This is a genomic window from Micromonospora sp. NPDC047074 (assembly GCF_040643815.1).
In the GTDB taxonomy this organism is placed as follows: Bacteria; Actinomycetota; Actinomycetes; order Mycobacteriales; family Micromonosporaceae; genus Micromonospora.
Genome location: NZ_JBEYVB010000048.1, coordinates 1 through 46,614 on the forward strand (window position 1 = coordinate 1; position 46,614 = coordinate 46,614).

Annotated in this window: 47 protein-coding genes, 1 pseudogene and 1 riboswitch; of the genes and pseudogenes, 20 read left to right on the forward strand and 28 right to left on the reverse strand. The window is 74.6% G+C overall.

Translation table 11 applies throughout. From position 1 onward, the window contains the following. On the reverse strand, positions 1-1,225 hold a 1,225-nt coding region (gene thrC, locus ABZ809_RS31110), incomplete at its 3' end, for a threonine synthase (protein ID WP_357566203.1). 10 nt (positions 1,226-1,235) lie between these two features. Continuing rightward, positions 1,236-1,371: riboswitch (SAM riboswitch) on the reverse strand. 140 nt (positions 1,372-1,511) lie between these two features. Beyond that, positions 1,512-1,940, reverse strand: coding sequence for a DoxX family protein (locus tag ABZ809_RS31115; protein WP_357566204.1), 429 nt, complete (start codon positions 1,938-1,940; stop codon positions 1,512-1,514). Positions 1,941-2,114: 174 nt separating this feature from the next. On the opposite strand from ABZ809_RS31115, the gene ABZ809_RS31120 reads away from it, so the two are divergent. Next, positions 2,115-2,771, forward strand: a complete 657-nt coding sequence (locus ABZ809_RS31120; protein ID WP_357566205.1) for a hypothetical protein — start codon at positions 2,115-2,117, stop codon at positions 2,769-2,771. 16 nt (positions 2,772-2,787) lie between these two features. Continuing rightward, complete coding sequence (locus tag ABZ809_RS31125) at positions 2,788-3,240, forward strand: hypothetical protein (RefSeq protein ID WP_357566206.1); 453 nt, start codon at positions 2,788-2,790, stop codon at positions 3,238-3,240. Here the strand turns inward: ABZ809_RS31125 and ABZ809_RS31130 are convergent, their stop codons facing one another. Continuing rightward, positions 3,241-4,293: a saccharopine dehydrogenase NADP-binding domain-containing protein gene (locus ABZ809_RS31130; protein ID WP_357566207.1), complete on the reverse strand. Its 1,053-nt coding sequence runs from the start codon at positions 4,291-4,293 to the stop codon at positions 3,241-3,243. It abuts the gene before it with no gap. A 97-nt stretch (positions 4,294-4,390) separates the two neighbouring features. On the opposite strand from ABZ809_RS31130, the gene ABZ809_RS31135 reads away from it, so the two are divergent. Both ABZ809_RS31135 and ABZ809_RS31140 read left to right on the forward strand, forming a co-directional pair. Then, positions 4,391-5,425 carry a helix-turn-helix domain-containing protein gene (locus ABZ809_RS31135; RefSeq protein WP_357566208.1) on the forward strand — a complete coding sequence of 345 codons (1,035 nt, stop codon included), beginning with the start codon at positions 4,391-4,393 and terminating at the stop codon, positions 5,423-5,425. A 161-nt stretch (positions 5,426-5,586) separates the two neighbouring features. After that, complete coding sequence (locus ABZ809_RS31140) at positions 5,587-6,114, forward strand: DUF4232 domain-containing protein (protein WP_357566209.1); 528 nt, start codon at positions 5,587-5,589, stop codon at positions 6,112-6,114. On the opposite strand, the gene ABZ809_RS31145 is transcribed toward ABZ809_RS31140, so the two are convergent. Both ABZ809_RS31145 and ABZ809_RS31150 read right to left on the reverse strand, forming a co-directional pair. Continuing rightward, on the reverse strand, positions 6,109-6,981 hold the full coding sequence (locus ABZ809_RS31145) for an ABC transporter permease subunit (RefSeq protein WP_357566210.1): 873 nt from the start codon (positions 6,979-6,981) through the stop codon (positions 6,109-6,111). The genes ABZ809_RS31140 and ABZ809_RS31145 overlap by 6 nt on opposite strands. Then, positions 6,978-9,842, reverse strand: coding sequence for an alpha/beta fold hydrolase (locus ABZ809_RS31150; protein WP_357566211.1), 2,865 nt, complete (start codon positions 9,840-9,842; stop codon positions 6,978-6,980). Before ABZ809_RS31150 ends, ABZ809_RS31145 begins: the two co-directional genes overlap by 4 nt. Positions 9,843-10,215: 373 nt before the next feature. Here ABZ809_RS31150 and ABZ809_RS31155 point away from each other — a divergent pair, with 373 nt between their 5' ends. From ABZ809_RS31155 to ABZ809_RS31185, 7 genes are read left to right on the forward strand one after another with little or no spacing between them, the layout of a single operon-like run. Further along, positions 10,216-11,400: a hypothetical protein gene (locus tag ABZ809_RS31155; protein WP_357566212.1), complete on the forward strand. Its 1,185-nt coding sequence runs from the start codon at positions 10,216-10,218 to the stop codon at positions 11,398-11,400. Beyond that, positions 11,387-13,972, forward strand: coding sequence for a nitrate- and nitrite sensing domain-containing protein (locus tag ABZ809_RS31160; protein ID WP_357566213.1), 2,586 nt, complete (start codon positions 11,387-11,389; stop codon positions 13,970-13,972). The genes ABZ809_RS31155 and ABZ809_RS31160 overlap by 14 nt, the downstream gene beginning before the upstream one ends. Then, positions 13,969-14,439 carry a roadblock/LC7 domain-containing protein gene (locus ABZ809_RS31165; RefSeq protein WP_357566214.1) on the forward strand — a complete coding sequence of 157 codons (471 nt, stop codon included), beginning with the start codon at positions 13,969-13,971 and terminating at the stop codon, positions 14,437-14,439. Before ABZ809_RS31160 ends, ABZ809_RS31165 begins: the two co-directional genes overlap by 4 nt. Then, positions 14,436-14,903 carry a DUF742 domain-containing protein gene (locus tag ABZ809_RS31170; RefSeq protein ID WP_357566215.1) on the forward strand — a complete coding sequence of 156 codons (468 nt, stop codon included), beginning with the start codon at positions 14,436-14,438 and terminating at the stop codon, positions 14,901-14,903. Before ABZ809_RS31165 ends, ABZ809_RS31170 begins: the two co-directional genes overlap by 4 nt. Continuing rightward, on the forward strand, positions 14,881-15,618 hold the full coding sequence (locus ABZ809_RS31175; RefSeq protein WP_357566216.1) for an ATP/GTP-binding protein: 738 nt from the start codon (positions 14,881-14,883) through the stop codon (positions 15,616-15,618). Before ABZ809_RS31170 ends, ABZ809_RS31175 begins: the two co-directional genes overlap by 23 nt. A gap of 45 nt (positions 15,619-15,663) precedes the next feature. After that, on the forward strand, positions 15,664-16,233 hold the full coding sequence (locus ABZ809_RS31180) for a hypothetical protein (RefSeq protein WP_357566217.1): 570 nt from the start codon (positions 15,664-15,666) through the stop codon (positions 16,231-16,233). Between the two features lie 44 nt (positions 16,234-16,277). Continuing rightward, a complete protein-coding gene (locus ABZ809_RS31185) occupies positions 16,278-18,581 on the forward strand; it encodes an AAA family ATPase (RefSeq protein WP_357566218.1) in 2,304 nt (767 codons plus the stop codon). Positions 18,582-18,617: 36 nt separating this feature from the next. Here the strand turns inward: ABZ809_RS31185 and ABZ809_RS31190 are convergent, their stop codons facing one another. From ABZ809_RS31190 to ABZ809_RS31280, 19 genes and pseudogenes are all read right to left on the reverse strand, one after another. Next, positions 18,618-19,040: a gas vesicle protein K gene (locus ABZ809_RS31190; protein ID WP_357566219.1), complete on the reverse strand. Its 423-nt coding sequence runs from the start codon at positions 19,038-19,040 to the stop codon at positions 18,618-18,620. Further along, on the reverse strand, positions 19,037-19,291 hold the full coding sequence (locus tag ABZ809_RS31195; RefSeq protein WP_357566220.1) for a gas vesicle protein: 255 nt from the start codon (positions 19,289-19,291) through the stop codon (positions 19,037-19,039). Before ABZ809_RS31195 ends, ABZ809_RS31190 begins: the two co-directional genes overlap by 4 nt. Positions 19,292-19,307: 16 nt before the next feature. After that, on the reverse strand, positions 19,308-20,147 hold the full coding sequence (locus ABZ809_RS31200) for a GvpL/GvpF family gas vesicle protein (RefSeq protein ID WP_357566221.1): 840 nt from the start codon (positions 20,145-20,147) through the stop codon (positions 19,308-19,310). Next, entirely contained in the window at positions 20,131-20,499 is a 369-nt protein-coding gene (gvpJ, locus tag ABZ809_RS31205; RefSeq protein WP_088998131.1) for a gas vesicle protein GvpJ, read from the reverse strand. Before gvpJ (ABZ809_RS31205) ends, ABZ809_RS31200 begins: the two co-directional genes overlap by 17 nt. Position 20,500: 1 nt before the next feature. Continuing rightward, complete coding sequence (locus tag ABZ809_RS31210; RefSeq protein ID WP_357566222.1) at positions 20,501-20,845, reverse strand: gas vesicle protein; 345 nt, start codon at positions 20,843-20,845, stop codon at positions 20,501-20,503. Continuing rightward, complete coding sequence (locus tag ABZ809_RS31215) at positions 20,799-21,107, reverse strand: gas vesicle protein GvpG (protein ID WP_357566223.1); 309 nt, start codon at positions 21,105-21,107, stop codon at positions 20,799-20,801. Before ABZ809_RS31215 ends, ABZ809_RS31210 begins: the two co-directional genes overlap by 47 nt. Before the next feature lie 3 nt (positions 21,108-21,110). Continuing rightward, positions 21,111-21,866 carry a GvpL/GvpF family gas vesicle protein gene (locus ABZ809_RS31220; RefSeq protein WP_357566224.1) on the reverse strand — a complete coding sequence of 252 codons (756 nt, stop codon included), beginning with the start codon at positions 21,864-21,866 and terminating at the stop codon, positions 21,111-21,113. A gap of 224 nt (positions 21,867-22,090) precedes the next feature. After that, positions 22,091-22,300: pseudogene (gene gvpJ, locus ABZ809_RS31225) on the reverse strand (gas vesicle protein GvpJ); the annotation flags it as partial. Between the two features lie 2 nt (positions 22,301-22,302). Beyond that, a complete protein-coding gene (locus ABZ809_RS31230; RefSeq protein ID WP_357566225.1) occupies positions 22,303-23,526 on the reverse strand; it encodes an SRPBCC family protein in 1,224 nt (407 codons plus the stop codon). A gap of 2 nt (positions 23,527-23,528) precedes the next feature. Next, on the reverse strand, positions 23,529-23,936 hold the full coding sequence (locus ABZ809_RS31235) for a hypothetical protein (RefSeq protein WP_357566226.1): 408 nt from the start codon (positions 23,934-23,936) through the stop codon (positions 23,529-23,531). Positions 23,937-24,212: 276 nt separating this feature from the next. Next, positions 24,213-24,722: a GNAT family N-acetyltransferase gene (locus tag ABZ809_RS31240; RefSeq protein ID WP_357566227.1), complete on the reverse strand. Its 510-nt coding sequence runs from the start codon at positions 24,720-24,722 to the stop codon at positions 24,213-24,215. A gap of 346 nt (positions 24,723-25,068) precedes the next feature. Further along, complete coding sequence (locus ABZ809_RS31245; protein WP_357566228.1) at positions 25,069-25,968, reverse strand: hypothetical protein; 900 nt, start codon at positions 25,966-25,968, stop codon at positions 25,069-25,071. Further along, positions 25,937-26,608 carry a DUF3618 domain-containing protein gene (locus tag ABZ809_RS31250; RefSeq protein WP_357566229.1) on the reverse strand — a complete coding sequence of 224 codons (672 nt, stop codon included), beginning with the start codon at positions 26,606-26,608 and terminating at the stop codon, positions 25,937-25,939. The genes ABZ809_RS31245 and ABZ809_RS31250 overlap by 32 nt, the downstream gene beginning before the upstream one ends. Before the next feature lie 22 nt (positions 26,609-26,630). Then, positions 26,631-27,023, reverse strand: coding sequence for a phage holin family protein (locus ABZ809_RS31255; RefSeq protein WP_357566230.1), 393 nt, complete (start codon positions 27,021-27,023; stop codon positions 26,631-26,633). Next, positions 27,020-27,715, reverse strand: coding sequence for a hypothetical protein (locus ABZ809_RS31260; RefSeq protein ID WP_357566231.1), 696 nt, complete (start codon positions 27,713-27,715; stop codon positions 27,020-27,022). The genes ABZ809_RS31255 and ABZ809_RS31260 overlap by 4 nt, the downstream gene beginning before the upstream one ends. A 182-nt stretch (positions 27,716-27,897) precedes the next feature. Next, positions 27,898-28,347, reverse strand: a complete 450-nt coding sequence (locus ABZ809_RS31265; protein ID WP_357566246.1) for a DUF3263 domain-containing protein — start codon at positions 28,345-28,347, stop codon at positions 27,898-27,900. A 455-nt stretch (positions 28,348-28,802) separates the two neighbouring features. Then, positions 28,803-29,819 (reverse strand): ABC transporter permease subunit, encoded by a 1,017-nt coding sequence (locus tag ABZ809_RS31270; RefSeq protein WP_357566232.1) that lies wholly within the window; start codon positions 29,817-29,819, stop codon positions 28,803-28,805. Continuing rightward, the gene (locus ABZ809_RS31275) at positions 29,816-30,826 is read right to left on the reverse strand and encodes an ATP-binding cassette domain-containing protein (protein WP_357566233.1); all 1,011 of its coding nucleotides are present in this window, start codon (positions 30,824-30,826) and stop codon (positions 29,816-29,818) included. Before ABZ809_RS31275 ends, ABZ809_RS31270 begins: the two co-directional genes overlap by 4 nt. A 153-nt stretch (positions 30,827-30,979) precedes the next feature. Then, complete coding sequence (locus tag ABZ809_RS31280) at positions 30,980-31,765, reverse strand: DeoR/GlpR family DNA-binding transcription regulator (protein ID WP_357566234.1); 786 nt, start codon at positions 31,763-31,765, stop codon at positions 30,980-30,982. Between the two features lie 195 nt (positions 31,766-31,960). Here ABZ809_RS31280 and ABZ809_RS31285 point away from each other — a divergent pair, with 195 nt between their 5' ends. Genes ABZ809_RS31285 through nagA form a run of 3 tightly spaced genes read left to right on the forward strand, consistent with a single transcriptional unit; the run spans position 31,961 to position 34,916 of the window. Beyond that, positions 31,961-32,890: an SIS domain-containing protein gene (locus tag ABZ809_RS31285; RefSeq protein WP_357566235.1), complete on the forward strand. Its 930-nt coding sequence runs from the start codon at positions 31,961-31,963 to the stop codon at positions 32,888-32,890. Continuing rightward, positions 32,887-33,807: an ROK family protein gene (locus ABZ809_RS31290; protein ID WP_357566236.1), complete on the forward strand. Its 921-nt coding sequence runs from the start codon at positions 32,887-32,889 to the stop codon at positions 33,805-33,807. The genes ABZ809_RS31285 and ABZ809_RS31290 overlap by 4 nt, the downstream gene beginning before the upstream one ends. Further along, positions 33,807-34,916, forward strand: coding sequence for an N-acetylglucosamine-6-phosphate deacetylase (gene nagA, locus ABZ809_RS31295; RefSeq protein WP_357566237.1), 1,110 nt, complete (start codon positions 33,807-33,809; stop codon positions 34,914-34,916). Before ABZ809_RS31290 ends, nagA begins: the two co-directional genes overlap by 1 nt. A 337-nt stretch (positions 34,917-35,253) precedes the next feature. Here nagA and ABZ809_RS31300 read toward each other — a convergent pair whose 3' ends face one another. Then, complete coding sequence (locus ABZ809_RS31300) at positions 35,254-36,465, reverse strand: DUF4032 domain-containing protein (protein WP_357566247.1); 1,212 nt, start codon at positions 36,463-36,465, stop codon at positions 35,254-35,256. A gap of 42 nt (positions 36,466-36,507) precedes the next feature. On the opposite strand from ABZ809_RS31300, the gene ABZ809_RS31305 reads away from it, so the two are divergent. Then, positions 36,508-37,344 carry a phosphatase PAP2 family protein gene (locus tag ABZ809_RS31305; protein ID WP_357566238.1) on the forward strand — a complete coding sequence of 279 codons (837 nt, stop codon included), beginning with the start codon at positions 36,508-36,510 and terminating at the stop codon, positions 37,342-37,344. A gap of 9 nt (positions 37,345-37,353) precedes the next feature. Beyond that, positions 37,354-38,592, forward strand: a complete 1,239-nt coding sequence (locus tag ABZ809_RS31310) for an APC family permease (RefSeq protein WP_357566239.1) — start codon at positions 37,354-37,356, stop codon at positions 38,590-38,592. A 4-nt stretch (positions 38,593-38,596) separates the two neighbouring features. Here the strand turns inward: ABZ809_RS31310 and ABZ809_RS31315 are convergent, their stop codons facing one another. Continuing rightward, positions 38,597-40,375: an NAD-binding protein gene (locus tag ABZ809_RS31315; RefSeq protein WP_357566240.1), complete on the reverse strand. Its 1,779-nt coding sequence runs from the start codon at positions 40,373-40,375 to the stop codon at positions 38,597-38,599. Positions 40,376-40,491: 116 nt separating this feature from the next. On the opposite strand from ABZ809_RS31315, the gene ABZ809_RS31320 reads away from it, so the two are divergent. From ABZ809_RS31320 to ABZ809_RS31335, 4 genes are all read left to right on the forward strand, one after another. Continuing rightward, positions 40,492-40,980 (forward strand): MSMEG_6728 family protein, encoded by a 489-nt coding sequence (locus tag ABZ809_RS31320; RefSeq protein WP_357566241.1) that lies wholly within the window; start codon positions 40,492-40,494, stop codon positions 40,978-40,980. A 96-nt stretch (positions 40,981-41,076) separates the two neighbouring features. Beyond that, the gene (locus ABZ809_RS31325) at positions 41,077-42,609 is read left to right on the forward strand and encodes an FAD-dependent oxidoreductase (RefSeq protein WP_357566242.1); all 1,533 of its coding nucleotides are present in this window, start codon (positions 41,077-41,079) and stop codon (positions 42,607-42,609) included. Between the two features lie 132 nt (positions 42,610-42,741). Beyond that, a complete protein-coding gene (locus ABZ809_RS31330; protein WP_357566243.1) occupies positions 42,742-43,923 on the forward strand; it encodes a hypothetical protein in 1,182 nt (393 codons plus the stop codon). Positions 43,924-44,174: 251 nt separating this feature from the next. Next, positions 44,175-44,618, forward strand: a complete 444-nt coding sequence (locus ABZ809_RS31335; protein WP_357566244.1) for an HNH endonuclease — start codon at positions 44,175-44,177, stop codon at positions 44,616-44,618. A gap of 93 nt (positions 44,619-44,711) precedes the next feature. Here the strand turns inward: ABZ809_RS31335 and ABZ809_RS31340 are convergent, their stop codons facing one another. Next, positions 44,712-45,485 carry an enoyl-CoA hydratase/isomerase family protein gene (locus tag ABZ809_RS31340; protein WP_357566248.1) on the reverse strand — a complete coding sequence of 258 codons (774 nt, stop codon included), beginning with the start codon at positions 45,483-45,485 and terminating at the stop codon, positions 44,712-44,714. Between the two features lie 127 nt (positions 45,486-45,612). Continuing rightward, positions 45,613-46,614: M4 family metallopeptidase (locus ABZ809_RS31345; protein ID WP_357566245.1), on the reverse strand; the 1,002-nt coding region annotated here is incomplete at its 5' end.

Consider the following 46,614-nt stretch of genomic DNA (forward strand, 5'->3'; position numbering starts at 1 on the left):
CGACCTGGGCGGCCACCGCGTCGATGGTCTTGAGGCCCTCGCCGGTGTTGAAGACGACGGTCTCCGCGGCCGGGTCGAGGCGGCCGGACTCGACCAGCTTGCGCAGCACCGCCACCGTCACCCCGCCAGCGGTCTCGGCGAAGACGCCGGTGGTCCGGGCCAGCAGCCGGATGCCGTCGCGGATCTCGTCGTCGTCGACGTACTCCATCCAGCCGCCGGTACGGCGCACCGCCTCCAGCGCGTAGAGGCCGGCGGCGGGGTCACCGATGTTCAGCGACTTGGCGATGCCGGTCGGCTTGACCGGGACGATCGTGTCGCTGTCGGCGTGCAGGGCCGTGGCGATCGGGTTGCAGCCGGCCGACTGGGCGCCGAACACCTTCCAGCCATCGGCAGGCGCCTCGACCAGGCCGATCTCGACCAGCTCGGCGAACGCCTTGTCGATCTTGGTGAGCAGCTCGCCGGAGGCCATCGGGATCACCACCTGCGCCGGGATCCGCCAGCCGAGCTGCTCGGCCACCTCGTAGCCGAGCGTCTTCGACCCCTCCGCGTAGTAGGGACGCACGTTGACGTTGACGAACGCGGTGTCCTCGAACTCGTCCGTCTCCACCAGCTCGCCGCAGAGCCGGTTCACGTCGTCGTACGAGCCGTCGATGGCGACCAGCTCGCCGCCGTAGACGGCGGTGGTGACGACCTTGCCCTGCTCCAGGTCGCCGGGAATGAAGACCACGGACGGCGCGCCGGCCCGGGCGGCGTGCGCGGCCACCGAGTTGGCCAGGTTGCCGGTCGAGGCGCAGGCGTAGCGGCTGAAGCCGAGCGCGCGGGCGGCGGTGAGCGCCACGGAGACCACCCGGTCCTTGAACGAGTGGGTCGGGTTGGCGCTGTCGTCCTTGACCCAGAGTGGGGCGGTGATGCCCAGCTCGGCGGCGAGGTGCGGGGCGGCCACGAGCGGGGTGAAGCCGGGGTCGAGAGTGACCCGGGTGGCCGGGTCCTGACCGGCGGGCAGCAGCGCCGCGTACCGCCAGATGTTCTGCGGGCCCGCCTCGATCTGCTCCCGGGTGACCGTCGCGAGCGCGTCGGCGTCGTAGTCGACCTCCAGCGGGCCGAAACACTCGTAACAGGCGTGCTGGGCGGCGAGCGGGTAGCGGGCCGAGCAGGCGCGACAGACCAGGGCGCGGGCGGGGCTGGCGGTCGTGTCGATGCCGGAGGGGGCGAACGTCGACGTCATGTCGAGGGTCCTCTCATCTTTCCCCGCATCGCACCCTGCGGCGGGGACGGAATTGGCACCTGCCTCGCCGGCCGCTCTGCGATGAGCGCGCGAGGTGGTTGCCGGGGCGTCGTCGGGCCGTATCCCTCAGCCCCTCTGGATGAGGTATGAAGTTGTGCCGCCGAGTCTAGGCAACATCGCCGCCCGCTCCCAGGGGAGATCCCACGGTGTGAGCGATTCCGCAGGCTCCGCGCCGGCCCCCTGACCAGGCGGAGCGGCGGATCCCGGCCGCCGCCACGGACCGGGTTCACACGGTCACCGGGCGGGTCTCGACGGGCCGGCGGTTGCGGAGCAGGGTGTCGACCGCCCACGCGCCGGGCCCGAACACGGCGATCAGCAGGAACGACCAGCAGAACAGGACGGCCAGCTCACCCCCGTTACGCAGCGGGAACAACGCGTCGGGCTGGTGCACCACGAAGTACGCGTAGGCCATCGAGCCGGACGCCAGCAGGGCCGCCGCCCGGGTCAGCAGGCCGACGAGCACCAACCCGCCGCAGGCCGCCTGGATCAGTGCCGCCCACCACCCCGGCCACTCGCCGAGGGGGACCGCCTCGCCGGTACCCCGGTTTCCGCCCAGGACCCCGAACAGCGAGGCCAGGCCATGGCAGAGGAAGAGCAGTCCGACGACGGCACGGAACAGGGACAGGGCCGGGCCGCCGATCCGGTCAGCGAGCATTCGGACACCTCCGATCAGCAGGACAGGACGACCCCAGGATGGCGATGCCAATTCGAAGATGTCGATCCTTTCCCTATCCGTGGGAACGCTCCCACGCGCCGGCCCTCCACCAGGCGCAGCGGGCTGGCGCGCACCGGTTACGGTTCGGGCTCATCGACAGAGAGGAATCGCGTGATGCGGCGCAAGCTCGTCCCGGTGGTGGCACTCGCCATGGCCTGCGTGTTGGTCGTGACCACCGGTTGCAGCTCGGGCAACCGGAAGAAGCGGAACAAGTCCGCCAACCGACCGGGCACCTCCGCGAAGAAGGTCGACGTCGACGAGACCACCGCCGCGACCCCCACCCCCCGCCGGACGTCCCGGGCGGCCGACCGGCTCACCTGCGCGGAACTGCGCAGCGCCCAGGTCGGCAGCCGGACCGTCCGCTACAACGGCAACGCCAACCCGATCACCCTCGCCGCCGGCCGGTGGTCGGGCGACGGAGCGACCGTGGAGTTGCAGAAGCCCTGCGCCATCGGCGACCTCGACGGCGACGGGGCGGGAGACGCCGTCGGCGCGGTCATGCGCAACGGCGGCGGCAGTGGTCGCTTCTTCACCCTGGCGGTCTGGCGCAACGTCGACGGCGACCCGGCCTACCAGGCCCAGGACGACCTCGGCGACCGCACCCCGGTCAGCAGCATCAGCGTGCGCGACGGCCAGGCGACGGTGGTCTTCCTGACCCGCTCGCCGGGCAGCACGACGGCCGAGCTGAACATCCGGCGCACCGCCGTCTACCAGCTCCAGGGAGCCTCGCTGACCGAGCTGCGCCACACCGACGCCCCGTACCGCCCCTGACCGGAAGGACCTACAGATGGGGCAGGTCGACAGCGCCGAGCCGCGACCGGGCCGGTGCGACGAGCAGGCGGTGACCGACCAGCCGGACTGGACGACAGCCGTCCGGGCGGTGCACGTGCGGCACGGCACCCAGACGTCCTGCGGCGGGATCGCCGTCGTGCTCGCCGACGTCGAGCCGCATCCGGCGTACGCCTTCGTCGCACGGTTCGGCGGGGAGCCGCCGGGCCCGGCCGACCTGCGCGGAGAGTGCGTCGAGGGATTCGCCGACGGGATACGGACCGAGCTGGCGCGGCTCTGCGGCGGACAGCCGCCCCCGGTCCGGGTCGTGCTGCGCCGCATCCTGGTCCACGAGGTGGACTCCTCGGCGGCGGTCAACCGGGCGGCCGGGCGCCGGGCCGCCGCCGAGGCGGTCCGCCGCGCCGCCGAGGGCCGGCGGACCCAGAGCAGCCGCCACCTGCCACCGGACTGATCAGGCGAGCTGTGGCGAGTGGGGCTCTTCGAGGGAGATGTGCGCGGACAGCGCGCGGAGAAAGTCGCGCGCGTCGAAGATCTCGCCGGCTGAGGCGACGCCGCTCGTCCTCGTCCGTCCGTCGAGAATCCGCTGCACGGCTTCGACCGCCAGCGGCGCGCTGATCGCGTAGATGTCCTGGCCGCGGGCGACGACGCGGCGCCGCGCGGCGCCGGAGCGCACGACCACGTCGACGGTGAACGTCTGCGCGGACCGGCCGCGCTCGTCGACCGCGGTCGGTGCGGGTGTATCCGGACCGGCCAGGTCCCTCGCCGCGTCGGCGGTCATGTACGTACGCACCTCGGGGATGGACAGGTGGCTGGGAATGGTGACGACGTCGGCCATCGTGAACTCGCCGAGAACCGTCCGGCGGCCCAGCGGAGCGGGAAAGTCCCACTCCAGGCTCGGCAGGCCGCCCTCGGCGGCGAGGTACTCCAGCCGGCCCCCGGTGTAGCGGACCCGCCTGCCGTCGCGCCGCTCCCGGGAGACGGCGCCGGCGGCGACGGTCCCGGCCGTGGGGTGCCAACTGCTGAGTCCGTACGCGACGTGCGCCTCGTCGGCCGCCGTCCAGTCGCCCATCGCCATCGTGACCAGCAGATCGCCGAGCCCGCCGAAGAAGGCCATCGCCGGAACGACCGCGACACCGGCGGCCCGGGCGCGGTCGGTGAAGTGCGTGAACGTGTCGAGGTTGGCCTCGATCTCGGCGGCCACGTCCACGTACGGGATCCCGGCGCGCAGGGCGGCCTCGATCACGGGGGCCGCGGTCGAGGCGAACGGCCCGGCGCAGTTGACGACCGCGGACGCGCCCTTCAGCGCCCCGTCGAGCGAGGCCGGAGCGTCGACCGACGCCACCCGGTGTTCGCGCCCCGGATGCGACGCCGCCAGCGCCTGGAGCCTGCCCGCGTCGCGGCCGAGGAGAAGCGGGACGAACCCGCGGTCGCGCAACTCCGTCACCACGAACCGCCCGGTGTGTCCGTACGCGCCGAACACCGCCACGGTCTGACCCGAACCCATCTGCGTCTCCTCTTCGAAAGATCGACCAAGGAGATCCTTTCAGCGGGGCCGGCCCCGCAGCAGTGTCTGGAACGCCATGCCCCATACAGTTTCGGACATGGCCACTGTCGCGCTCGCCGCCACCGACGGGATGCTGCACTTCGAGTTCGCCATGGCCTGCGAGGTCTTCGTCCGCGACCCCTCCGGCCTGGCAGACCCGTGGTACGACCTCGTGGTCTGCGGCCAGGCCCCGGTGCGGATCGGCAGGTTCGGGGTGGAGCCCGACGACGGGTGGGACCGACTCGCCCGCGCCGACACCGTGATCGTCCCCGCCGTGGCGGACACCGACGCGGACGTGCCGCCCGACCTGCTCGACGCCGTCCGCGCGGCCCACGAGGCGGGCGCCCGGATGGTCTCGCTGTGCACAGGCGCGTTCGTGCTGGCCGCCGCCGGGGTGCTGGACGGGCTGCGGGCGACCACGCACTGGGCCCACACCGAGGCGCTGGCCGCCCGCTACCCTCGGGTGCGGGTCGACCCGGACGTGCTGTACGTCGACAACGGCAACGTGCTCGCCTCCGCCGGCAAGGCCGCCGCGATCGACCTGTGCCTGCACCTGATCCGCCGCGACCACGGTTCGACGGTCGCCAACGCGGTAGCCCGCCGCCTCGTCGTGCCGCCGCACCGCGCCGGCGGCCAGGCCCAGTTCGTCACCACCCCGGTGCCCGCCCGCGACGATCATCCCCTCGCCGACCTGTTCCCCTGGGCGCTGGAACGGCTGGACCGTCCGCTGACCGTGGAGGACCTGGCCCGCCGGGCGAACATGAGCTCGCGCAACCTGGCCCGCCACTTCAGGTCGGCGACCGGCACCACACCGTTGCGGTGGCTGGCGACGCAGCGCATCCGCCGGGCCCAGGAGTTGCTGGAGAACACCGACAGAGGCATCGACGTCATCGCCCAGGCGGCCGGCATGGGCACCGCCACGACGCTGCGCCGGCACTTCCACCGCACCGTCGGTGTGCCGCCGGACGTCTACCGTCGCACCTTCCGCCCGGCCGCCCCGGTCGCACAGCCGGGGCAGCTCGACAGCGCCCAGCTAGTAGCCGGGCAACGTGCCGGGATCGGCTCCGCACCCGCCGGTGCGATGATCAGGTGATGACACGCCCGGCGCACCGATCCGCACCGCACCTTGGCGGTGGAGGTCGGGGTCGGGGTCGCGCTCGCGCGGTCGGGCTCGCGATCACCGGCCTCGTCCTGCTGGCCGCCTGCTCGCCGGCGATCGAGCGGACGGCACCGGCACCCGGCCGGACCGCGCGGGTGACAACTGCCGGGCCCGACACGGCCGCCGGCTGCCCGGAGTCGGGCGTCCGGATCACCTCGCGCGGCACCGAGGCCGCCATGGGCCTGCGCGCGCTCGGCCTGGAACTGGTCAACTGCGGTACGCGGCCCTACCCGCTCAGCGGCTATCCGGTGCTGCGGCTGTTCGACGCCGACGGCAATCCGATACCGGTCCGGGTGATCGAAGGGGCCGAAGGGATCACCTCGGGCTTCGACCAGCCGCCCCGGGCGCTGACCCTGCGACCGGGCGAACGGGCCGGTGCCGCCGTGCTGTGGCGCAACCTGGTCACCGACGCGACCGTGACCGCCACCAACGGCGAACGCCTGGAGGTCGCACCGGCCGTGGATCGGGCCGCGCAGGACGTCGACCTGGACGGCTCGATCGACCTCGGCAACACGGGCCGGATCGGGGTGAGCGCGTGGAAACCGCTCGCGGGTCCGGCGCCCACCCCGACGCCGGACACCCCGGACAGGCCGGTGCCGACCAGGTCGGTGCCGCTGCTATGAGACAACGTCCTTGCGGGTGAACCGCCAGAACGCCAGCCCCCAGAACAGCGTCGCGTAGCTGATCGCGGAGATCGTGCCGCGTACCACGTCGTCGGTCTGCACCGGCGTCGACAGCAGCCCCAGCCAGGCGGTGCTGTAGTGGGTGGGCAAAAACGCGCGCAGCGCGCCGAGCGCGGTGATCTGGTCGAGGATGCTGGAGAGGATCCAGAGCAGCACCGCGCCGCCGACCGCGCCGAGCGCGGCGTCCGTGACCACCGACAGCAGGAACGCCAGGCCGGCCACCACCAGGAGTACGACCGCCAGGTAGCCGAGCACGCCCAGCAGCCGCAGCAGGCCCTCCCCCGGTTCGAGCTGGGCGGCGACCGTGCTGCGCAGCGGCTCCCAGCCGTAGCGGGCGGTGCCGATCAGCAGGGCGGTGCCGGCGAGCAGCAGCAACGCGAGGGCCGAGTAGGCGAGCGCGACGAGCAGCTTCACCGTGAGCAGGCGGGCCCGGGGCACCGGCACCGCGAGCAGATAGCGCAGGCTCCCCCAGCTCGCCTCGCTGGCCACCGTGTCGCCGCAGAACAGCGCCACCACCACGACCAGCAGGAACGACGCCGAGACGAAGATGGTGAAGAGGGTGAAGTTCAGCCCACCCGAGGTGGCGAACTCCACCAGGCTGCCGAACTCCCCGCGCCCGTTGTCGTCGTCGCCCGTGTCGAACTGGAACGCGATCAGGATGATCAGCGGCAGCAGCACCATGAACCCGAGCGCGAGCTGCGTACGCCGCCGGGAGGCCTGCCGCCGGAACTCGGCGCCGAACGGCAGGGTCGCCGACGGCCGGTAGCCGGCCGCCGCTCCCACCGTGGGTGACGTGCCCGCCATCATCGGTCCCCGCTTCCCCGAGAGTTCTCGCCCACCAGGGCGAGGAACGCGTCCTCCAAGCGGCGCCGCGGCACCACCCGGTCCACCCCGATGCCGGCCCGGACCAACTCGGCGACCACCTCGCTGCGGGCGGTGCCGTTGGTGTCCACCACGAGCTGGCCCTCGCCGTCGGGGAGCACGCGCACCCCGTGCAGGCCGTCCAGCACCGCGCGGGCGGCCTCCGGGTCGGTCACGTCGAAGAGCACGCTGGGCGACTCGCCGACGATCTCCTCGACCGGGCCGCTGGCGACGATCCGGCCCTTGTTCACCACCACCGCGTGCGTGCAGGTCTGCTCCACCTCGGCCAGCAGGTGGCTGGAGACCAGCACCGCCCGGCCGTCGGTGGCGTAGCGCTGGAGCACCCGGCGCATCTCCGCGATCTGCGGCGGGTCGAGCCCGTCGGTCGGCTCGTCGAGCACCAGCAGCTCGGGCAGGCCCAGCATGGCCTGCGCGATGGCGAGCCGCTGCTTCATGCCGTGGCTGTAGTTCTTGATCCGCCGGTGCACGGAGTCGCCCAGGCCGGCGATCTCCAGGGCCTCCTCGAAGTGTGCGTCCTCGGCCGGCCGACCGGTGGCCCGCCAGTACGCCTTCAGGTTGTCCAGCCCGGACAGGTGCGGCAGGAAGCCTGGCCCCTCGACCAGCGCCCCGATCCGGGACAGCACCGGCGACCCGGGCACCAGCCGGTGCCCGAAGACGTAGATCTCGCCGGCGGTGGGTTGGGTCAGCCCCATCAGCACCCGCAGCGTGGTGGTCTTGCCCGCGCCGTTCGGGCCCAGCAGACCGACGACCTGACCGGGGTGCACCTCGAAGTCCACGTTCGAGACGGCGACGAAGCCGTCCGCGTACTCCTTGCGGAGCTGCCGCACGGCCAGCGGGACGCCCGCGTAGTCCGGGTGGACGGAGCTGTCCTGGCGGCGGTGCCGGCGGCGGACCACGGCGACGACCACGACGAGCCCGACCGCGATCGCGGCGACCAGCCCGGCCAGCACCCAGCGCCACACGGTGGCGGCGGTGGGGATCGGGTCCCCGGCGACGGTCGGCAGGCTGACCGCGCCGGTGGCCTCGACGGTGTGCACGGCCGGCTCGACCGGGGTGGCGTACGCCTGGTCGGAGGTCGCCACCACCACGCGCAGCCGGTGCCCGGCCTCGACCCGGCGGACGATCGCCGGCAGGGTCACGGTGACCGGCCGCGCCGCGTCGATCGTCGGCGGCAGGCCGGTGAGCCGGACCGGGGCGACCAGGCCGTTGGGCAGGGTGGCGGCGCCGTTGGGGTCGACGTCGTAGAGCTTGACGAAGAGCACCGCCTCGCCGGTCGGCGACGCCGCCCGGATGTCGACGGTCGGCGCGCCCACCACGTCCACCGTCTCGGCCAACGGCTCCGACTCGAACCGGGCGTGCTGGCCGGGAATGTCCCCGGCCACGCCGCCGAGCAGCGACGACAGCTCACCGGCGAAGGGCACCGTGGAGATGGCGGCCGGGTTACGCGACGGCGGGTTGGCGACCGGCTGGGCGGGGCCGGTGACCGGCACGTCCCGGCGGGCCGTCCCGGCGACCCCGGGGTAGTCGGTGGTGCGGTAACCGGTGGCCACCAGGCCCCGGTCGAGGGCGTCGAAGCCGGCGATCCGGGACCAGGTGAAGTCGTCGCCCGGCGCCTCGCCCTCGCCCTTGACGTAGTGGTCGAGCCACTGCACGGTCAGGAACTTCACCCGGTCCGAGTCGGTCTTCGGGCCCTCGCCGCCGTCGTGCCCGCCGGTGAACCAGGCCACCCGGACGGGCGTGCCGGTGGCGGCGATGCCGCGCGCGTTGGCGTCGGCCTCACCGAGCGGGAAGAGGGTGTCCGCCGCACCCTGCACCAGCAGGGTCGGCGCCTTGATCCGGTCGAGCACCCCGGCGGGGCTGGAGCGGCGCAGCAGGTCCACGGCGGCCTGGTCGGCCCGCCCGGTGGTGGCGATCCGCAGGTAGGCGGCGCAGATGTCGGCGGCGAACCGGCCGCACGCCGGGTCGCCGGCCCCGGCCGGGGCGCGCCCCGGACCGGTGCCCGGACCCGCACCCGGCCCCGGGCTGGGCGGACCGGCGGAGGCGGGCGCCCCCTCGGGCTGGGCCGCGCTGGCCCCGGAGAGCCCGGCCGGCCCGGAGCCGACGTTGCCCCCGCCGCCGAAGAAGAGGCCGGCCCAGCCGGACTTGAACACGCCCTCGGTGGGCTGCTTCCCGGTGCTCTCGGGGAGGAAGGAGCGGGACAGGTCGTTCCAGGTGATCATCGGTACGATCGCGTCGACGCGCTGGTCCTGCGCCGCGAGCAGCAGCGCCAGGCCGCCGCCGTACGAGCCGCCGACGACGCCGACCTTCGGGTCCCCGGCCGCGTCGGTGCGGATCTCGGGACGGTCGGCGAGCCAGTCCAGCAGGCGGGCGGCGTCCCGGACCTCGTAGTCCGGGTTGTTCAGGTGGATCTGCCCGCCGCTGCGGCCGAAGCCCCGCGCGGTCCAGGTGAGCACCGCGTAGCCGCGCCCGGCGAACTCCTCGGCGTCGGCCCGGACGGACTCCTTGGTGCCGCCGAAGCCGTGCGCCAACAGCACCGCCGGCACCTTGCTCCCCGCAGAGGCGTCCTCGGGCAGATAGAAGGTGGTGTCCAGGTCGACGGGCTCGTCCCCGCCCGGCCCGGAGGGGACGTTCACGAACGCCGCCTCGCTGCGGACGTCCGGCCCCTGCGGCAGCACCGCCCAGGTCACGGCGGCGGCGAGCAGCACGACGACCGCCGTCGCGGCGACGGCGCGCCGACGGGTGGGCAGGGCGCGCCGGATCCACGCGGCCGACAACGGCGATCTCATTCGGCACACGGTACGGCCCGGATCCTGAGCGTTGGCTGAGATCCTCCGTACGTTCGTCCGGTTGATCCGATCGGTGTCCGAGGCGGTGCGACCGCCGCGCGTCCGGAGCGCCACGGCGAGATGAATTCGGATCACGTGAATTCCGATGTTCGTCGGAAATCCACTCCGATCCATCCAGGTCACCCGCGGACGAGGCACGCAGGGTACGAGTTTTACCTACCGAGCGTCACATCGGCGTTCATGACGCAAAGCCGACTCTTCACCAGCCCGACTGCTCCATCGTGGTCGGTTACCTTTCCGGTCCGGTGCACGGGACTCACCGTCGACCCCCGACACCCCACCGATCCCGCGCTCCCGCCGGAGGAGACAGACCATGACAGCCCCCGCGCCACCGGCCCGTCGGCGGGCCCGGACGGTCGGCCGCGTACTGCCGCTGCTGCTCCTCGTCGCCCTGCTCGCGCCGATGGCCCTGCTGTTCGTCCAGACCTGGCGGCTCACGGCCGACGACCGCGACCTGGCCGGCCGGGAACGACTCGGCGTGGAGTACCTGCGTGCCCTCGCCCCGGTCACCGACGCCCTGGTGGACGCCCAGTCCGCCGCCGTCGCCGCCCGACCCGCCTCCGGCGAGGCACTGACCCGCGCCGTCGAGACCGCCGCCTCGGTCGACGCGCGGATCGGCGACGAGCTGCGCAGCCGGGAACGCTGGGCCGGCCTGCGGGCCGGGATCGAGGCGCTGGGCGCCCGGGGGCCCGCCGACCCGGAGGCGGCCTTCGCCGCGTACGCCGAGGTCACCGACCTGCTGCTGGCGCTGCACCGCAAGGTCCGGGAGACCTCCGGGCTGGTCCGCGACCCCCGGTCGGACTCCTTCTTCCTGCAGGACGGCGCCGGCCGGGACCTGCCCGAGGCGGTGGTGGCGACCGGCCGGCTGGCCGACCTGGCCCTGCTCGCCGCCCGCCGGCCCGACACCGACCGGAACCGCACCGCGGCGGAACTCGCCGCCCTCCGCGTGGCCGCCCTCACCCCGGCCGGCGACCTGGTCACCGACCTGCGGGCCGCGGTCGACAGCTCGGAGAGCGCCGACCTCGGCCCGAGCGTGCTGACCCCGCTCGACACCTACCAGCGTGCCGTCGAGGCGCTCGCGGCCCACTCCACTCCGGCCGGCCGCGCCACGCTGCCGGACCAGGCACGGATCGCCAGCGCCCGGCTCGACGCGCAGTCCGCCGCCCGGCGGCTCCAGCCCGTCATCCTGGGCGAACTCGACGCCCTGCTCGCCGAGCGCCGCGACGGCCTGGACCGGGACCGCTGGCGCACGGTCGGGGCGGGCGTGCTGGGCGTCCTGCTGTGGGCGGCGCTCGGCGCGGTGTGGCTCGCCGCCGCCCGGCGCGCCCGACGCGGCGCGGCGGAGGACCGGCCCGACGGGGACGACGCCGCCGGGTCGGGCGACACCCGGTGGCAGCCGACCGGCGCCCTGGACGCGGAGCCGCGTCAGCTCCAGCCGACGGGAGCAGCCCACCAGCCCGCCCCCGCGGGGTGGGGGGCCTTCGATGCTGCTCGCTAGGCTCCGGATCCGCGGCAAGCTCGCGCTGCTCGTCGTCATCCCGTTGCTCAGCATGGTGGTGCTGGCCGTGCCGGTGGTGCTCGACCGGGTGGCCGCCGCGCAGCGGGCCGGCGACATCGCCGACCGGGTCCGGATCGCCAGCCGGATCGGCAGCCTCGTACAGGACCTGCAACAGGAGCGCGTCCTCTCCGTCGGCCTGCTGCTCGGCCGGGTCGCCCGTACCGAGTTGGTGCAGAAGACGGCCACCGTGGACGACCGGGTGGCCGACCTGCGGGCCGCCCCGGGCGGCCGGCTGCCGACGCGCGTCGTCGAGGCCCTGCACGGCATACGCCGGCTGAGCGACCTGCGGGCCGCGGTGCTCGCCGGGACCGCCGGCCCGGACCAGATCATGGCCGGCTACGGGCCGGTCAACACGTCGTTGATCGATTCGCTGCGGCTGCCGTTCGGGATCGACACCGACACGGCGGCCGGGCGGCAGGTGCTGGCCCTGGACGGGCTGCTCCGGGTCGACGAGGGGCTGGGCGCCTGCGCCACGCTGATCGTGCTGGTCAAGGCGACCGGCTCCGCCCGGGTGAGCGCGTCGTACGTCGCCTGCATGGCCGCGCTCCGGGTGGACAACCAGCGGTTCCGCAGCCTGATCACGCCTGAGCAGCTCAAGCTGGCGACGCTCAACGACGCGGCGGTGGCCGCCCGCACCAGCGCCGACTTCCTCACCACGAGCACGCTGGACCCGGCCGGGGCGACCAGGAACATCCCGCTGGACGCGCTCTTCCCGTCGGTCCGCTCGATGATCACCTTCGGGCAGTTCATCGAGAAGAAGCTCGTCGCCGACGTCATCGCCGAGGTGACGACGCAGCAGCGCCGGGCACTCACCGAGGCGTACCTGGTCGGCGGGGTGGTCGCCCTGATCCTCGCCGGGGTGGTGCTGCTCGGCGCGGCCGTCGCCCGGACGGTGGCCCGGCCGCTGACCCGGCTGACCCGCTCGGCCGACCGGGTCGCCCGGGTCGCCGAGGAGGAGCTGACCCGGGTCGCCGACGACGAGGCCGAGAGCGCCGCGCCGGTCCGCCTCGACCCGGTCGACGTACGGGCCCGCGACGAGATCGGCGACCTGGCCCGGGCGTTCGACCGGGTGCAGAGCACCGCCGCCCGGCTCGTCGAACGGCAGGTCGCCGGCCGCCGCAACGTGGCGCAGATGTTCGGCCACGTCGGCCGCCGTACGCAGAACCTCGTCGGCCGGCAGATCGCGCTGATCGACCGGTTGGAACGGCAGGAGACCGACCCGGGCCGGTTGGAGCACCTCTACCGGCTCGACCACATCTCCAGCCGGTTGCGCCGCAACGCCGGCAGCCTGGTCGTCCTCTCCGGCTCAGCCGGCACGGATCCCCACGTGGCACCGGTGCCGCTCGGCGACGTGGTCCGGCTGGCGCTCGGCGAGATCGAGGACTACACCCGGGTCGACGTACGGGTCCCGCCGGGCGTCTCGGTCGCACCCGGCGCGGTCGGCGACCTCGTCCTGGCGCTGGCCGAGCTGATGGAGAACGCCACCGTCTCCTCCCCGCCGCACACCCGGGTCACCGTCGGCGGCGAGCCGACCGGCACCGGGGCGCGGCTGACCGTGGTGGACCGGGGCATCGGCATGACCCAGGAGCGGATCGCGGAGGAGAACGCCCGGCTCACCCGGCGGGAACGGCTCGACCTCGCGCCGACCGAGGTGCTGGGGTTGTTCGTGGTGGGTCGGCTGGCCCGCCGGCACGGCTGGACGGTGGAGCTGGCACCGACCGCCGGCGGCGGGGTGACCGCGCACCTGGACGTACCGAGGGCGTCGCTGGTCCTGCACCGCGCCGAGCGGGCCGGAGTGGCCGTGGCCCGGGCCGCCGTGCCCGTCCGCGACCGGCGCGCTCCGGTCGGCGCGCCCGACGCCGCCCGGGCCGAACCGCCCCGCGCGGCGGTCGGGAGCACGCCGGACGCGCCGCCCTCCGGGTTCGACGCGGCGCTGCTCAGTCGTGCCAGCCGCACCATGGAGTCCGGCCAGTCCTGGAACGCCTTCGATGCCGGCGCCGAGCCCGCCGACGCCGCCCCGGAGGTAGCTGCCGCGCCGGTCGCCGGCCGCCCGCCGAGGGGCCCCGGCCCGGCCGCCGCGTTCCCGGGCACCGCCGGCCCGGCCGGTTCCGCCCCGACGGACATCCGGCGGCGGGTTCCGGGCGCCGCCCTGCGCCCGGCCGGGCCGCCGGCCCCGACGCCGGCCGGCCCGCCGACGGTCGGGCCGGTGCGGGGACCGGTGGAGGGCGTCGTCGCGGACCCCGCCGCCGCCCGTGCCCTCGTCGAGGCGGTCGAGTCCGGCGTACGCCGGGCCGAACTGGGCCGGCCGCCCGCCGGCCCGGCACCGTCGCGGCTGACCCGCAGGGTGCCCGGGGCGAACCTCACCGTCGCCCCGGCACGTCAGGCCGGCAGCCCGCCGCCGGAAGACCCGGAGGAGGTCCGCGACCTCCTCACCGAGTTCGAGGCGGGCGTCGCCCGCGCTCAGCGTGAAGTCAGTCAAGTCCGCCGCTACGAAGAGGGAACATCACGGTGACCAGTCTCTTCCCGCACGACGACGTCGACCACCAGGGCCCTGGCACCGGGGACCTCAGCCCGGAGGCGCGCACCTTCAACTGGTTGCTGGACTCCTTCACCTCCAGCACCGCCGGGGTGCTGGAGGCGATCGCGGTCTCCTCGGACGGGCTGCTGATGGCCATGTCGGCGATCAAGGACCGGTCCAACGCGGAACGGCTCGCCGCGGTGGTCTCCGGCATGACCAGCCTCGCCGGTGGCGCGGCGAGCTGGTACGCCCTCGGCGGGCTGAACCGCGTGGTCGTGGACATGACCGAGGGATACCTGTTGATCAGCGCGATCAGCAGCGGCTCGGTGCTCGGGGTGGTCGCCGACCGTTCGGCGAACCTCGGCACCGTCGCCTACGAGATGACGCTCTTCGCCGGGCGGGCCGGGGGCGCCCTCACGCCGAAGCTGATCGCCGAACTGAAGAACGCCGTGCAGCAATGACCCCCGAGGCCGCCGGCAGGGAACCGGACCCGGAGCCCACGGTCCGGATCCGGCCCTACCTGCGCGCGTCGCCCCCGGACGGCGCGCCGCCCGGCATGCCGGCGGCCGTACCCGAGCCCGAGGACGGGCCGGCCGGCCTGCGCCCGTTCGTGCTCACCGCCGGGCGGGTAGTCGCCGCCGACCCGGACATCGGGCTGGAGACCCAGGTCACCGCCCGGCCGGCGACCAACCGCGCGACGCCGCTCACCTGGCTGGCGCCCGAGTCGCAGGCGATCGTCGCGCTCTGCGTCGAGCCGCTCTCGGTCGCCGAGATCTCGGCCCGGACCCGGTTGCACTTCGGCGTGACCCGGGTGCTGGTCGGCGACCTCCGCGCCGCCGGCCACCTGGACGTGCACGACGGTGCCGACGTCCTGGACACCGACATCATCCTGCGAGTGATTGATGGACTCCGTGCGATCTCCTGACTGGTCGGACACCCCGCTGGGCGGGCTCGCCGCCAACAGCGCCGCCGCCCGCTACGGCTCCCCGACCGGCCCGCAACCCGCCGCGTCGGCTCCGCCGCCGTACCGGCCGCCGGCTCCTGGTACGTCCGCCGCGCGCCGGCCCCCGCCGCCCGCCGCGCCACCGGTCCCGGTCAAGATCCTCATCGCCGGCGGCTTCGGGGTCGGCAAGACCACCACGGTCGGCGCGATCTCCGAGATCGCCCCGCTGACCACCGAGGCGGAGATGACCAGCGCCGGGATCGGCGTCGACGACCCGGGCGTACGCTCCGCGAAGACCACCACCACGGTGGCGATGGACTTCGGCTGCGTCACCATCGACCGCAGCCTCAAGCTGTACCTGTTCGGCACGCCGGGACAGGCCCGCTTCGGCTTCATGTGGGACGACCTGGCCCGCGGGGCGCTCGGCGCGCTCGTCGTGGTGGACAGCGCCCGGCTGGACGACTGCTACCCGGCGATCGACTTCTTCGAGCGGGCCGGCCTGCCCTTCGTCGTCGGGGTGAACGCCTTCGACGGGCGGCTGGCGCACGATCTCGACGCGATCCGGTGGGCGCTGGCCGTCGGCGACCAGGTGCCCCTGGTGCAGTTCGACGCCCGGGACCGGCTCTCGGTGCGGGACGCCCTGCTGGTCGTCCTGAACCGCGCACTGGAGCGGGCCACCCGGGAGGGCAGGCCCTGAACCGGCCCGACGGTTCGACCCGTTTCCCGAGAAGGGGTGGTCGTGGTGAGAGGTGGACTGGACGAGACCCTGGCCCGGATGGCCCGCCGCGAGGAGGCGCTGCGGCGGCGGGCCGCCGACGCGGGGGCGCCGGGCGGCCGGGCCGACGCGCCGCCGGGGAAGCCGGCGGAACCGGTTCCCACCGGTGCCCGGGGTGAGGGGCGCAACGCCGGGCCCGGCTGGGTCGACAACCGGCGGGACAGGCAGCCGCACGACCTGGTGACGGAGGTCACCGAGGCCGTCCGCCGGGTGGTGGCCGGGCACCCCGGCACGGCGGTCAGCATCCGGGTCGAGCACGACGGGCAGGCGTACCCGCTGCGGGTCGCCTGGACCGCCACGGGCGTGACGGTCGGGGCCGCAGCCGCCACGGGCGGGACGGTCGGGGCGGAGGGCGCCGCCGGCGTCCCGGCCGACGCGGAGGGAGCCACGCCGCCGCCGACGTGGCCGATGTCGGACCGGACGGTACCGGCCTGGACAGCGGCCCGGGACGGGCTGGCCCCCGACCCGGCGGCGCGGCTGGCCGAACTGATCCGCCGCGACCCCGCCCTGCTCAGCGAGGGTGACCCGCCCCACTGACGACGTCGACGCCGGAGGGTGACAGCGGCGGCTAGGGTCGGGCGGTGGCGCAACCTGACCTGACCCTGACCGCGAGCCTGCGGCCGGCCGCGCTGGACGCCCGACGGGGCATCGTCCGGCTGCACCCGGAGGCGCTCACCGCGCTGGCGCTGCGCCCTGGCGACCCGGTGCGGCTGGCGGGCCGGCGGGTGACCGCCGGCATCGTCGCGCCGGCCGAGCCGGCGACCAGCACCGCGCTGCTCTACGCCGACGACCTGATGCTGGGCAACCTCGGGATCCGGGACGGCGGCCAGGTGACGGTGAGCCCGCTGCCGGTCACGGCGGCCCGCCGGGTGCTCCTCGCCGGGCCCGCGCAGATCGCCGCGGTGGTCTCCCCCGAGATGCTCCGGCTGGCCCTGCTGGGCAAGGTGGTGACGACCGGGGACGACGTGTCGCTGCTGCCGCAGGACGTGCTGCCGGACGCCTCCGTGCGCAGCCTGGTGGAGGCCGCGCGGCGCAGCCTCTCCAACAGCGTCGGCTACGCCTGGACCAGCACTCTGCTCACGGTGGTCGCCGCCGAGCCCGGCACCGGCTCGCTCGTCACCATGGACACCGTCGTCGGCTGGGAGCACGGCCAGGAGACCCACGGCTGGGCCGGGGACGGGTCCGGTCCGGGCGCGGGGCACGGCCGCGGGGACGGCCCGGCGGGGCGCGGGACCGCCCCGGCCCCCGCAGCCGGCGTACGCCCCGGCGGGCCGCGCGTCGCGGACACCACGGGCCGGGCCGGCGGCAACGACGACGAGTCGGCCCCGACGGTCGACGAGCTGCCCGGGTTGCGGGCACAGGCCGAGGAGCTGACCGAACTGCTCGACCTCGGCTTCCACCACCGGGAGGTGCTCGGCCGGCTGGGCACCAGCGTCTCGCTGGGCGTACTGGTCGCCGGGCCGGCCGGCTCCGGCAAGGCGGCGCTGGTGCGCGCCGTGGCCGCCCGGGTCGGGGCCCGGGTCTGCCCGCTCTGGGCGCCCGAGCTGGCCGCGCTGACCAACCAGGCCGCCGCCGACCGGCTGCGCGCCGCCGCAGCCGAGGTGCGGGGCGACGCCGCGGGGGTGCTGCTGGTCACGGACGTGGAGGCGCTCGCACCGGCGGACAGTCCCGGGCCGGTGGCCACCGTGTTCCGGCAGGTGGTCGCCGAGACCGTCCGGGCGGGGGCGGCGGTCGTCTGCACCACCGGCCGGCCCGAGGCGGTCGACCCCGCGCTGCGCGCGCCGGACCTGCTGTCCCTGCGGATCAGCGTCCCCCTGCCGGACGCGGCCCTGCGCCGGGAGCAGTTGGCGGTGCTGACCCGGCAGGTCCCGCTCGCCGACGACGTGCGGCTCGACGAGGTCGCCGGGCGTACCCCCGGCTTCGTCGCCGCCGACCTGGCCGCGCTGGTCCGCGAGGCCGGGGTGCGCGCGGCGCTGCGACAGAAGTCGGCCGAGACGCCGACGGTGGGGATGCCCGACTTCACCGCCGCGCTGGAGGTGGTGCGGCCGACCACCATGGCGGCGTCCACCCTCGAACTGGCCTCGGTGACGTTGGACGACGTGGGCGGGCTGACGGAGGTCAAGGAGACGCTGACCGAGTCGGTGCTCTGGCCGCTGACCTACCCGGACACCTTCGCCCGGCTCGGCGTGCAGCCGCCCCGCGGCGTGCTCCTCTACGGCCCGCCGGGCTGCGGCAAGACCTATCTGGTCACCGCGCTGGCCGGCTCCGGCCGGGCGAACGTGCTCTCGGTGAAGGGGGCGGAACTGCTGTCGAAGTGGGTCGGCGAGAGCGAGCGGGCCGTCCGCGAGCTGTTCCGCCGGGCCCGGGAGGCCGCACCCACCCTGATCTTCCTGGACGAGGTGGACGCCCTCGCCCCTGCGCGCGGCCAGGCCAGCGACGGCGGCACCACGGACCGGGTGGTGGCCGCGCTGCTGACCGAGCTGGACGGCGTGGAGGCGCTGCGCAACGTGGTGGTGGTCGGCGCGACGAACCGGCCGGACCTGGTGGACCCGGCGCTGCTGCGCCCGGGGCGGCTGGAACGGCTGGTCTACGTGCCGCCGCCGGACGGGCCGGCGCGGGCCGAGATCCTGCTGGCCTCGGCGCGGAACGTGCCGCTGGCGCCCGAGGTGGACCTCGCCGCGCTGGGTGCGGAGCTGGACGGCTTCTCGGCGGCGGACTGCGCCGCGCTGGTGCGGGAGGCGGCGCTGGCCGCCATGCGGGAGTCGCTGACCGCCTCCACGGTCACCGCCGCCCACGTGGCGGCCGCCCGTGCCCGGGTCCGCCCGTCCCTGGACCCGGCGCAGGTCGCCGCGCTCGCCGCGTACGCCGAGAAGCGGGCCGGCTGACCCGGCGGCGGGTCCGGTGCCGCCCGGCCGGCGGGGTCAGTCGGTGGGCAGGAGGGGGCCGAGGGGCCCGAGGTCGAGGTTCAGGTCCTCGGGGGCGAGGCCGAAGTACTCGCGTAGTCCCGTCATCTGTTCCTCCAGCGCCATCAGCGTGGTACCGATCCGCTCGACCTGCTCCTCGGTGAGGTCGCCGAGGTCGACCCGGCGCAGCGCCTGTCGCTCCATGAGCTGCCGCAGCAGCTCGATCACGGTGAGCACGAGGCTGGCCAGTCCCCGCTCGACGGAGTCCCGGTCGACGGCGAGCCGGCGGTCCAGCGGGGTCACCCGGGGCGGCTGCCACCGGGTGTCGCCGAGCGCGGCGGCGAGTTCGGCCGCCTCGTCGCGCCGCGCGTCACCCCGGCCCGGGCCGCCCACGCCCGCTCTGCCACCCCCGCCGCCACGGCCGCTGTCCGGGGCGGTCATGCCGGCGCGCCCGGCGTCGGGAGGACGTCGCCCGGGGCGCCGTCCCGCAACTCCGGCGGGGCCAGCGCGCCGACGGAGGCCACCAGCGCGCGCAGGGAGATCCGGACCAGGTCGACGTCGGCGATGGCGATGGTGATGTCACCGCTGATCACCACGCCGGTGGCGAGGACCCGGTCGAGCAGGTCGACCAGGGCCACCGGCCGGTACGCCAGCGGGTCGTCGGCGCTGCTCGGTGCGAGCGACGTGGTCACCACGACCACCGGGCCGTCAGCACGCCGGTTCCCGTACGGTCAGCGCCGGCCCCGTGGGCCGTTCGTCGGCGAAGGAGTACGGCGGCCATGGGCCGGTCAGCTCCAGCCGGATCTCGGGGTGCCGCCCGGCGAGCGCGCCGACCAGTTCCCGGAATCCGGCGATCGCCCCGCGCCCGACCAGGTACGCCCCGTTGAGCACCATCGCGGTGGGCGCGCCGGAGAGCCGGCGGTCCTGCGGGGGGTGCCGCCGGGCGGCCACCGCGTGCCCGGCCACTGCCTCGTGTACGGCGGAGGCGGCGTCGGCGGCGATCCGCTGGCCCTCCTCGCGGGCGGTGAGCTGGGCCCGGCGCCGCCGCAGGTACGCCGCCCCGGCGCCGCCCGACCCGGCGGGCTCCGCCGCGCGGGGTGTCGCACCCGGCACGACGTATCCCTTGACGCCCCACTCGTCGTGGCCGGTGAGCCGGTCCAGGACGGCGGTCAGCTCGGCCCGGCGGGCGGTGAGCTGCCCCGCCACCCGGGCGTCGTCGTGGTGGACGGTGGCCAGCCGGGCGGGCACCACCGCGCCCTCGCGGGACAGGGCCGCGACCACCGCGTGGTGTGTCCGGGCCGCCCGCTCCAGCCAGGCCAGGTCCTCCAGGTTCCGGCGCAGCGCCTCCTCCCCGTACTCGGACAGCGGCGCGGCGCTGACGACGGCGACCAGGCCGGCGGCCCGCACCGCGCGCACCGGAGCGCCGTCCATTCCGGAGGTCGTGGCGAGCAGGGCCGGATCGACGTCCCGGGTCACGCCGTGCAGCCACACCCCGAGGCCGGGGCCGGCCGGCCCGGCGGCGGGCAGGAGGTCAGCCGTCGAACTCATCCCACTCCTCCCCGCGGGCGGCCCGCCGCGCGACCCGGGGGCGGCGTTCCGCCTCCACCTGCTCCGGGTCGCGGGGGCCGGGCTCCACCGGCGGCCTCGCCCGGGAGCTGAGCCACGGGTCGTGCTCCCACCAGTCGATGCCGATCTGCCGTGCCGTGTCGACCGAGGCGATGACCAGCCGCAGCTTGAGCGTCAGCAGCTCGATGTCGAGCAGGCTGACGCGGATGTCGCCGGCGATCACGATGCCCCGGTCGAGCACGCGTTCCAGGATGTCGCCGAGATTGGCCGGCTCGTGCCCGGCGGGCAGGACCTGGCCGGAGTTCTGCACCACCGGCGGCGGCTGCGTGGTCACCTCAACCCACCTCGCCCTTGCCGCGCTGGTAGCGCCGCACCCGCCGGTAGCCGAGCAGGCCGCCCTCCAGGTCCAGCTCCACCTCGTAGAGGCCGAGCAGGTCGGTGGACGCGGGGATCCGGCGGTCCTCGACCACCTCCACCCCGACCAGCCAGCCGTCCCGCGTCGACGTGAGCGAGGTGGTCCCCACGGGGTCCCGGCCGGTCAGCTCGACGATCTGCCGCGTCCCCTCGCGCGCCGCCTCGGCGGCCGGGATCGGTTCGAGATAATCCTCGTCGTCGTACCGGTCGTCGTCCGGCTCACTCCTGCGCGCCCGACCGCCGTCGCCGCGGATCAGATCCACCATCGCGCCCACCTCCCTCGCCACCGCCGCGCGGCACCGGGGCACCGCCCGTCAGCCGTTCCAGCACCTGCTGCTGCCCCCGGTCCCGTTCCGCGGCGCTGATCTCGCCAGCGGCCTCCGCCGCGTCCAGCGCCTCCAGCTCGCGCCGGACGTTGACGGGATTGTGCTGCCGCGACTCCGCCTCCCGGGCGACCACCTTCACCACCGCGGTCAACCCCCGCACCGGCGCGTACGGCAGGGTCAGCAGCGTCCACAGGATGTCCATCGGTCACCCCGTCAACTGGTGGGCGCTGACGAAGTCGTACGGGGCCAGCGGGCCGAGCAGCCGCGCCCGGATCAGCTCCCGGCGCTGCTCGGCGTACTCCTCGACCGCCGCGACGAACTCGTCCTCCCGGTCCTGGTCGACCAGGAAGGCGGCGTGCGCCGCGTCCAGCTCGTTGCTCGGCGCCCGGGGTGCGCTCGCCACGACGAGTGGACCGAGCGCGTCGACCAGCTGCCGGTTCTCCGCCTCCCGGTGCAACTCCACCGCCTGGCTGATGATCTCGCCGAGGCGGATCCGCTGCGGCCGGGTGGCCGCCTCCGGCTGCCCGCGCACCTGTTCCGCCAGCTCGGCGGCAGACGGGTTCTCCGCCAGCACCCCCGCGATCAGGTTCGCCTCGTCGTAACGCCCGTGCACGGTGTACTGGATCCGGCCCTCGAACTCGTCGAGGGCGGCGGCGAACCGGTCGTGGTGCGCGTCCAGCAGGTCGGCGACCGCGTCGGGCCCGGTGAAGACCGTGCCGAAGCGCACCGGCAGCACCGGTGCCACCGCCGCCGAGCCGTCCACCAGTTCCTGGTACGCGGTCAGGTCCGCCGGCCGGCCGATCGGCGCGGTCAGGCTCACCTCGCTGACCAGCGCGGCCAGTTCGGCATGCCGGACCACCGTCACCTCTCCGGGCGGGTCGCCGACCCCGGCGGCGTCCGGGGTCGGCTCGACGTCCGAGGGCACGATGCCGTAGATGAACAGTCCGGTCTCCTCGGCCATGCTCAACGCTCCTCGTCCCGGCGCCGCCGGGGCCGGTCGCGATCCCGGTCCCGGTCCCGTCCGTCCGGTCCCAGCTCGTCGACGGCGTCCTTGACCGCGCCACCGATCGCCCCGACCGTCTTGCCGATACCGGACGCCGCCTTGCCGGCGCTGACCGCTCCCGAGGCTCCCTCGACCAGGTCGGGCAGCCCTTTCTGGTTCCTCGGGGTGATGTCGAACCGGTCGACCGCCTCCGCGAAGCGCAGGTAGGTCTCCACGCTGGCGATGACGATCCGGGCGTTGATCTCCAGCAGCTGGATGCCGACCACGGCTACCGAACCCTGGGCGTCGATCACGACGCCCTTGTCCAGCACGGTCTCCACGACATCGGCCAGGCCGGACCCCGCGCCGCCGCGTTCCAGGGCGCCGCCGACCTGACCCTCGCTCGTCGCGATCGTCACTCCCGCTCCTCCCGTCGGCGACGGACCACGGGCCGGCGGGGCGCCTCCGGGGAACGGCGGGCCCGGGGCTCCTCCCGCGACCGGGGCTCCTCCCTCGGCTGCGGGCGGCGGGCCCGCTCCGGGGCGCGGCGGCGCGGCGGGGGCTGCTCCTCCTCCGGCTCCTCCTCGTACTCGTCGTACTCGCCCTCGTCGTACTCGTCCTCGTACTCCTCATCGGCTGGGCGGCGGCGCTGCGGCGGCCGGCCACGGCCACGCTCGGCGGGCCGGCGCTCCTCGCTCGGCTCCTCCTCGGCCTCGGGCCCACGCCGGCCACGCGGCTCGCGCTCCTCCTGGCCCTCGCGCTCCTCCTGCCGCTCGCGCTCCTCCTGCTCCTCGCGCAGGGCGGTCTCGTGGTCCCGGACCACCTGGGAGTCCTCGATCTCGCCGCGCCAGCCCTGCACCGAGTCCGGGTCGAGCACGGTCTGGGTCATCACGTGCCGGACGAAGTGCTTCAGCTCCAGCCGGACCCGGCGGCCCTGGGCCCGCCACAGGTTGCCGGTGTGCTCGAAGAGACCCTGCGGGTGGTATTCCAGCACCACCAGGATCCGCGTCAGGTCGGGCGTCAGCTCGTGGAAGCTGACGGTGCCGTCGACCGAGCCCTTCTCACCCTTCGAGCGCCAGTGGATCAACTTGTCCGGGATCTGCCGCACGACCGTGGACTCCCAGGTGCGGTGCGACCAGAGGACCTGGGCCTTCCAGGTCAGCTTCTCGTCCGCCTCGGTGTCGACGCTCTCGACCTTCTTCATGAAACTCGGGAAGTCGCCGAACTGGGTCCACTGGTCGTACGCGACCCGGACCGGCACGCCGACCTCGATCGTCTCCACGATGTTGGTGACCTTGAGCTTCTTGCCGCCGCCCTTGCCACCGTTGCCGCCCTTGCCCTTGCCCTTGCCGAGAGCCGACATCACCTTCTCCTTACCGCCGGCCAATCCGGCTCGGGCCATCGCCTTGACCGGTGAGCCGCCCTCGGCGAGCTGCTGCGCACCGGTGGCGGCGGCGATCAGGCCGGGCCCGCCGCCCTGCTTCGCGTAGTCGCTGAGCCGGCCGGTCGCGCCCGTGATCCGCTCGGTCACCGCCTGGACGGCGCGTTCGCCGATGGCGCTGGCCAGGTTCCGCGCCTCACCGGCGAGTTGGCCCCGGACCTTGTCCCCGAGGCCGCCGGGGTTCGTCGAGTTCGCCATGGTCACCGCCCCCGCTGCCCGGCGTCGGCGTCGGACCGCCCGCCCCCGGCGTCCCCGCCCGGCTGGTTGCCTTCGGCGGACGGACCCTCGGGCGCCCCGCCGCCCTTGCGGCGCAGCGCGTCCGCCGAGCCACGCAGCTTGCCGCTGAGGGCGTCGATGCCGCTACCGGCGGCGGCGGTCGCGGCCGCCTTGGAGGCGGCGGCGAGGGGGCCGCCGAGGCGACCGATGTTGCTCAACTGGGGGGACGACTTGAGCAGGTTCCCGCCCGCCTTCAGCAGCCCGCCGTGCTCCCGACTGGCCCGGCCGGCCGCGACCGCGGCGGCCAGGGTGAGGGCGGTACGCAGCTTGCGCCGTCTGCCCAGCAGGTAGCCGAAACCGACCGCGAGCCCGATTCGTGCTCCGCTGTTCATCAGTTCTCCTTCGCTCCCCGGAGCGTCGGACACCTGACGGTAAATGGTCGAAAGAATGGCCGCCGGGGATCAGCACGAGCCGTACCGCACATCAGGTGTCCCGTTCGATCGGACCCGGCCGGCAGTACCCGTTGACCTGTCGGTAAAACATCCCGCACATTTCCGACCTCAATGAGTCGGAGCCTTTGGCCACACCTTCCGGCAGGCCCGAAAAGGGACGTCAAAGCACAGGGGAGCAGGAGAAACGCCAGGAGACGAAGAGCTGCGTAATACCTCTCAGCCGGCCGGCAACGCCGAATCGAGGCATATTTCGGCGTGCACCTTGCCGCCGTCCTCGCGCAATTTGGCGCCGCACTTCTCGAGTACGGACATGGCGCCGTGGTTGTCGGTCGTCGTCTCCGCGACGACGAGGCGCATTCCGGCCGCCGCCGCCTCGTTCAGCAACGCACGCAGGGCGGCCGCGCCGAGACCCTGGCCCCGGGCCGAGCGGCCCAACCACATTCCCGTCTCGACCGTGCCCGGCTCGTCGCAACGGGCCATCCGGATCATGCCGACCACCTCGCCGCCGGCCAGGATCGCGTACATGCGGTTGCCGGTCGGGCCGTCCAGGCCGCCGAAGCTCGCCCGGTGGAACTCCCGGAAGGCCTCCCGCCGGGCGTGCGACCACCCCGCAGGGGCCTCCACCGGCGGCATCACGTCGCCAGGCTCCGCCTCAGCAGCCGCTACGGAGAGCAACGGCTCCAGGTTCCCCTCGTCCACCGGCTCCAACCGGACCGATCTCGCCACGTGCCGCAGTCTGCCGCGCCCACCGGCCCGAGTCCACCCCGATGGGCGTCGACTGGCGGTCCGGCGGCAGGGATCAGCCGGTCGGCCCGCATCGTGTTCCGCCTCACGCTGCGTCGCCGGGCACGTTGTGAGTCGGGGCGAGGTGCGAGTCGGGGCGGCCGGCGGGAGGGCCGTCCGCGGCACCAACTCACCCTGCCCGCCCTCGACCTTCTCCCGCCCGGCCTGGGCGCAGCGGTCCGATGCCCGGGACGGCAGTAGATCTTGGTAGGAAACGGCCCTCCAAGGGGCCACTTTCGTACCAAGATCTACGTCGCTCCTACCCCGCGGGCACGCAGGCGGTCGCCGGTCAAGGCGCCGCGGCGTCGAACTCGCAGAGCACCACCGAGGCGTCGTCGGCCGCCTTGTGCCGGCGCAGCCGGTCCGGGTGGTCACGCTCCGCGGCGCGTACCCGGTCGATCAGCGCGCCGGGGCCCTCGGCGGTCGCCACCTCCAGCAGTTCCGCCCAGTCGAGGAGCCCGAACTGCTCCGCCAGGACCGACACGCCGTCGCTGAGCAGCGCCGCCCGGCGCACCGCGCCCGGCCCCCGCAGCGGCAGCGTCCCGGTCACCGCGTGGAACGCCGCGTCCGGGTTGGCCGCCGCCACCCAGTAGCCGTGGGTGCGGTTCATCCGCGCCCGCTGCGCGTCGGCCGCCTGCCGCACGCGGGCGGACCGGTCGGCGGAGGTCGCCGGCACGGCCGCCACCATGGCCCGCAGCTCGGCCGTCGCGGCGTCCAGCCGGTCGTCGGTGACCACGCTGACCCGGCCGCCGGCGTCGAGCACCAGCGGGCTGTCGCAGAGCACCAGGTAGTCCACGTGGTCGCCGCCGTCGCGCAGCAGGCAGACGGTGCTGGACGGGGTGCCCGGATGCTCCAGGTCGCACTCGTCGCCGTGGTCGGACCGGACCGCGAGGATCGCCGCCGCCAGATTGCTCATCAGGGTCGCCGTCGGGCGGATCGCCTCCGCCAGCCCGAGCCGGGCCGCGAGGTGCCGGACGTACCAGGCGGTGTCGTGCACGCAGCCCGTGTCGAAGCCCTCCGGCACGCTGGCGCCGTCCAGCACGCCGGCCAGCGGCCCGAACCGGAATACCAGGTCCTCGTTGGCCGGCCGGCCGGGAGCCGGCGCGGACGCGGAGCGTACCCGCATCGTCCGCGCCGCCCCGACCACCCGGGTCGCCTCAGCGGCGACGGAGCTCGTCGGCGCTCGCATGCGCCTGCTCCTGCATCTGGTGCGCGGCCGAACGGCCCTGTTCCCCGACGGCGGAAGCGCCCCCGGCCGCGGTGGCGCGCACCGCCTGGGCCGCGTGCTGGGCCGGCTCCCGCAGGTTGTCGCGCATCTCGTGGCCGACCTGGCCGGCCTGCTCCCGCAGCCGCCCGGCCTGCGCGCGGAGCTGGTCGGAGTGCTCGCTGACCATGCCCCGGGCCTGCCCGGCCCACTGCCGTTCGGGCCGGCTCGGCGGAATGAGCGACGAGACCAGCAGCCCGGCGCCGAAGGCGATCAGCCCGGCCGCGAGGGGGTTGCCCTGCGTCTGCTGGCGGGACTGCTGCCCGAGCGACCGGGCCTCGTCCCGCATCGAGACCGCGGCGTGCGACATCTGCTCGCGGGACTGCTCCCCGAACGCCCGCGCCGACCCGGTCGCGTGCGACATCCGCTGACCGGCACCGTGCCCGTCCGACTGCACGCCCATCACCTTCTCCCTGGCCCGGGTGAACGCGCCACGGGCCTGCCCGACGCGCTCACCGGCGATCCGTCGCGGGTTGACCCTGTCGGCCAGCGCGTCGACGTCGCTGCTCAGTTCGTTCCGGGTGTTCTCGATCTCCCACCGGATCCGGTCCGGATCGTTTGACATGATCTGCTCCCTTCCGGCTGGTTCACCGGCCTCGCATCGCGTTCGGCAGCTCCCGTGCGGTCTGTTTCGTCCGCGGCAGCACCGAGCGCAACTGCGCCATCTTCGCCCGCGCGTTGGTGAGCAGGACACCCGTGACGACAGCCCAGATGACGGCCACGATCAGCGCGGCCCAGCCCTGGTCCATCACGTTGGACAGCCCCCACCACAGTGCGTACGACACGAACAGCACCGTCAGGAAGCCGGCCAGCGCGGCCCCGCCGAACATCCCGCCGGCCTTGCCGGCCTGGGTCGCCTCCTCACGCAGCTCCGCCTTGGCCAGCTCGATCTCCTTGCGGACCAGCGTGGAGACGTCCCGGGTCACGTCGCCCAGCAGTTCGCCGACCGACTGGGTCCGTTCCTTCTCCGGGGCGCTCACGGCGCCACCCCACCCGGGATGTCCGGCCCCTGCCGGCCGGGAGGCGAGGCGTTGCGCACCCGGGCCATCCCCGTGTACGCCTCCTCGGGCAGGTACGGCGCCTCGACCGTCCGCTCGTACGGCTGCGGCCCGATGGTGGCGGGCGCGGCGGACGGCGGCGGGGTCGACGGCTGACCGGCACCCCGCGCCCCGTCGCCCGAGGCGGTCAGGTTCCGGGTGAGCCGCCCGACCAGCATGCCGGCGACGGCCGCGCCGGCCAGGAAGGTGCCCGGGTGCCGGCGCGCGTACGCCCGCACCTCGTCGACCACCGCCCCGGGCTCGCGCTCGTCGAGCCAGCCGGCCGCCTGCTGGGCGGCGGCCGCCGCCCGACGGACCGCCTGACCGGCCAGCCCGGAATCCTCGCTCCGCTGGGCCATCGAGTCGAGTTCGCGCCCGATGCCGCGCAGCCCGTCGGCGGCCCGCCGCTGCTGTGCGCGGGCCTGGTCGCGCAACTGCGTGCCGGCCTCGCCGGTCAGCTCGTGCGCCTGCCGTCGGGCCTCCGACGCCACCTGGCCGCCCTGTTCGGCGGCCGCGTACGCGACCCGCCCGCCGGCCTGGGCGGCCTGGTGTCCGACCCGGGACGCCTCCTGCCGGGCCTGCTGGGTGTTGCCGGTCGCACCGTCCGGTGGTCGGCTCGGGTTGAGCTGTGTCATCGCCCGCTCCCTCCATCGGCCCCGGCCGCGGATCACGGCCTGGAACGTGAACCGGCCGCGAGTCGCGGCCCGGAACGACACCCGCCTACCCGCGGGGGTCGCTCACATTCCGCCCGGCCCGGACCTGGGAGGAGCGCCGGCCGACCGGAAAGGGCCGGACGGGTCGCCGGGTGCGACAGCGCTCAGCGACGCCGGTTGCGGGCCCGGGAGGAGCGCAACCGGCGCAGCCGCCCGATCAACACCGGCTCGGCGGCCAGGGCGGCCGGGTTGTCGAGCAGCCCGTTGAGCAGTTGGTAGTAGCGCGTCGCCGAAAGGCCGAAGGTGTCCCGGATGGCCTGTTCCTTGGCACCGGCGTGTCGCCACCACTGCTGTTCGAAGGCGAGGATCCCCCGCTCCCGCTCGGTCAGCTCGCTCTCCGGCCGGGCGCCCGCGAGTTCGCGGGGCTGCGCTCCGGCGGTATCCGGTTCCGCCGCCGGACGTGGCGGCGCTCCGGCCGCGTCCGGTTCCGCCGTCGAACGTGGCGGCGCTCCGGCGGCGTCCGGTTCCGCCGTCGAACGTGGCGGCGCTCCGGCGGCGTCCGGTTCCGCCGTCGAACGTGGCGGCGCTCCGGCGGCGTCCGGTTGCCCCGGCAGCCGGGGCTGCGGGACGGCTGGCGCCCCGGCTCCCGGACCGCTGCGGGGTTGGGGGACGACGCTTCCTGCGTCCCGTACGTCGCCCGTTCCGCCCGCCGCCGGCGGCTCGGTGGCGGCCGGGACGGCATCGGCGGGCTGCATGGCGCTCCTCGTGGGGCTGGCGGGCGGCACACCACGAAGCCGACCGGGGGGAGACACCAGCCTAACCAGGGCGGACCTGGATCGCATCGGACGAAGAGCGCCGGAATGACCGACCCGGTTGGCGCCGTGCCGCCACGCCACACGGCGCCCGTCACGCCAGCGGGGCGCCCCGCCCACGGGCGGGCTTCGCCGACGGGGCGCGCCTCGCCGACGGGACGCGCCTCGCCGACGGGACGCGCCTCGCCGACGGGACGCGCTTGGCGAGGGCGGGGCGACCGGAGGCCGGGGAGGGCCACCGGTCGCCCCGCCCGGGCTCAGGAGATGTCGCGCCTGCGCATCGCCCAGAGGGCCGCGCCGAGGATCACCACGAACCCGACCGTCAGCAGCACGGAGGACTGCTGCCAGGTGATGTCCAGCGTGTCCGGTCTGCACTCACCGAAGTAGGTGGCCTGGCAGGTGTCCCAGTTCTCCAGCGTCACCTTCTTCTGCATCCACGCCAGGGCGTAGGTGGGCAGCAGCCACGCCTCGGCGAAGCGCACGCCGGCCATCTCCAGCAGGATGCCGAGACCGAACTGGCCGACGACCATCAACGCGATCACGCCACCCAGGGCCATCGCGGTGTGCCGCCCCAGCGACGCGAGCGCGAACCCGATCGTCGCGGTGACCAGGGCCAGCACCAGCCCGCGCAGCCCGGTCAGGGCGAAGGACTGCCAGGCCCCGGACGTCATCTTCGCCGTACTGCCGCGGAAGTGGGCCACCAGCCAGAAGCTGCCGAACCAGAGCGCCGTCGTGGGCACCGCCAGGGCGAGCAGCCCGGTGAGCAGCGCCGCCAGCTTCGTCAGCAGTACGGTCAGCCGCTTCGGCCGCCACAGCAGCAGGTTCATCATGCCGCCGGTGTTCCACTCCGCCCCGACGAAGGAGGCGCCGACAACGAACCCGATCAGCGCCAGGATCGCCGCGAGCGGCAGCAACGTGAAGCCGAAGTTCTCCCGGAAGTCGAAGGTGGAGGGCAGGAACCAGCGCGCCTCGATCGCGTCGCGCGGCGGCGGCTGGATCATCGCGCAGTCCTCCGGGAAGCGGTCGGCCCCGCTCGTCCCGGCGGCCTTCGCCCGCTCGCACTCGGCGCGGTACTGCGCGTTGTGCTCGACGTCCCGCTGCCACTGCTGCTCAGCGGCGCGCTCGGCCTTCGCCAGTGTGGCGGCGTCGATCTTCTCGTTGGTGACGAACACCCCGACCACGACGGCCGCGAGCACCAGCAGGCCCAGCAGGCTCATCCAGCGGGTGAAGCGCCGCTTGGCGAGCCGGCGCAGCTCCGTACGGTAGAGGCTCACGCGCCCCACCCTCCTCCGGCGGCGCCGGGCTGCCCCGCCCCACCGACCTTCGTGGACTGGTCGACCTGCCGGTGCTGGCCGGGTACCGGCGCGGTGGCGGTCAGGTCGAGGAAGACGCTCTCCAGGTCGACGGCGACCGGGGCGAGCTCGCTGACGTAGAGGCCCTGCTCGGCGAGGAGCCGGGTCACCGTGGCCGGCTTGTCGACTCCGGCGAGCATCAGGTGGTCGGGCTGGCCGTTCACCCGGATGCCGGCCCGGGTCAGCGCCTCGGCGGCGACCGGCAGGTCGGTGACCGCCTCCAGCCGCACCCGGACCGCGCCGGAGGAGTGCTGGGCGAGCACCTGCTCGACCGGGCCGAACGCCACCCGCCGACCCAGCGAGATGATGGTCACCGAGTCGCAGATCAGCTGGATCTCGCCGAGGATGTGGCTGGACAGCACCACCGTCATCCCGGATTCGGCGAGGCTGCGCATCAGGGTGCGCATCTCCCGGATGCCGCCCGGGTCGAGGCCGTTGGCCGGCTCGTCCAGGATCAACAGCTTCGGGTTCTTCAGCAGGGCCGAGGCGACGGCGAGCCGCTGCTTCATGCCGAGCGAGTAGGTCTTGACCCGCTCGGCGGCGCGGTCGCGCAGCCCGACCAGCTCCAGCACCTCGTCGACCCGGTGCTGCGGCACGTCGCCGGCTCCGGCGAGCAGGGACAGGGTGTCCCGTGCCGTGAAGTGCGGGAAGAACTGCGGGCTCTCCACGATCGCGCCGACCTGGCCGGCGACGGCGGGCAGCGCCGCGGGCACCTCGTGCCCGAGGATCGTCATCCGGCCGCCGTTGGGCCGGATGAGACCGAGCAGCGTACGCAGGGTGGTGGTCTTGCCCGACCCGTTGGGGCCGAGGAAGCCGTGCACCTGTCCCTCTTCGACCCGCATGTCGAAACCGTCGAGCGCGTTGCGGGTGCCGCGCCGACGGCTCTTGTACGTCTTGCGGAGACCTTCGATCTCCAGGACAGCTGGCAAGCTGCACCTCCCCCGATGGGCGTATGACACGCGACACCATACGCGGTATGCAACGCCACGCAATACCCGGTATGCATGCGACGCGCCGATCGGATGTTAGGAAGGGCCCCTTCCTATGCACCAGGCGTTAGGAAGGTGCCCTTCCTTTCAACGTCAGGCGCAGACGACGGTGACGCCGGCGGCGCGGAACGCGTCCACCACCTCGGGGTTGGCCCCGGAGTCGGTGACCAGCGTCTCCACCCGGTCCACCGGGCAGATCCGGGCGAACGCGTGCCCGCCCAGCTTGGACGAGTCGGCGATGATCACGACCCGCTTGGCCCGGGCCACCATGAGGTTGTTCATGGCCGCCTCGCCCTCATGGTGGGCGGCGGCGCCGAGCTGCGGGTCGATGGCGTCCACGCCGAGCAGGGCCACGTCCAGGGTGACCTCGCGCAGCAGCGCCCCGCCCAGCGGGCCGACCAGCTCGAACGACTTCGGGCGGACCACGCCGCCGGCCACCACGACCTTCATCCGGGACCGCACCAACAGCTCGTTGGCGATGTTCAGCGCGTTGGTGACCACGGTGAGCTGGGCGCCCTCGGCGCTGGTGTTCAGGTCGGGCCGGACGGCCAGCGCCCGGGCGACCTCCGTGCTGGTGGTGCCGCCGTTGAGGCCCACCACGGTGCCCGGCGAGACCAGCGCCGCCGCGGCGGTGCCGATTCGCTGCTTCTCGGCCGAGTGCTTGGCGGTCTTGTAGCGCAGCGGCAGGTCGTACGAGACGCCGTTGGCGACCGCGCCACCCCGGGTCCGGGTGATCATCTGCTGCTGGGCGAGCTGGTCGAAGTCGCGCCGGATGGTGGCCTGGGAGACGTCCAGCCGCTCGGCGGCCTCCTCGACGCTGACCCGGCCGCTGTCGGTCAGCATCTCGAGCAGGGCGTTCCATCTGGCGTACCGGTCCACCCCGTGCCCTCCAGTTACTGCGCGGTCGGTGATTGATTGCGTGCACAGTAGTGCGCGAAACTACGAGGACGCAAAACCTTGTTGTGCGCGATGCCCGACCCGGTTGCCACAGCCAGGCGCTTTCGCGCAGAATAACGCGCGAAAGGCGGCCCTTACGAGCCGTATTGCGCACCGCTCCCCTGGGTAGGAGTTCTCATGTCGTACGTCGACGCCGAGATCGCGAGCCAGCCCGACTGCTGGCGGGAGGCGGCGCGACTCGCCGTCACCGCGTCCGCCAGCCTTCCCCGCCCCGGCGAGCGGGTCGCCGTCGTGGGTTGCGGCACGTCGTGGTTCATGGCGATGGCGTACGCGGCCCGCCGCGAGCACCTCGGCCAGGGCGAGACCGACGCCTTCCAGGCCTCCGAGTTCCCCGCCGGTCGGCGCTACGACCGGCTCATCGCGATCACCCGCTCCGGCACCACCACCGAGGTCGCCGAACTGCTCGCCGCGTTGCGCGGGCGGGTGCCGACCACCGTCCTGGTCGGCGACCCGGACTCCCCGGCCGTCGCGCTGGCCGACGACGCGGTGACCATGCCCTTCGCCGACGAGCGCTCGGTGGTGCAGACCCGCTTCGCGACCACCGCGCTGGCCCTCCTCCGCGCCCACCTCGGCGACAACATCGACGCGCTCGCCGCCGACGCGGAGGTGGCCGTACGCGCCCCGCTGCCGATCGACCCGACCCGGATCGAGCAGGCCACCTTCCTCGGTCGCGGCTGGACGGTCGGGCTGGCCCAGGAGGCCGCGCTGAAGTGCCGCGAGGCGGCCACCTTCTGGGCCGAGGCGTACCCGGCGATGGACTACCGGCACGGGCCGATCTCGATCGCCGCGCCGGGCCGGCTGGTCTGGGCGTTCGGCGAGCTGCCCGACGGGCTGCCGGAGGACGTGGCCGCGACGGGCGCCGCGTTCGTGCACAGCCGCACCCACGGCTGCCGCACGGTGCTTGGCAGTTGGGCGGCGGGCCGGACGCCCGTCGACCCGATGGCCGACCTGATCCTGGCGCAACGGTTCGCCGTCGCGCTCGCCACCAGCCGGGGTCTCGACCCCGACGCGCCCCGGCACCTGAGCCGTTCCGTGGTACTCGCGTGAGTTCGACGGAGGTCGTCGTCGCGTTGGACGTCGGCGGCACCGGGATGAAGTGCGCCCTGGTCCGGCCGGACGGCACCGTGCCGCACACCGAGCGCCATCCCACCGACGCCGGGCGCGGCCCGGACGCCGTGATCGACACGATCCTGGAGGTCGCCGAGGGGCTGGCCGGAAAGGCCCGAGCCGACGCGCTCGACCCGGTCGCGGTCGGCATCGCGGTGCCCGGCGTGATCGACGAGGCGCGCGGAATCGCCGTCTGGTCGGCGAACGTGGGCTTCCGGGACGTACCGCTGCGGGACCTGGTGCAGAAGCGGCTCGGGCTGACGGCGGCGCTCGGCCACGACGTGCGCGTCGGCGGCCTGGCCGAGGCCCGGCTCGGCGCCGGCCGCGACGCCGGGCACGTCCTCTTCGTCGCGATCGGCACCGGGATCGCCGCCGCGCACCTGGTCGGCGGGACGGCGGCCACCGGCGCGCACGGCGCCGCCGGCGAGATCGGCCATGTGCTGGTACGCCCCGGCGGGCCGCGCTGCGGTTGCGGCCGCCGCGGATGCCTGGAGGCGGTGTCGTCCGCGTCCGCGATCGGCCGGCACTACACGGAGCGGGCCGGTGTCCCGACGACCGCCGCCGAGGTGGCCGAGCGGGCGGCGGCCGGCGAGCCGCTGGCGGCGGAGGTCTGGCGGGAGGCCGTCGAGGCGCTCGCCGACGGCCTCGCCACCGGTCAGGCCCTCTTCGACGTGGAGACCGTCGTGCTCGGCGGCGGGCTGGCGCGGGCCGGTGCGCTGCTGTTCGACCCGCTGCGGGCCGCGCTGCACGAACGGATGACGTTCCACCGGGAGCCGCGCCTGGTCGCGGCTGCCCTCGGCGACGAGGCCGGCTGCCTCGGCGCCGCCCTGCTCGCCCTCGACAGTCTGGAGAAGTGATGGCCCACCGGGTGAACGGCAAGGTGGTGACCCCGACCGGCGTGATCCGGCAGGGCTGCGTGGAGCTGACCGGCGATCGGATCACGGCGGTGGCCGAGTACCCGTCGGTACGCGACGGCCACTGGATCGTGCCCGGCTTCGTCGACATCCACACGCACGGCGGCGGCGGGCACACCTTCACCACGGGCGACGCCGAGCAGGCCCGGCAGGCCGCCGACTTCCACCTGCGGCACGGCACCACCACCCTGCTGGCCAGCCTGGTCAGCTCGCCGTTCGTCCTCATGCGCGCGGCGACCGAGGCATTCGCTCCGCTGGTCGCCGACGGGGTGCTGGCCGGCATCCACTTCGAGGGCCCGTACCTCTCCTCCGCCCGCTGCGGCGCCCAGAACCCCGAGTACCTCCGCGACCCGTCCACCGACGAGCTGACCGAGCTGATCGAGCTGGGCGGCGGGGCCGTCCGGATGGTCACCCTCGCTCCCGAGCGGGACGGTGCGCTGGAGGCGATCAAGCTGTTGACCGCGCACCGGGTGGTCGCCGCGGTCGGCCACACCGACGCCACGTACGACGAGACCCGCGCCGCCGTCGCGGCGGGCGCGAGCGTCGCCACCCACCTGTTCAACGGGATGCGGCCGGTGCACCACCGCGAGCCCGGTCCGGTGGTGGCCCTGCTGGACGCCCCGAACGTGGTCTGCGAACTGGTCGCCGACGGCGTGCACCTGCACGCCGGGATGCTGAACTTCGCCACCTCGACGGCCGGCCCCGAGCGGTCCGCCCTGATCACCGACGCGATGGCCGCTGCCGGCATGGCCGACGGCGAGTACGACCTGGGCGGCCAGGCGGTCACGGTGGCGGACGGGGTCGCCCGGCTGGCCCGCGACGGGGCGATCGCGGGTAGCACCCTGACCATGGACGCCGCGCTGCGGCACGCGGTGGCCGCCGGGATTCCGATCGCGGACGCCGTCCGGATGGCGGCCACCACGCCGGCCCGCGCGATCGGCCTCGGCGACCAGTTGGGCGCGCTCCAGGTCGGGCTCCGGGCCGACCTGGTGGTGCTCGACGACGACCTGAACGTGGTCCGGGTGATGCGTGAGGGCTCCTGGGTGGAGTGACCGGACGCGCTGCGCGGCGCTGGCCTGCGCGGGCCGGGCCGGGCTGGCGCGGCTCCGCCATGCCGGCTGCCGCGGGCGCTGTCGAGCTGCCCCACCTGTGAGACCACTGCGCCGGGCTGGCGTCATCGCCTCTGTAGGCCACGGCATGTGGGAGCTGCGACGAGGGCGTCCGGGATCTACCGGGGGACAGTACGGCGGCACGCACCCGCCGGGCCGCCCCATCCATAGGGGCAGCTCGACAGCGCCGGCCGAGGCACACCGGCCGGACACGAACGGCGGGCGCCGGACGGCCGGCAGCAGGCGGAGCGGCGGCAGGCGGAGCGGCGACAGTGGTCCGTCAGGCGACGGTGGGGACCTCGACGCCGAGCACGGCCTGCTCGTCGGGGCGGTGCACCAGCACGTCGGAGAGGAACGACTGCACGGCCGGGGCCATCCCGACGTCCCGGCCGGCCTGCTCGGAGAGCAGCCACTTGTGTTCGATGATCTGGGCGAAGAGTTCCTGCGGCTCCAGCTTGCGGCGCAACTGTGGCGGCACGGCCCGGACCACCGGCTCGAAGACCTCGGTCAGCCAGCGGTGCGCGGCCTGCTGCTCGTCCATCAGGTCGCTCTCGGCCCGGTAGGCGTCGAGGTCGTTGAGCAGCCGGCGGGCCTGGTTCTCCTCGGCGTCCAGGCCGGTCAGGCGGAGCAGCCGCCGGGTGTGGTAGCCGGCGTCGACCACCTTCGGGCGGACCAGGTAGCGCCCGTTGTCGATCGTGGACATGGCCACCTCGGCCACGTCGAAGCCCAGCTCGTTGAGGCGGCGGATCCGCCCCTCGATGTCGTGCCGGGCCTCCCGCTCGACCTGCTGCTCGTAGGTGATCTCGTGCCACAGCCGCTCGTAGCGCTGCACGACCTCCTCGCAGACCACCTCCGGGTCGATCGACTCGTGCAGCAGCCCGGCGGCCTGGAGGTCGAGCGCCTCGCCGAAGATGTTGACCCGGGCGATCTCCAGGTCCTCGCCGCGCTGGCCGTTGGAGAGGGAGTTGTGCAGGGCGCCGGTCTCGGCATCCACCAGGTAGGCGGCGAACGCGCCGGCGTCCCGGCGGAAGAGGGTGTTCGACAGCGAGCAGTCGCCCCAGAAGAAGCCTGTCAGGTGCATCCGGACGATCAGGGCGGCCAGCGCGTCGAGCAGCCGGCCCATCGTCTCCGGGCGCAGGGTGTGCGAGAAGAGCGCCCGGTAGGGCAGGGAGAACTGCAGGTGCCGGGTGATCAGCACCGGGTCGAGCGGCTCGCCGTCGTCGGTCTGCCGGTCGGCCACGATCGCCACCGCCTCCACCGACGGGAAGTCGATCCGCTCCAGGGCTCGGAGCAGGTCGTACTCCCGCTCGGCGACCCGCTCGCCGGTCTCCTTGACCGCGTAGACGTAGCCGCCCAGCCGGACGAAGCGGACGATGTGCCGGGAGATGCCCTGGGGCAGCGCCACCAGGTGCTGCGCAGGCCACTCCTCCAGCGGAGTCGACCAGGGGAGATCGAGCAACGCCGGGTCCACGAGGGCCGAGGTGATCCGCACGGCGACAAGTCTGCCGGCTGCGCCCATCGAGCGCCTCCATTCGTGGCTGGGCACACAGCCACCCCGGCCCGTCCCGGTCCGGCGCCGACCGGGGCCGGTAGCGTGGTCGGCGTGCGGGAGACCACGACGGTACGCGCGAAGGTGCGGCTCAGGCCGGTCCGACCGGCCGGCTGGTGGTTCGACGCGCTTTTGCTCACCGCCCTGATCGGGTTGACGGTGGCGCTCGCCGCCGAACAGTTCTTCGGGATCGACCGCGCGGTCGCCGACTGGTCGGAGGCGCACCGGCCGACGGTGGCGCACTGGACCGCGGTGGTCCTCAACTACCTCGGCCAGGGCACCCCGTTGACGCTGATCGCCCTGGGGCTCGGGGTGCTGCTCGCGGTGCGGCTGAGATCGGTCCGCCCGGTGCTGCCGCCGGTGCTCGCCTTCGCCCTCAGCTACCTCACCATCGGCCCGCTCAAGGTGTGGACCGCCCGGCCCGCGCCCAGCGCGAGCCTCAAGGAACCCTTCCTGCCCGCTGAGCAGACCCTGCCGTTGTTCCAGGACGAGTTGCCGTTGCGGTTCGCCCAGTCCTACCCGTCCGGCCACGTCGCGAACGCGATCCTCTGGTACGGCGTCATCGCGCTGCTGCTCGCCCCGCTGCTGCGCACGTTCGGCCGGACCGTGCCGCCCCGGCTGGTCACCGTGGTCCGGGTGGTGCCGCCGGTCGTCGTGCTCTGCACCACCACCTACCTGGGCTTTCACTGGCTGACCGACTCGGTCGCCGGCCTGCTGCTGGGGCTGCTGCTCGACCGGCTGGTGCACCGGGTGCCGTGGGACGACCTGCCGTTGCCGGGGGCGCTGCGGGACTGGAACCGCCCGTTCATCTCCGCCCCCTAGGGTCGCGCCGTGGATCAACTGGCGCGCCGGCTGGGCGTACGGGATGCGGTGGTCGTCGGGCTGGGGTCGATGCTCGGCGCGGGCGTCTTCGTGGTCTTCGCGCCCGCCGCCGCGGCCGCCGGCGGGGCCGGGCTGCTGGCGGCGCTCGTACTGGCCGGCTTCATCGCCTTCTGCAACGCGACCAGTTCGGCCCGGCTCGCGGCCCGCCACCCCGAGTCCGGCGGCACCTACGTGTACGGCCGGGAACGCCTCGGCCCGTTCGCCGGTTTCCTGGCCGGCTGGGGTTTCGTGGTCGGCAAGACGGCGAGCTGCGCGGCGATGGCGCTGACCATCGGGGCGTACCTCTGGCCGGGGCAGGCCCGGCTCGTCGCCGTCGCCGCAGTGGCGGCGGTGACCGCGGTGAACCTGCGCGGCATCGGCAAGACCGCCGCCGCGACGAAGATCCTGGTGGGCGTGGTGCTGGCGGTGCTGGCCCTGGTCGCGGTGACCGGCGCGGTCGGCGGCGACGTGTCGCTCGATCGGCTCGGTGACCTCGGCGGCGGCGGACGGGGCGTGCTCACCGCCGCCGGCCTGCTCTTCTTCGCCTTCGCCGGGTACGCGCGGATCGCCACCCTCGGCGAGGAGGTACGCGCCCCGGAGCGGACCATCCCCCGGGCCGTCCCGCTGGCCCTCGGCGTGGTGCTGGCGGTCTACCTGGTGCTCGCCGTGGTGACGGTCGGCGTGCTCGGGGCCGACCGGCTGGCCGGTTCCGCCGCGCCCCTGGCCGACGTGGTGACCGCCGCCGGGCTGCCCGATCTGGCCTGGCTGGTCCGGGCCGGGGCGACCGTGGCGGTGACCGGGGTGCTGCTCTCCCTGCTCGCCGGGGTGGGGCGCACCGCGCTGGCGATGGCCCGCCGCCGCGACCTGCCGGGGGCGCTCGCCGCCGTCCATCCCGTCCACCGGGTGCCGCACCGGGCGGAGCTGGCGGTGGCCGCCGTGGTCGTGGCGATCGTGCTGCTGGGCGACGTACGCGACGCGATCGGCTTCTCCAGCTTCACGGTGCTGGTCTACTACGCGATCACCAACGCCGCCGCGCTGACCCTCGGCCGGGACCGGGGCCGGCGGCTGCCGGTGCGGGCGCTGGCCGTGCTGGGGCTGGCCGGCTGCCTGCTGCTCGCGGTCAACCTGCCGCTGTCCAGCGTGCTCGCCGGCGGTGCCGTGCTCGCCCTCGGCGCCCTCTGGTACGCCGCACGTCCCCGGCGGGTCTGACGGGTCACTCCTCCGCCTGCCGGGGCACCGGCGTCGCGGAGGGCTCCGGCGGGGGCGGCGCCGCCTCGCGGAGCAGGGCGTTCAGGCCGGCCCGGCGGGCCACCACCGTCAGCCGGTCGCCCGCGACGATCACCAGACGCGGGTCGGGTGCCCAGTCGAGGCGCTGGCCGGCCCGGGTGTGCCCCAGCAGGCGTACGCTCTCGGCCCGCCCGACGGCGGCGAGCGGCCGGCCGTCCAGCGACGAGCCGGCCGCGACGGAGACCTCGGTGACCAGCAACGCGTGCCGGCCGACGGGGATGGTGGCGATCACCGCGCGGTCCAGCAGCGCGGCGGCGAACGACGGCGCGGCGAGGTAGGACACGCTGCGCGAGACGCCGATGCCGAACGCCTGCTGGATGCGTTCGGCGAAGTGGCCGTCGAAGAGGCGCAGCACCACCTGGAGTTCCGGGTTGACGGCCCGGCCGATGAGCGCCGCCTGGAGGTTGGTCTCGTCGTCGGTGGAGACCACCACCAGCGCCTGGCAGCCGCCCACGGACGCCGACTGGAGGGTCTCCTCCAGCGCGGCGTCGCCCACGATCAGCGGTACGCCCAACCGCCGGGCCAGCGCCCCACCGCGCGGCTCGGCCAGCTTGTCGATCGCCACCACCTCGACGCCGAAGTCGCAGAGCTGGGCCATCACCCGGGTGCCGACGTTGCCCAGCCCGACCACCACCACGTGCCCGGAGCGCTCCGGCTGGATGCGGCCGGAGTGCAGGGCCAGCCGGGCGTTGACGACGCCGTCCACCACCACGGCGGTGATCAGCGGGATCAGCGCCAGCCCGGCGAGGTTGAGCACCACCTGCATGATCTGCTCGGCGGCTGGCTTGTTCGGATCCGGATCCTGCCCGGTCAGGGTGGTCACCAGCGTCAGGTAGAGCGAGTCGGCCCAGCCCCGGTGCGAGGCATAGCTGTTGAGCCAGCCGAGCCCGCCGATCACCGCCAGCAGCACGATCACCGCGACACCGATCTTGCGGGTGGCGAAGCTGCGTACCGCCCGCAGCAGCACCGTCGCCGGGCGGCGGCGTCGGCGGGCCCGCACCAGCCGGCGGGCGGCCAGCTCGGTCCCGGGCGGCGTCCCGGTCGCCTCGGCGATCACCAGGTCGGCCGCGCCCTCGTCGGCGGGCAGCAGCCGGACCTGCTGCGGGTCGCGGGTGTCGGCCACGCCGCAGACCACGTCCGTCGGGCGTACGTCGTCGCGGCGGGCCACGTAGAGGGTGCGCCCGCCGTGCCGGAAGTGGGTGGGGGCGACCTCCCCGAGGGCCGCGGCCACGAACGCGGGGGCCGCCATGGAGGCGTCGGAGAGCACCGCCGAGTCGGGGAAGATCTGTCGCACCCCGTTGGCGAGGCCGGTGTTGAACATCCGTACCACCAGCCGCAGCCGGGGCTCGACCTCCTGCGCGCAGAGCGCGGCGTGCATGTTGCCGACGTCGTCCTGGTGCAGCAGGGCCAGCCCGTCGGCGCCGGCCAGCCCGGCCCGGCGGAAGGTGACCTCGTCAAGCCGGTCCGCCCGCACCACGTCCACGCCCGGGAGATCCCGCCCGTCGGGCTCGTCGGAGCTCGGGCGTTCCGGCACGACCAGGGTGATCCGGACCCGGCCGGCCTGCAACTCGGTGGCGAGCAGCGTCCGCATCACCCAGTAGGCGAGAGCGTCGCGGCCGCAGATCACGTAGTGCGCCCGCGCGTCCCCGTTGACCCGGAGCCGCCGACCGGCACGCCGCGCACGATCCAGTAGGGGCTCCGCCATGCGCCGCATCGTAGTCAGCCGGTCGCGCCGCGCGCAGCCCCTTGATCACGAACAAGGGTCGCCGGGTCCCGGCGCGCCGGCAGATTCCCCGGCCCGTTGCCGGGTAGACCAGCGACATGCAGACGTTCCTGCCGTACCCGGACTTTCTGGCCAGCGCCCGGACCCTGGACCAGAAGCGGCTGGGCAAGCAGCGGGTGGAGACCATCCAGGTGCTGCGCGGGCTGACCTGGCCCACGTACGGCTGGCGCAACCACCCGGCGGTGAAGATGTGGGCCGGGTACGAGGAGGCCCTGACCCGGTACGGGCTGGACGTCTGCGCGGTCTGGTGCGAGCCGGGCCGGGCGGACACGTGCGCGGCCACGATGACCGCCGACCTCGCCGCCGCCTGCGGGCTGACCCGGGTCCGCACCCAACGGGAGCTGGCCGAGGCAGGGGAGCTGCCGCCCTGGCTGGGCCGCGACGACCTGCACCTGAGCCACCGCTCGTCGCTGCTGCGCAAGGACCCCGGGCACTACGGCCCGATCTTCGGCGACGGCGTCCCGCCCGACCTGGAGTACGTCTGGCCCGCCTCCGACCGCGAGCGCCGCTGCCTCCCGCCCACGTGAAAGGAAGGGCACCTTGTTAACGCTTTAGGTAGAGGAAGGGTCCCTTCCTTACACCTGGGGCGGGAGACTGGAGACCCACCTGGCGGGAAGGTGCACATGGCGCTGTCGCAAGTGGTCGGTCGGCTCGTCGGCGTACGCGAGCACGTGGTGGACCCGGGCGGTGGTGGCGCCCCCCGCGTGCCGCACCCGGTCGAGGCCGTGGTGGTCGGCGGCGGGATCGCCGGCATGTCGGCGGCGGCGGTGCTGGCCGAACGCGGGGTGACGGTGACCGTGCTGGAGGCCGCGCCGACCCTCGGCGGCCGGCTCGGGGCCTGGCCGGAGACGCTCGCCGACGGCACCCGGCAGACCAACGAGCACGGCTTCCACGCGTTCTTCCGGCAGTACTACAACTGGCGGTCCATCCTGCGCCGCGCCGACCCGGAACTGGGCTTCCTGAAGCCGATCCCCGGCTATCCGGTCCTCAGCGAGCGGTGGCCCACCGAGGAGTTCGGCCGGCTGCCGCCCGCGCCACCGGCGAACCTCCTGGCGCTGCTGCTGCGCAGTCCCAGCCTGCGCCTGGCCGACCTGCGCCGGATGGACCGGGACGCCGCGCTGCCGCTGCTCGCCTACGACCCGGTGCGCACGTACGCGGAGTTCGACGACTCCACCGCCGACGCGCTGCTCACCTCGCTGGGGCTGCCCGACCGGGCCCGCGCGATGCTCTTCGAGGTCTTCTCCCACTCGTTCTTCAACCACGAGGCGGAGATGTCGGCGGCGGAGATGATCGCCCAGTTCCACTTCTACCTGCTCGGCAACCCTGAAGGGCTGGCCTTCGACTGCCCTGACGAGGACTACGCGACGGCGATCTGGGGGCCGCTGGCCCGGCACGTCGAGCGGCACGGCGGCCGGGTGGTGACCGGGGCCGCCGCCACCGCGCTGAGCCGCGACGGCGCCGGCTGGCGGGTGGCGACCGCCGACGGCACGTCGTACCCGGCCGGGCACGTCGTGCTCGCCGTCGACCCGCCGGCCCTGGCCGCGCTGGTCGCGGCCTCGCCCGGCCTGGGCGACCACGCGCCCCGGCTGGTGGCGCGGATGCCCGCCTTCGGCCGGCCCGGTCCGCCGTACGCGGTGGCGCGCTACTGGTGCGACGGGGACGTCTCGGCCGACCGGGCGGTGTTCAGCGGGGTGTCCCGGCAGCCCACCCTGGACTCGGTGACCCTCTACCACCGGCTGGAGGACGAGCCCCGCCGCTGGGCCGAGCGCACCGGCGGCTCGGTCGTCGAGCTGCACGCGTACGCCTGCGAGCCGGGCGTGCCCGCCGAGGAGCTGGCCGAACGGATGCGGGCCGAGCTGGTCGCGCTCTGGCCGGAGGCGGCCGGGCTGCGGGTCCGCGAGTTGCGCGCCCGGGTCGAGGCGCAGGCGCCGGCGTTCACGCCCGGCAGCCACGCCTGGCGGCCGGGGGTACGCACTGACGCCGAGGGGCTGTACCTGGCCGGCGACGGCATCCGGACCGACTTTCCCAGCGCGTTGATGGAACGCGCGGCGGCGACCGGGATCATCGCGGCCAACCACGTCCTGCGGGCCGAGGGCGGCGCGGCCGAACCGGTCCGCTCGATCCGACCCCGGGGCCTGCTCGCCGGGCGGGGCTAGACCGGCCTCGGGGTCTACGCGCCGGGCGGGCACGACCGGGCCTGCTCGCCCGGCGATGATGAGCAAAACGGGCAAAACGGCCGTTCGGCTGGCCTAGGCTGATCGTCTGGGATGAGCCGGGAGGTCAGCGGGATGCCGCCGCACACGGACGACGGCCCGCTCGTCGCCGACGTGCCGCGGGACGACGCGTACCCGCTGATCCGGGACGAGCGGGCCTGCGTCGTGACCGCGCTCCGGCTCGGCTGGTGGATGGCGGACGCCTACCACCACGCGCAGACGGCCGAGCTGCTCGGCCCCGACCGGCCGGCGGGCGCACCGGCGAAGCTCTCCAACCTGACCGAGATGTCGGGGCGGCGGCGCATGCAGATGTACCTGGACGGCGTGGAGGTGGCGCTCGCCCAGATCGCCGAGCTGACCCGGCGCGTCGGCCCCACACCCGCCACCGCCGACGCGCGGGACCGGGTGGCCGGCGGGTCCGGCGACGCCCTGCTGCTCGCCCTCGACGACCTGAACGTGGAGCTGCTGCGCTGGACGATGGCCACCAACCAGCGGGTGGGGCTGGCGTACCGGCTGGGGCGCTCGCTGGCCGACACCGTCCGGTACGGCGACGCGGTCCGCAACGGCGACGCCGGGCAGGTGGCGCACCGCTTCGGCGGCCGGCAGTTCGAGATCGGCCGCTGGCTGGGCGAGCTTGCCAGCGTGCTGCCCCCGTACTCGGCCGCGGTGGTCCGCCGCTCGCTGTCGACGTGGACGTCGGCGGTCACCCGGGCGGCCGTGGGCGACCCGGCTGAGGCGGGTCTGCCCGAGCTGGCCCGCGAGCTGCGCAACCAGGGCGAGCTGTGGCAGGGCGTACTCACCGGCGGGCTGCACCCGAGGGACCTGCTGGACGAGGAGGACTACGCGATCGTCGCCCGGAACCTGATCGTCCGGGACCGGAAGCTGGTGGTGCAGGCCGTGCGGGGAATCTTCTGGCCGGTGCTCGTACCGCTGCTCGCCGTGCTGTTCGCCGTGGTGGGGGTGAGCGCGCTCGCCGCCGCCGGCTCGCCGGTGACCCGGGCCGCCGTGGCCCTGCTCGGGCTGGGCGCCGGGCTGGCCGCGATCTGGCGTACCGTCTCGGGGCCCGCGCTCGCGGTCGCCGCGGAGGTCAACCGGCCGCTGCTGGAGAGCGAGCTGACCGCGCGGATGGCCGTACGCATCGACCGGCCGCTGGCCGCCGCGCGGGCCACCGGCCGGGCCCGCCGGCAGCGCCGCCCCGACGAGCCGCGATCCCGATCGAAATCCGTTGCCCCTCTCTCCCCCGCCGACCTACCGTGATCGCGCAAGGTCAACCACCGCCACGGGAGCTGGTCATGTCGATGTCGCACGTCAACCGCGTGCCGTCGGGCCTGCCCACGCGTCCGGCGACGTCGGCGAGCGGCGGCGGTGACCGCGCCGAAGACCCCGGGGGCGGCCGGCCCGACTGACGTGTGCCCGCACGACGTCGAGCCGCCCGTCCGCACCAGGACCGGGCGGCTCTTTCGTTGTCCGGCCCGTCCAGATCGTCACCGCCACGAAGGGAGACACCGGTGGACGCCGTCCTCGTCGTCAACGCCGACCTCGGCCCGCTGCACCGGGTCACCGTCCAGCACGCGATCCGGATGCTCTGCCGTCGGGTCGCCGAGATCCACGAGGCCGAGCCGGACCGGGTGATCGGGGTGTTCCCGGTTCCCCGGGTGGTGCGTCTCGTCCGCTACGTGGTGACCCGGTGGCGGTTCAGCGCCGGCCCGGCCTGGTCCCGCGCCGGCGTGCTGCGCCGCGACGGGCGCTGCTGCGCGTACTGCGGTGGGCCGGCCGGCACCGTCGACCACGTCCTGCCCCGCTCGCGCGGCGGCCGGAACACCTGGCGGAACACGACCGCCGCCTGCTACGGCTGCAACCAGCGCAAGGGCGACCGGACGCCGGCCGAGGCGGGCATGCCGCTGCGGCGTGAGCCGGCGACCCCGACCTGGGCGTCGCTGGCGGGTCGGTGACGGACCGGCCGGCGGGAACGGGGGGCCGCGTCGGGGCGTACGACCTCGGCGCGGCACCCGTCGGCCCCACGTCTTCGGACCCGCGACCAAGGGTCAGGGCCGGGCGGGGGGTGCCCAGCCGAAGGCGGGCGGGCGGCGCTCGTGGAACGCGGCCACGCCCTCGCGGGCCTCGCCACTGGCCCGGACCTGCCCGTGCCACCAGGTGATCCGGTCCTGGTCCGCGCGGCCGTCGACGATCTCCTTGGCCGCGGCGACGCTGAGCTGCGAGCGGGCGGCCACGGCGGCGGTCAGCTCGTCCACCCGGGCGGCGAGCCCGTCGGCCGGCAACACCTCGTCGACCAGGCCCACCCGCAGCGCCCGCTCGGCGTCGATCAACTCCGCACTGAAGAGCAGGTGCTTGGCGGCGGCCGGGCCGACCAGCCGGGCCAGCCGGCGGGTGGTGGGTGCCGGGTACACCAGGCCCAGCCGTGCCGGTGGCACGCCGAACCGCGCGTCGGCGGCGGCGATCCGCAGGTCGCAGGCGACCGCGAGCTGGCAGCCGCCGCCCACGCACGCGCCCCGGACGGCGGCGACGGTCGGCTTGGCGAAGGCGGCGAGCCGCTCCTCGGCGGCGACCGCGATGCTGTCGTCCCCGGCGTCCAGCAGTTCGTCCAGGTCACCCAGGTCCGCGCCGGCACAGAAGGTGCCCTCGGCGCCGGTGAGCACCAGCACCCGGACGGCGGGATCGGCCTCCAGCCCGTCGAGCAGCTCCGGCAGCCGCCGCCACATGCCGGTCGTCATCGCGTTGCGCCGGGCCGGGTTGTGGATCACCACCGTGGCCACCGGCCCGGTCACCTCGACGAGGAGTTCCGCGTCCGCCACCGTCACCATCCCCTTCGACCGTCGGCGGCCCACCGCCGGGGTCGGCGGCGCGCCGGTGCGGCGACCATAGCGACGAGGGCCCGACGACCACCCGGGCGGGGTGGTCGCCGGGCCCGACGACGGCGTGGCTAGGTCAGGAGACGTTCAGCGCGGTGTCGTCCACGACGAAGGACGTCTGGAGCGAGGAGTCCTCGGTGCCGGTGAACTTCAGGGTCACGGTCTGCCCCTTGTACGCGGCCAGCGAGAACGACTTCTGGCTGTACCCGGCGGCCTTGTTCAGGTTCGAGTACGTGGCCAGGGTCGCCAGCACCGTCCCGGAGGAGTTGAGCACCTGCACCCGCAGCGTGTCGTACGCGGTGCCGGTGGTGGTCTCCGCCGAGTCGATGTGCAGCCAGAAGGTGAAGTTGTACGACGTGCAGCCCTGCGGCAGGCTCACCGACTGGGCAAGCGTGTCGGTGCGGGTGGTCCCGTACCCGTTCAGCCAGGCGCTCCAGGTGCCGGTGCGGGCCGGCTGGTCGGTGCCGTGCTGGCCGATCACGCCCGAGGTCTGCGTCCAGCCGGTGGCACCGGACTCGAAGCCCGAGTTGCCGAGCTTCTGGCCCGGGCTGGTGCAGCCGCCGCCGGTGCCGTTCACGGTCAGCGTGTAGCTGGCGCTGCGGGTGACCGAGCCGGCCCCGTTCACGGTGACCGTGTAGGTGCCGGGGGCGGTGCTGGCCGTGGTGGCGACGGTCAGCGTCGACGAGCCGCCGGAGGTGACCGAGGCCGGGCTGAACGAGGCGGTCGCCCCGCTCGGCAGGCCGGTGGCCGACAGCGTCACGGTCTGCGCCGTGCCGCTGGTGGTGGCGGTGGCCACGGTGCTGGAGACCGAGCCGCCCGGGTTCACCGCGCCGGAGGTCGGCGAGAGCGACACCGAGAAGTCGTTCCCGGTCGAGCACGGCGCGTCGTTACCGGCCACGTTCACGGCGGTCCAGGCGGCCTGGACGGTCTTGTACTCGGTGGAGCAGCTGCCGTACAGGTCGGTGGCGGCGCGCAGGCTGTAGGCGCGGGCGGTGTTGGCGGGGTTGCTGGTGTTGACGTAGGCGGTGTTGGAGGTGAAGTAGGCGTCCAGGGCCCGCCACCAGATCTTCTCGGCCTT

What these genes read in the sequence shown, in the direction of transcription:
- ABZ809_RS31115 (WP_357566204.1), bottom strand. Translation starts at nt 1,940, where the DNA reads ATGCTCGCTGACCGGATCGGCGGCCCGGCCCTGTCCCTGTTCCGTGCC.
- ABZ809_RS31120 (WP_357566205.1), top strand. Translation starts at nt 2,115, where the DNA reads ATGCGGCGCAAGCTCGTCCCGGTGGTGGCACTCGCCATGGCCTGCGTG.
- ABZ809_RS31125 (WP_357566206.1), top strand. Translation starts at nt 2,788, where the DNA reads ATGGGGCAGGTCGACAGCGCCGAGCCGCGACCGGGCCGGTGCGACGAG.
- ABZ809_RS31130 (WP_357566207.1), bottom strand. Translation starts at nt 4,293, where the DNA reads ATGGGTTCGGGTCAGACCGTGGCGGTGTTCGGCGCGTACGGACACACC.
- ABZ809_RS31135 (WP_357566208.1), top strand. Translation starts at nt 4,391, where the DNA reads ATGGCCACTGTCGCGCTCGCCGCCACCGACGGGATGCTGCACTTCGAG.
- ABZ809_RS31145 (WP_357566210.1), bottom strand. Translation starts at nt 6,981, where the DNA reads ATGATGGCGGGCACGTCACCCACGGTGGGAGCGGCGGCCGGCTACCGG.
- ABZ809_RS31150 (WP_357566211.1), bottom strand. Translation starts at nt 9,842, where the DNA reads ATGAGATCGCCGTTGTCGGCCGCGTGGATCCGGCGCGCCCTGCCCACC.
- ABZ809_RS31155 (WP_357566212.1), top strand. Translation starts at nt 10,216, where the DNA reads ATGACAGCCCCCGCGCCACCGGCCCGTCGGCGGGCCCGGACGGTCGGC.
- ABZ809_RS31160 (WP_357566213.1), top strand. Translation starts at nt 11,387, where the DNA reads ATGCTGCTCGCTAGGCTCCGGATCCGCGGCAAGCTCGCGCTGCTCGTC.
- ABZ809_RS31170 (WP_357566215.1), top strand. Translation starts at nt 14,436, where the DNA reads ATGACCCCCGAGGCCGCCGGCAGGGAACCGGACCCGGAGCCCACGGTC.
- ABZ809_RS31175 (WP_357566216.1), top strand. Translation starts at nt 14,881, where the DNA reads ATGGACTCCGTGCGATCTCCTGACTGGTCGGACACCCCGCTGGGCGGG.
- ABZ809_RS31190 (WP_357566219.1), bottom strand. Translation starts at nt 19,040, where the DNA reads ATGACCGCCCCGGACAGCGGCCGTGGCGGCGGGGGTGGCAGAGCGGGC.
- ABZ809_RS31200 (WP_357566221.1), bottom strand. Translation starts at nt 20,147, where the DNA reads ATGAGTTCGACGGCTGACCTCCTGCCCGCCGCCGGGCCGGCCGGCCCC.
- ABZ809_RS31210 (WP_357566222.1), bottom strand. Translation starts at nt 20,845, where the DNA reads ATGGTGGATCTGATCCGCGGCGACGGCGGTCGGGCGCGCAGGAGTGAG.
- ABZ809_RS31215 (WP_357566223.1), bottom strand. Translation starts at nt 21,107, where the DNA reads ATGGACATCCTGTGGACGCTGCTGACCCTGCCGTACGCGCCGGTGCGG.
- ABZ809_RS31220 (WP_357566224.1), bottom strand. Translation starts at nt 21,866, where the DNA reads ATGGCCGAGGAGACCGGACTGTTCATCTACGGCATCGTGCCCTCGGAC.
- ABZ809_RS31230 (WP_357566225.1), bottom strand. Translation starts at nt 23,526, where the DNA reads ATGGCGAACTCGACGAACCCCGGCGGCCTCGGGGACAAGGTCCGGGGC.
- ABZ809_RS31235 (WP_357566226.1), bottom strand. Translation starts at nt 23,936, where the DNA reads ATGAACAGCGGAGCACGAATCGGGCTCGCGGTCGGTTTCGGCTACCTG.
- ABZ809_RS31245 (WP_357566228.1), bottom strand. Translation starts at nt 25,968, where the DNA reads ATGCGAGCGCCGACGAGCTCCGTCGCCGCTGAGGCGACCCGGGTGGTC.
- ABZ809_RS31250 (WP_357566229.1), bottom strand. Translation starts at nt 26,608, where the DNA reads ATGTCAAACGATCCGGACCGGATCCGGTGGGAGATCGAGAACACCCGG.
- ABZ809_RS31260 (WP_357566231.1), bottom strand. Translation starts at nt 27,715, where the DNA reads ATGACACAGCTCAACCCGAGCCGACCACCGGACGGTGCGACCGGCAAC.
- ABZ809_RS31285 (WP_357566235.1), top strand. Translation starts at nt 31,961, where the DNA reads ATGTCGTACGTCGACGCCGAGATCGCGAGCCAGCCCGACTGCTGGCGG.
- nagA (WP_357566237.1), top strand. Translation starts at nt 33,807, where the DNA reads ATGGCCCACCGGGTGAACGGCAAGGTGGTGACCCCGACCGGCGTGATC.
- ABZ809_RS31315 (WP_357566240.1), bottom strand. Translation starts at nt 40,375, where the DNA reads ATGGCGGAGCCCCTACTGGATCGTGCGCGGCGTGCCGGTCGGCGGCTC.
- ABZ809_RS31320 (WP_357566241.1), top strand. Translation starts at nt 40,492, where the DNA reads ATGCAGACGTTCCTGCCGTACCCGGACTTTCTGGCCAGCGCCCGGACC.
- ABZ809_RS31325 (WP_357566242.1), top strand. Translation starts at nt 41,077, where the DNA reads ATGGCGCTGTCGCAAGTGGTCGGTCGGCTCGTCGGCGTACGCGAGCAC.
- ABZ809_RS31330 (WP_357566243.1), top strand. Translation starts at nt 42,742, where the DNA reads ATGCCGCCGCACACGGACGACGGCCCGCTCGTCGCCGACGTGCCGCGG.